Raw genomic sequence first — 56,883 nt, 5'->3', positions numbered from 1 at the left:
CGCCTGCGCTTCGGTCCGAGCCAGTTCTTGCTTGAGAGCTTCTAATTTGTTCAATTGCTCCAGACGCAGTGCGGCAGCGCTTGGCGCGTCTTCGGCCCAGGCGCGAAAACCGTCCCAGCGCCACAAATCCCCTGACTGAGAAACTAGCCTTTGGCCTGGTTTCAGCGATGCCTGAAGACGGGCACCCTGATCCGCATCGACCAGCCCAATCTGAGCGATCCTGCGGCTAAGGCGGTCAGGACCAGAGACATACAAAGCTAATGGTTCTGCCCCTTCGGGCAAAGGCTGGTCGCTGTCATATCCCGAAACCCGCACCCAGCCGGACGGCCCGTCGCCCTCGACCAAAGGCGCGCGCAAGTCATCAGCAAGTGCGGCACCAAGCGCTTTTTCATATCCGGGAGCCACGCGCAACAGGTCAAGCACCTGCCCGCCTTCTGCGGTGTCTCTTTCAACCAATTTAGCCAGTGCACTTGCTTCGGCGCGGATTGCGCCAAGCTCGCCTTCAGCCTCTGAACGCTTTGCGCGGGCTTCCGCCTCTCGTGCCTGAGTTTCAGAACGCATCTCGTCGGCAGTTGTCAAAGCTTCTTCGGCCGCCTCCGCGACCTCGCGCGCCTGTTCTTCACCAGTTTTTGCAGTTTCAAATGCTTCACCAGCGCGGCTCAGCGTCGTTTCGGCCTCATCAACCGCGGAACGAGCCTTTTCTTCTTCTGCCTCGCTCCGTGCCAATGTCTTGCGACCATCTTCGACTAAACGCTGAGCAGATTGATGACGGGCTATAAGACGCGCTGTATCTTCCGTCTCTTGCGAAAGAAGATCTTCCCTATCCTGCAGAATTGAGGCGGCCTCGCGCGCAACTTCGGCAGCCTCCAACACTTTGTCTTCGTGGCCTTCGGCCGCTTTGGCAAGTTCACGCGCTTCCCATTCCAGACGCTCGATCATCTGGCCCGCATCACGGTTAAGGCCAGTCTCACGGTCAATATCGTTGCCGAGCTGTTGAATTCGACTGGTCAGAGTTTCAATCGTCTGGCGCGCGCGGGTTTCCTGATCGGTCAAAGCATCGCGTTGCACATGTTGGCGCTGAAGAACTGCGGCGGCAACGGCCTCTTCTTCGCGCAACGGAGGTAAAGTTTCTTCGATCTGGGAACGCCTGGCCGCTGCGGCTCTGGCCTCGGCTTCTGCCCGGGACGCTTCGGTGACCCGATCACGCAATTTTTCTTCGGCCTGCTGGCGGGCAATGTCCGCCTCTTTCCAGCGACGATAAAGCAACATCCCCTCGGCCTTGCGCAATTGCTCGCCAATTTCCCGATAGCGAGCGGCCTGACGGGCCTGGCGGGCCAGTTGCGAAAGCTGGGCACCCAACTGCTCCAGCACGTCATCAACCCGGGTTAGATTGGTCTCGGTTCCCTTTAGTTTAAGCTCTGCTTCGTGCCGCCTCTGATACAGCCCGGAGATACCAGCCGCCTCTTCCAAAATTCTGCGGCGAGCACGCGGTTTGGCGTTGATCAACTCGGCGATCCTGTTCTGCCCCACCAGCGCAGGCGAATGGGCGCCCGTCGAAGCATCCGCGAACAGCATTTGTACATCTCGCGCACGGACATCTTTGCCATTCGTCTTGTAGGCACTGCCGACGTCACGGGTAATACGTCGAACAATCTCAAGTTGGTCACTTTCATTAAATCCCGAAGGTGCAAGGCGATCGGAATTGTCCATCGTTAGGACTACTTCGGCGAAATTGCGGGCTGGACGCGTCGCGGCTCCGGCAAAAATCACGTCCTCCATCGCGCCGCCGCGCATGGATTTAGGACGATTTTCGCCCATTACCCAACGCAGGGCTTCAAGCAGGTTGGACTTGCCGCATCCGTTCGGGCCCACTACACCAGTCAGCCCATCCGCGATGATCAGATCGGTCGGATCAACAAAGCTTTTAAAGCCAGTCAGTTTGAGTTTGCTGAAACGCAACGGTGGCTGTTCCTGTGATTCCTATGGTCCGGAAGTCTGCGCGTCACTTGGGCTCAAGTCAACGGACATACGCAGGATATGGCCCAAAGCCCTAAGTTATCCACAATATCTTGGCAAAATCACCCGGTCCTCAATAGGACTCGCACGCGAAAACCAAGTAATCCTATCTACCAAATTCGTTGCAACCGTAATTGGGGCGAGGGCCAACGGCATGCTACAAATACCCACCCAGTTCCTAATGACAGCCGATAATCCCAAGAATTTCTGCTGCGTCACCTAGAACTTCCAATATTGGACAGTTTCATATTTTTGGCCCCTGCAATCGCGGATCCTTCAAGCGGCTTGACGCAATAAGGTTAATGCAATCTTTATGCCTTACATCCGCAGTACTTCTCCGAGCCGCTGTATGCCCTCTTGTATCGTTTTCTCATCTGAATTCGAAAAGCTGAGGCGTAAGTTGTTGGCTCCTGTTTCGTCGGGGAAAAATGCTTGCCCGGGAACAAACGCCACCTTGACCGTTGCCAGTGCCCGCAACAACAGAGTTGACCCATCCATGCCCTTAGGCAGAGTCACCCAAACGAACATCCCGCCTTCGGGTTTGGTCCATTGAACGCCCTCGGGCATGAATTGATCCAGTGCGGCCAGCATCGCATCCCGGCGTGACCTATACACTTGACGCAGCATTGGAATATGGGTCTCGAAACAAGCCTCTGCAACGCGATGCACTGCCATCTGGTTGATTGTAGCGGAATGCAGATCCGCAGCCTGTTTCATGAGAACCAGTTGCGAAATCACCGGTTTGGCAGCAACCACCCACCCAACCCGCAAGCCGGGCGACAGCGTTTTTGAAAAACTGCCGCAATAGATAGTCCGGCACTTTTCAATCGACTGTTTGCGAGAAATTTCAAGCGCCAAAATCGGCGGAATGGGATCGCCATCATAACGTAGCGCCTGATAAGCACCGTCTTCGATCACGGCACAATCCAATTCCTCAGCCAAGTTCAATAATGCTTCGCGGCTTCGTAAATCGACCGTTTCACCTGTCGGGTTGGCAAAATCGGGCGACAAATAGGCAAACTTTATATCTCCGGTCCCAGCCCGATACTCAGCTGCTCTACGATTGCCGTTGATACTTAGCCTGTCAAAACGCGGCTCGTATGCGTTAAAAGCTGCAAGGGCTCCCAAGTAGGTTGGCCACCCCACCAAAGCAGTATCACTGGGTGAAAGAAACAGCTTACCCAGATAATCAAGCGCCTGCTGCGATCCCGAAGTAATCAGGATGTTATCGATTCCGCATGAAACGCCAATTTGCTTCATGTGGTCTGCCAACCATTGGCGCAGTGGAACATAGCCCTCACTGACCGAATATTGCAGCGCTTGCGATTGATACTTGGGACCTAAGGCAAGCTGAAACGCCTGAGCGAACTCACTGGCCGGAAACAAAGCGGGGTCGGGGATGCCACCCGCGAAAGAAATAATGCCAGGCTGGTCCAGCAGCTTCAACAATTCGCGTATCTCGGATGCTTTCATCCGTGATGCACGGGTAGCGAACAGTTGGTCCATTGGCGTGTTCCTCTTTGGCCGTTTAACCCGCGCAAGCTACGAGAACGTTGTTTAAAGTCAACAATACTGACCTAATATTTCAAGGAAAGTGAATTCGGTTCATTGAACACAGTGTGGATACGTGGTCATATGATTTGACCAATTTCGCAGAATCCGGCCATGCCGTTCCAAAAAGTCCAGACCGAGAAACTTTCCCTAGCCGTTGTTAGACATATCGAGCTGCTGGTCCTGCGCGGTATTTTGCGACCCGGTGAACGCCTGCCTTCAGAACGGGAACTCGCCGAAAGAATGGGTGTGTCGCGCCCTTCGTTGCGAGAGGCCATTGCAGATCTGCAGAAACAAGGATTGCTGACCTCAAAAGCAGGGTCAGGCATATATGTAGCAGAAGTGTTGGGTTCAGCATTTTCCCCAGCCCTGATCCGGTTGTTCAGCAGTCACGATGAGGCCGTGTTCGATTACCTCTCTTTCCGCCGCGATATGGAGGGGCTGGCGGCCGAACGTGCCGCGCGGATGGGATCAGATAGCGACCTGAAGGTTGTTCAGGCCATTCTGGACAAGATGGAAGCCGCCCATGACCGCAATGCTGCCGAGGAAGAGGCGCATCTGGATGCCCAGTTCCACATGGCCATCATCGAGGCCAGCCACAACGTGGTGATGCTGCATATGATGCGGTCGATGTTCGATCTGCTGCGGCAGGGCGTGTTCTACAACCGACAGATCATGTTCCAACAGCGCACCACGCGCGATGCCATTCTGGACCAACACCGCGCTATCAACGCCGCCCTGCAGGACCGCGACCCCAAAGGCGCGCGAGCGGCTGTTGAGCGTCACCTTAACTTCGTTGAACAATGCATGGCAGACCAACAAAAGGCCCAAAAAAACGAAGCCGTAGCTCAACAAAGACTGCAACATGAAACGAGAGAAACCTGATGATTGGTTGGCATCTTCCCGGCACCTAGCTGTTATTTCGCGCCTTAACCCTAAGTTAGCCAAAGGCGCGTTGGTCGCCGCTTTGTTGTTAAAAGTACAACCTTACTAGATTTGCTCAGTTTCTACATGGTCGATAGCTGATCACACCACCATCGCGAACATCTCACCTATCGCTCGATAATATGAGCTAACTTGTCTTTATGGGTCTGCTTTTTCGATTGAACGCGCTGCGGCTTTGTCCGCACTTAGCTTTCCTTGGCGCCGATGGGTTTGTTCAATTGGTGCTCTACTAAATTGCAGAAAGAGTAGCATGGAGTGAACAATTTCCAATTTCAGCAAGCGTCTGGAGACGGTGCGAACGAAGCATTCCAACTGGATTCTGTCTTTTCTGAATCTCTGCACCTTTCAAGTAGAGATTGCGGTAACCCTCCTCGCGCCAATTGTCTGGTGACAAAGCCGCCCCATGAATGGTCTTCTAGACTTCACTTATCAACAGCAGGTTTAGCGGGCGACTACCTGCCCATTGCCGACGGAGCCAGAACGTCAAATTATTCACACCAAAAAACCCGGCTCTTTGGCCGGGTTTTTTTCGAGTTGGGATAGATTTGGAAAGTCAGTGTAACTTATCGCCTACATCAGCAATTGCTGCGTCTATCAACTTGTTCGCCTGTGTGGCCGTCATCTGCTTGGCTAGAACCTCGTTCGCTGCCGACACGGCAACGGTAACTGCTTGGTCTCGCACTTCTTTGACTGCCGTCGCCTCGGCCGAAGCAATCTGATCCTGAGCTGCCGCCAGACGGCGCGCGATAGACTTCTCCAGCTCAGCCTTGGCCTGTTCAGCGGCCAGAGACGCATCCTCTTTTGCCGCTGCAACGATGGCGTCAGCCTGACCCTGCACTTCGCGCTGCTTACGTTCATACGAGGCCAAAAGACTGCGGGCTTCCTCGTGCAAGGCGCGAGCTTCGTCCAGATCGGACTTAATCGCTTCAGCTCGGTTGTCCAACGCACCGCCAATCATTGAAGGAACTTTGAAATAGAAAAGGACCGCAATGAAAACTATGAAGCCAAGGGTGACGACAAAGTCAGTATTGCCGAGCGAGAAAAATGGGCCGCTTGCAGCGAATGCTGGGCTGGCGGCTCCTGCGGTCAGGATAAAGGCAAGGGTTCTCCGCATGTCACTTATCCTTTTGTTTGCGCGTCAACGGCTTTGGAAATGGCATCGGCGTCTGCCTTGCCCCCAAGCGTGGTTACCAATTCGGCCGCCGTGTCTTTGGCAACAATTTGAATGCTTTCCAACGCGCCAGCTCGGATTTCAGCAATTGCCTTTTCCGATTCAGCCGCTTTTGCAGCGATTTCAGCATCCGCCTTAACTATCGCTTCATCCAGATCGGCCTGGATTTCAGCACGCGCTTCGGCGGCGATACGCTGCGCTTCAGCACGGGCATCGGCCAGCGCCTTGTTATAGGCTTCTTCAGCCTCGACCGCTTTGGCCTTTAGATCTTCGGCCGCAGCCAGGTCATTTGTAATGGTCCCCTGCCGCTCTGCCAGGATTGCCGCGATACGGGGCAAAGCTACGCGAGACAGGACCAGAAAGATGACGACCAGCGTAATGACCAGCCAGAAAATCTGGTTGGGGAACCAATCAAAGCAGAGCTGCGGCATCCCGATGGCAGAGCCATAGGAGTCAACGCAAGAGCCAACTACTTCTTCGCTAATGGGTTCAGTCGCCATGATGTCCTCCGTCGGAACGTTGTCTTTACAACAGGTGGGCCACTATGGCTTGAGCCCACCTGCGCGTAAGGATCAGGTTCCGCAGATTAGACGGCGAACATCAGCAGCAGCGAGACAAGGAATGCGAAGATTCCCAACGCTTCTGCGAACGCGATACCGATAAAGAGGGTTGCGGTCTGCGATGCAGCCGCCGAAGGGTTGCGCAGGGCGCCAGACAGGAAGTTTCCTGCAACGTTGCCCACCCCGATTGCGGCTGCGCCGGAACCGATTGCTGCCAGGCCTGCGCCGATGTGTGCGAGATCGCCTTCCATGATGTTTCTCCTTACGAATTGGAAGTTTCGATGTTGGGTTATCAGACCTTAGTGAGAAGGATGCAGTGCATCTTTTAGATAAACACAGGTCAGAATGGTGAAAACGTAGGCCTGGATAAAGGACACAAGAACCTCAAGACCATACATTGCGGTAATCGCCAGAACGGACACGGGCGAGATCGCGGCGATCGCAGCAAAACCTGCGAAAACCTTGATGACGGCGTGGCCTGCCATGACGTTACCAGCAAGACGAATGGAGTGGCTGACGGGGCGCACAAAGTACGATATCAGCTCGATGATCGCAAGAACCGGGCGCAGCGCCATGGGTGCGCTGGATACCCAGAACAACCCCAGAAACGCGGCACCGTTCTTGACGAAACCTAGAACGGTCACAGTCAGGAACACGGCCAGTGCGAGTGGGATTGTTACGGCGAAATGTGATGTGGTGGTAAAGGACATGGGTAACATGCCCAAGAAGTTCGCGCAGACGATGAACATGAACAGAGTCATCACATAGGGGAAGTACTTGACGCCCTCCTTGCCGCAAATGTCTTCCAGCATCTTGTAGATAAAGCCATAGGCGAGTTCGGCCACTGACTGCATCCGCGTTGGAACGATGGCTCGCTTCGAGGTACTCAAAACCAATAAGCCAAATACAGCAGCAATGGCCAGGAACAACCAAAGTGTCACGTTGGTGGGCGTGTACCACGCAATTCCGCCATCGCCGAAAAGCGGCTTGACGATGAACTGATCCATCGGATGGAAAACCAGGCTGCTGCCTTCTGCTTCGGTGGTCTCGGTCGCCACGTTCAGTCCCTCTCGTCCTTTACGGCTGCCTCGGCAGCCGCTTGTTTATCTTGAACCTCTTTGGCGCTGCGGAGCATAACCTTTACCCCGGCGACAAGGCCCAGCAATGTGAACAGCACCAGAAATATCGGGATCGTCCCGAACAGGCTATCCAGCCCATATCCGATGCCGAATCCGATCCCTAGACCGGATACCATTTCAATGACCATCCTCCAGGCAAGCTCGCCTCCGGACACGTCCGCGTCTGCGCGTGGGGCCGGTTCCCTGGCCTTTTTGGCCGCCTCGATCTTGGCCTCAAGCTGCGCCATACGCTGCTTTTGGTCATCGTCGGTCACGGGCGTTTCCCTCGCACAGTCTTGCGCATGGTGCTAAGGGGCTTAGGGCGCAGAGTCAACGGCCTAGATGTCGCTAAAAAATTCCAGTTAACTAATTGATATTAATAAATTAATTTCTCAACGATCTTCAGCCCAGATTTGAAAGGAATGCTTTGATTGTAACCAAATAAGGAAATGCGCATATTCAACCTTTTGGTTGATTGTTCAACTAAATGCGCATGCACGCAAGGAAACGGTTTAGTCAAACAGCCCAATGCGGAACTCGGGGCGCGTGACGTGGGATTGCCCCAATCCGTTCAGCAAAGTCAGAACCCTGTGCTTTCTGCACGTACTGACAAACTTCCAATGCTACGAGGCCCTTTTCGCTTTGAACGTAAGCGACTAAAACTGGCGTATGAATGAACCTTTGGACATCGTTTTTTCGGCCCTTGCCGACCCCACCCGCCGTACTATTCTGGCGATGCTGCTAGAGGATGACATGGCCGTTACGGACGTCGCCGAGCCATTTGAGATGTCGCTGGCAGCCATCTCAAAACATTTGGTGATTTTGACCAAAGCCGGCCTGATTTCACAAGAAAAGCGTGGCCGCGTGAAATGGTGCAAGCTGGAACCCGACGCCCTGAGGTCTGCGTCAGTTTGGATGCAGGGTTTCGGTCAATTCGAACCTGTCAACCTGGATGCATTTGAGCGGTTTTTGGAAATCGAGATTCCCAACGCAGAAGAAACCTGAACAGGCTTTACCTCACGACAAACACCGACATTTTAGCGTGCTTTGCCAAGTATCCAGCGTGGCTCGAGAAAATATGATCCGTGATACGCGGCGCGTGCGTACCGACAACGATCAAATCCGCGCCCATATCTTCTGCTGCGCGTCTTAGATCACCGTCAACTTCAATTGCCACATCAACCGAGTGAATATTGAGTGTGTCCACTTCTGAACCACTTTGCTCAGATAATTTCTCGGCCAGAGCAGCAAGATCCGCGGTGATCGACGACTCGGATTGTGTTACATCACCGGGTTGCGTACCGGTAACGCTGACCAACGTTATCTTAGCGTTTTGCCATTTAGCCACTTCGGTCGCGACTTTGGCGGCCTTGTAGACTTCTGGCGGCATATGCAGATCAACGGGGAACATTATGTGTTCGAACATGATTACTCCTCCTACTTATCGCAATGATAGGCGGGAGGCTTGGGGAAAGCTTTGATCTGCCTCAAAGGTATTTAGCGCATTGACGCCGCGAGGGAGTTTCAACCTTCCTCGCTGTATTCAACACCGAATACAACGCCTGTTGGTCCGGCCTCACACAGCCAAGGTGCAGCGGCTCCGGCAACTGAAACGGTGGTCACGGACCCAGTCGGCAGGGATTTTGTCGAAATGGCCGCGACGTCACGAGCGTTCACCCCGGTTTGCGCAGAAACCAGAGCCTCGCAGCTTGCTTGTAGATCGGTAATGTCCACACTGCTTTGGCTATCCGGAGCGCAAGCGCCCAAAACACACAAAATGGTGATTGAGAAATATCGGTTCATGTTCGCGTTTTCCAAATTGGATACCGGCCTTGCCTTTTCCGTTGGACAGGATGCGTCGGAACCTAAAGAAAAAGCAATGATCAATCTAAGACGCTTTGTTTTGATGTAGGGCTGGGCGCCTCGTCTTTAAGCAGCAGTAGCAACGCCACGACCGTCAATAGAACGCCCAAAATGATCAACCCGGGTGGCGTGCCATTGCCCAGGGCGACCTCCCACAGAATTACCCAGCTCGGCACCAAATAGGTGTAGGCCATCACCTTTGCGGACGGTAAGCGCATGGCGGCAAATTGCACCAAAACAAAGCTGGCGGCTGTGGCAAAGACTGAAAGGTACAAAAGGCCGCTCCATACCATAACCGGTAAGGTCAACCAATTGGTGGAGACAATATCCCGCCAGCCATAAATCACAAGCAGCAGACATCCGGCCATCAATGTTCCAAAAGTAAAGACAACGGCAGGCTCACCCCGGTTCAACTTTCGAACCATGGGGGTGTAAACCGCATGCGCCGCACAGCCGCAAAAATAGATGAGTTCCCCAATACCTATTTCAAAGGCTTGAAACGATTTCCAGTCGGCCCTGAATATCACCCATAGCGCGCCAAAAGCCCCGACGGTTAACGCGAACGCCATGCGTGGTGTCGTTATTTGTCGCAGCAAAAACCATCCCGCAAAGGCCGACATTATCGGAGTTAACGTGAATACCGCGGCCGCGCTTACCGAAGGCGCCGTCTTGAGGCCGTAAAACATCAGAACAAAATAGGTAGCGAATAAGCCGCCTAGCACGAAATACCGCCAAGGCGCCTGTGCCGAACCGGAAGACAAACCAGTTGTCAGCAGTGCAGCAACCCCGATGATACCTGCGGCAATCGCAAAACGCATCGCAGTCAATGCCGCGGGCGCGATTTCATTTGCAATCATGGATCCCAGCGAAAAGCTTCCCGCAACAAGTGCAGAAAATGCAAACATCGCAACGTGCCCGCGCCCCTGAGGGGTTAGGGCCTCCATTTTTTGGCCGCCTCCTTCAGGAATGTCAGAAAGGTCTGCACTTTGTTCGTGCGGTGCAGGTCAACATGCGTCACCAGCCACAAACTTCCCGACCACTCTGGCAACGGTTCCATCACCTCGACAAGATCCGGCAGGCGCGCCGCCTCCCAGCGCGCCATGAAGCCGATCCCCGCGCCAGCCTTCACAGCCTCGCGAATGGCAAGATTATTGGTGCATCGGAAGATGATGGCTTCAGTCGGGGCGTTTTCACGCAACCATTTGGAAAAAGGTGCTCGGCTTTCTTCGTCATCGCTGCCAACGAACAGGTGGTTGGCAAAATCCTCGACGCTCGCCGGTTTGCCGCGACTGGAGATATAAGACTTGCTGGCATACAAACCGATTTCCAAAGCACCAAAGGGCTGCACCACATTATCCGGCTGATCCGGGACTGCGCCTGCACGTATGGCTACGTGTGCTTCACCATATTCTAGCCGAAACAGCCGATCCCCAGTCAGGTAACGCACGATCAGATCAGGATGCATCTGCTGAAACTCAGTCAGCGTCGGGACGACAAGTGGAGCGAGCGAGGCCAGCGAGGTCACCACAAGTTCCCCAGACACGTCGTCACCACGCCCTTTCATTCGCCCGACAAGTTGGTTGAACTGATCTTCAGTTGCTTGAGCTACCCGCAAAAGGTCCTCTCCCGCATCGGTCGGAGTGTACCCGCGTGCGTGGCGTTGAAACAGTTTTACACCAAGACGGGACTCGATGGCATCGATGTGACGGATGACGGTCGCATGGTGTACGCCCAGGACTTCGGCCGCGCCGCTGACAGTACCCATCCGAGCCACCTGATAGGCAGTTCTCACTTCATCCCAATTGTCCATTGCAAATATTCCTATGTGCAAATACCAACAATACCTGTTGGTATATCCGTGTTTTGTTCGAAAACGCAACAATCATATTGGGAACGGAATTCACATCACCCTGCAAGGAGCAGCCGATATGACCAAGACCGTCCTTCACATTGATGCATCGCCACGACGCAAAGACTCGACGTCTCGTGACCTGTCCGGTCGCGTGGTGAAACACCTTGATCCCGCTCGCATTATCCGTCGCGATCTGGCTACGCCTTTACCCCTTTTGACCGAGGAATGGATAACCGCCAACTTCACGCCAGCAGATCAGCGAGACGCTGTACAACGAGATCTGTTGTCAATATCGGACGAGTTGGTACGTGAATTGCAGCAGGCAGACGCGATTGTAATCGGCTTACCCATTTATAACTTTTCGATCCCGGCCGCTCTTAAGGCGTGGATCGATCTTGTCGCCCGTGTTGGCCTGACTTTTAAATACACCGAAAACGGCCCTGTCGGTTTATTGCAGGGAAAGCGGGTTGTTCTTGCGATCGCATCCGGTGGAACTGCGGTCGGATCGGAAATTGATTTTGCCACCGACTATGCGCGCCATGTGCTTGGCTTCATGGGCATCAGCAATGTCGACGTCGTAGCTGCGGATCAGATGGCATTGGATGCGCAATCGGCTCTTAAGAATGCTCATCAAGCTGTGTCGTCGCTGGCTGCATAATCTCAGTCTGGTTTTTGCCGTATGAAACGTCCAATCTGCAGCCATCAAGGTGATTGCTGATTGGACTTTTAGCATGAAAAAGATTGGAATTCTGGGCGGTGTGGGCTGGGCGTCAACCGTGGACTATTATCGGGGCATCGCTGAGGGTGCAGGACGTTACTACACTGAACGTGGGTACTCCTCTCCCCTGCCCGTACCCCCGATGACAATCGAGTCGGTAACTCAGTCCGAAACTCGTGCTTTACGAGGCGAACCTGGCGATGAAGATAGCTGGGCCGCGTTCGATGCCGTTTTTCGCAATGCCATGTTTTCGCTGGAGCGTTCTGGGTGCGACTTTGCTATTATCGCGTCAAACACTCCGCACGCCAGATTGCACGCAATCCGCGAAGGTGTCTCGATTGATATCCTCAGTATATTCGATGCGACTGCAGAGACGACGGCTAAGACAGGGGCTGCGAACGCTTTGGTGCTTGGAACAACGGTGACCATGCAAGCCGACAACTATGCACAGCACCTTTCGGCAAAAGGCATTGAAGCAAATGAGCGGTTACCCGAGGCCGAGATTGCTGAGATGCAAGAGATGATCGACGAAGACTTTTATGGCGGCGCCTCAAGAAAAGCCCGAACGCGTCTGCTGCAATTCTGCAACCGCCACGCCAAACCCGGCGCAGCTATTCTATTAGCCTGTACGGAATTGCCACTCGCGTTCCCTGACCATTTGGATGATCCCGTCTTCGACTCGAATGGTCATTTGTTCGTCAATCCATCAGCCGCTCATGTCTCGGCAGCGCTGAAACGGGCACTGGAGGATTGATCAGGGCAACCATGTGACCGCGCAGCCGACCCGGTCAAAAAAAACCATCAAATCCGGACGAGGCATTGCAACGGTTCGATCATTTACAAGCGGATGCATGTTGATTACGTCCGCGCTTTGGGCCGTTGCATCCATCAGAAAGAACACGTTGCTTTTTACCCCGTTAATCATTGCCAGCGGGCTGACTGCACCGGGGCGGATGCCAAGGTGTTGCAAAAGTCGCTCTGGCGACCCAAACGACAGACCGCCAACCCCAAGCTGATTTCCCAACTGCTTAAGGTCGATCTCTCGGCTCTGCTCCAGTGACACCAGATAGTTTCGCTTTTTCCTGTCACGCAGATAAAGGTTCTTAAGACGCAGAGTATTTTCGCCAGATACCACAAACTGGTCTTCAACAGACTTGGCGTCCTCGACCGTGCGCAGAGGCATGTGTGTATGCAGACGATAAGTCAGACCCCAGTCGTCCATCTGCGCCAACAAGGAGTCAGAACTAAGCGGCAATGTATCCTGAAAGTCAGACGATGCATCCATGAGAACCTCCTGATATCAGGTGCTCATGGCTTATATCCCGGGGAATTTCAACTGTGGGACAACTGTTGGGTTCAGTGCTAGCATGCAACTATGAAAATCAGGCGAAACACACCGGATCAACTTATTCTTGCTGACACACCATGGTTCATCGGGATCATGTTGATCATTTTCATTATGGCATTTGTCGGCCCCGGCATTTTACTCATGAGTACCGGGGGCGAGAACATCTGGTTCGGCTTGATTTTCGCCCTTGGCGGCGGCGGGCTAGGTTTCGGCGCCTTTTGCGTATTTGTCCGACGCGTGCAGGTAATACTGGACCGCAAAAAGGACAGTGTCTTAATTCGCCGTCAATCAGTTTTTGGTTATCAGGCTGTCGAGCACAAGCTATCCAACCTGTCCCATGCTGAACTGGAAAGCACGACGTCCACGCGTGAGGGTCGAACCTCGACGCTTTATCGTCCTGTTTTAGTTCTCGACAAAGGTATGAGCGCAGGCCGCCACCCTATTGTCGAGGTATTTACCAACGGATCCGGCTCTCACAGGATGGTAAGCACAGTCAATGACTGGCTGCCTGCGCGCGTGGTTGACTCTGACACTCAATCCGCCTAAATCCGCCGAAACATCCGGAAGAGAATAACCTTCCGGTCCCTTGAGTCATTCAGGGATCGCCCCCCACCAGCGAGTTTCGCCCGTGGGGGCGTTTGTGCATTTAACCGGCGCATCCTATGTAGGGCACGCCATCAGATAACCGGCATAGGAGGCCGAAGGCATGTTTGAAAATCTATCCGAACGCCTTTCTGGCGTCTTTGACCGGCTGACCAAACAGGGCGCTCTGTCCGAAGAAGACGTCAAAGCGGCCCTTCGCGAAGTGCGTGTGGCACTGCTTGAGGCTGACGTTTCACTTCCGGTTGCCCGTGAATTCGTCAAGAAGGTACAGGACAAAGCGACTGGACAGGCCGTGACCAAGTCGGTCACCCCCGGCCAACAGGTTGTCAAAATCGTGCACGACGCATTGGTTGATGTGCTGCGCGGTGACGAAGACCCCGGCAAGCTCAAGATCGACAACCCACCTGCTCCGATCCTGATGGTCGGTCTCCAGGGCTCTGGTAAAACAACGACCACAGGCAAGCTGGCCAAGCGCCTGAAGGAAAAAGAAGGCAAAAAGGTTCTGATGGCATCGTTGGACGTCTATCGCCCGGCAGCTATGGATCAGCTGGCAGTGCTTGGCACGCAAGTTGGCGTGGATACTCTGCCGATAGTTCCCGGCCAGAAACCCGTCGATATCGCCAAACGTGCAAAGCAGCAGGCGACATTGGGCGGCTACGACGTCTACATGCTCGACACTGCGGGGCGCCTCCATATCGACGAAGTTCTGATGGATGAGGTCGAACAGGTCCGCAACGCAGTTGACCCTCGCGAAACTCTGCTGGTGGTCGACGGCCTGACAGGTCAGGTCGCTGTTGAGGTCGCCGAGGAGTTCGACGCAAAGGTCGGCATCTCAGGCGTGGTCCTTACGCGAATGGACGGTGACGGGCGCGGCGGCGCGGCGTTGTCGATGCGCGCGGTCACTGGCAAGCCTATTCGTTTTGTTGGTTTGGGCGAGAAAATGGACGCGCTCGAAAGTTTCGAGCCGGACCGGATCGCCGGCCGTATTCTGGGCATGGGCGACATCGTGGCCTTGGTCGAAAAGGCCCAGGAAACGATGGAGATGGAACAGACCGAGCGCATGATGAAGCGCATGGTCAAGGGTCAGTTCAACATGAATGACCTTAAACTGCAGCTAGAGCAGATGATCCAGATGGGCGGCATGCAGGGCATGATGGGCATGATGCCCGGCATGGGAAAGATGGCCAAGCAGATGGATCAAGCTGGTCTGGACGACAAGATCCTGCGCCAGCAGATCGCCCTGATCCAATCGATGACCAAACGCGAACGCGCTAACCCCCAATTACTTCAGGCTAGCCGGAAGAAGCGCATCGCCGCCGGTTCGGGCATGGAGGTCAGCGACCTCAACAAGCTGCTCAAAATGCATCGTCAGATGTCGGATATGATGAAGAAGATGGGCAAGATGGGCAAAGGCAAGATGCTGAAACAGGCCATGAAAGGCATGTTCGGCAAAGGCGGTCCCTCGCCGGAAGAAATGGCCGCAGGTATGGACCCAAAAGCGCTGGAACAGGCTGCCAAAGCAATGGGTGGCAAGATGCCCGGCATGCCCGGTATGGGCGGCGGTATGGCTCTGCCGCCGGGTCTGAGCGGATTTGGAAAGAAAAAGTGAACCTAGCCCCCACCATAACGACAGCGCGCTTAAAGCTGCGCCATCACGTGATGCAGGATTTTGCTTTGCTTCACAATGTGATGGGTAGTGAGCGTTCGCGATTTATGGGTGGCCCTTTCTCATTGAAAGACAGCTGGCAGACTATCGCCTCAGAAGTTGGAAGTTGGTCTCTTCTTGGTTTTGGTAGTTGGGCCATCGAACGTTCCGAAGATTGCAAACTTGTGGGCCAAGTAGGAATCAACCGACCCGCCCATTACCCAGAAGCCGAAATAGGTTGGATGCTGTTGGATCAATTCGAAGGGCACGGGTACGTAACCGAGGCAGCCTACGCAGCACTGAACTGGGCTTGGAAACAGGGTTTCGAAACGCTCGTTAGTTATATTACACCCGGAAACGACGGATCAGTCGCTGTGGCGCGGCGTCTAGGTGCGAAGCGCGATGCCTACGCACCTTTGCCTCAGGGAGAAACGCCCAGCGAAACAATCGTTTATCGGCACCTTGCCACAAACGCCGATGGCGGGATGGAAACCTATCGATGATCGCTGAGTCCATACCCACTGTTGAAACTGAACGCTTGATAATGAGAGCACCCTGCGAGGCCGATTTTGAAGCCGAGGCAGAGTTCTTTAATAGCGAACAATCGAAGTTTGTTGGCGGGCCAAAGCGTCCTGACGAAACGTGGCGTTCCATTGCCATGCTTTTGGGGCACTGGGCCATGCGCGGTTACGGGTTTTGGGGCGTCGAGGAAAAAAACTCGGGCGCTTATGTTGGTCGCGTTGGATTGTGGTACCCGCACAGCTGGCCCGAGCCCGAAATTGGTTGGACCCTGATGAATCATGCAACCGGCAAGGGTTATGCCACTGAAGCGGCCATTGCCGCTCGCGCCCATGCCTATGATGTGTTGGGCTGGGCAACTGCGATTTCGCTGATTGATCCAGATAATATGGCCAGCAAGGCGGTAGCCGAAAGGTTGGGCGCTCAGTTTGAATATACCTATGAGCACCCGGCGTTTGGAACCATGCACGTATGGCGACATCCTGCACCAGCAGATTTGGTGAATGGCGGAATGGGGGCTTATGCATGACCTCGTTCGCTATTCCAAGTGTCGAAACAGAGCGCCTGATCCTTCGTGCACCCTCGATGGATGATCTACCCGCAATGACTGCATTCTTTTCGACGAAACGTAGCCACATGGTTGGCGGTCCAAAGGATGAACTGGGTTGTTGGAGCTCGTTAACGGGCCGACTGGGTCACTGGGCGCTTAGGGGCTATGGAATCTGGCATTTGACTGAAAAGGCCTCCAACGAATTCGTTGGGTGGGTGGGAATTATCGACATACCCGGATGGGACGAACCAGAGCTGGGATGGGTTTTGATGGAAGAAGCCGAGGGCAAAGGCTTGGCGTTCGAAGCTGCACAATCGGGACGCGACTATGCGGCACGCCACCAGGGCCTAAACGGGGTCATAAGTTACATCGCCCATGCAAACGATAGATCTCTCGTGTTGGCTGAAAGGCTTGGCGCCACGTATGAGCGTGAAGGCGAGCTGCTTGGCAAACGCGCTCAGGTTTGGCGACATCCGGACATCGATACTACGACCACCGGATTGACTACCGAAAGGAATGGCCAATGACCGACGCTGTAACCCAGGCCGCCACAATCTTGAAAGAGCACCGCAAAAGCATCGATAGGCTAGATGCGATCCTTGTCTACACGCTGGGTGAGCGGTTCAAACACACACAAGCCGTCGGCAAGTTAAAGGCACTTCACAACCTTCCCCCGTCCGATCCAACGCGCGAGGCAACTCAGATCGCGCGTTTAGAAGAAATGGCGAAAGAGGCCGAATTGGATCCCGATTTCGCCAAGGCTTTCCTGAACTTCGTTATTCAGGAAGTCATCCGTCACCACAGGAAACAACAGGAATGAACCTTTGGTTCAGCAAACAACAGAACTAACCGGCCTTTGCCGGACACGCCATTCAAAGGAGATACCACCATGGCAATGAAAATTCGTCTCGCCCGCGGCGGCTCGAAAAAACGTCCTTTCTACCGCATCGTAGCGGCCGACAGCCGTATGCCGCGCGACGGTCGTTTTATCGAGAAACTGGGCACCTACAACCCGCTGCTGCCGAAAGACAGCGAAGAGCGCGTGAAAATGAACATGGAGCGCATCCAATACTGGCTGGATCAGGGTGCGCAACCAACCGACCGGATCGCACGTATGCTCGAAGCAGCCGGGACGCGTGAGAAAGCGGAGCGTAACAACCCGCAAAAAGGCACCCCTGGCAAGAAAGCTCAGGAACGTGCAGAAGAGAAAGCTTCGAAAGCTGCTGAAGCCACTGAAGCTGCGGAAGCGCCCGCTGAAGAAGAAGTGGCCGCAGCAGAAGAATAATCGGAACGATAGCGTGCAGGATCACGCATTCACCGATGAGTTCCGCATGCAGTTTGATCTGTTGATGCGGCTTCGTCGTGACGTGCGCCGATTTCGCACCGATCCAATTGACGAGGCAGTGCTCACGCGCTGCCTCGACGCATTTCTAAGGGCGCCTTCCGTGGGATTGAGCGAACCCTGGCGCTTGATCCGTGTCGATAGTGAAGCCGCCCGCTCTGCCGCACTTAAGAATTTTCAGGCGGCGAACGAGCAGGCACTTGCGGGCTACTCCGGTGAAAAAGCCTTGAGCTATAGCCGCCTCAAATTGTCCGGCATGCAGGAAGCCCCTGTGCAATTGGCAGTCTTTTGCGACGACTCTACCACAAAAGGAATGGGTTTGGGTGCCGCTACAATGCCTGAGACACGGCGGTATTCCGTAGTGTCTGCAATAACACTTTTCTGGCTTTCTTTGCGCGTCGAGGGGTTGGGAATGGGTTGGGTGTCCATCCTGGATCCCGAACAGTTGAAACGGGACCTTGACGTCCCCGACATTTGGTCTTTGGTGGGATATTACTGCATTGGCCGGCCGCAAATGGTCTCAGACCAACCTGAACTTGAACGCTCAGGCTGGGAGCGGCGGCGCGATGCGATGCTGATCGAAATACGCTGAGGACATATGTTCGGACTTATAAGATTGCCTTTATTACTTTGCATTGCTTTCGTTGCCGGAGTTTTGTTTGAGCGTAACGCACACACAGACAGATGTCTTGACGCCGGCGGTCGCGTTGTGGCGAATTTATGCGAAGGAGGACGCAGATGAGTGATCTGGTCTGCGTAGGCAGCATCACAGGCTCTTACGGCGTGCGCGGTGAGGTAAGGCTTAAAAGCTTTTGCGCGGTTCCCGAGGATATCGAGGTTTATTCACCTCTGACCGATGACACTGGCAACGAACGCTACCCGCTTGTGCTGACACGGCAGATCAAGAACGGCTTTGCTGCTCGATTGGGCGGAATCGAAACAAAAGAGCAGGCGGACGAGCTGAAGGGCCTGCGATTGTATGCGCGTCGTGATCAGTTGCCGTCGTTGCCGGATGACGAATTTTATCACACTGACCTGATCGGTCTTGACGTCTATGATACTGGCGGGACATTGCTGGGCAGCGTGAAATCCGTTCAGAACCACGGCGCGGCTGACCTTTTGGAACTTCATGGGCCAGGCCTGAACTCAACCGTCTTGCTGCCATTCACCCGCGAAGCGGTTCCAACCGTCGATCTTGAAAAAGGCCGAATTGTTGCCGATCCACCCGAAGGATTGCTTTGATGCGCCGGGTTATGCTGCACCTGGGTTTTCACAAAACCGGAACGACAGCAGCCCAATCCTTTTTGTTTGAAAACCGGGAACTTATCTGGCCGCAGTACGCGCTGGTTCTGCCTTTTCGCACACGCAAGACAGGGCTGGCGGACGCCGCAACGCATTTTTCAATCTATGGAACCCATGACGCTCTAACTGCTTTCAGCAATCAAATGCGCAAGATGTTGTGCACATTGGACCTTGGCGCAAGACGCGGGCTGATACTGAGTGAAGAGAATTTCTCGGGTTTGCGACCCAGCCGTAATCCTGCGGTGGGTTATGAGGCTGCCCCAGACCTGGCGGCATGTCTGGTCGGATTGATCCGCAATCGATTTGCAAACGAGCGCATGGAAATTACCCTCTATCTGTCGCTAAGACGGCGCTCGGACTGGCTTCGTAGCCTGTGGGCCCATGACTTGCGACGCACAAGGCTGCTTCTGGACTTTTCGACCTATCAGGAACGATTGACAACGATTCAATCACCCGAGGACGCGGCCAACGCTATTCGGGACCACCTGCCGAACGTAGATGTACGCACTCGATGGCTGGAAGATTTGCGAGAGCAACCACTTGGCCCTGGCGCACCCTTCGCAGAATTTCTTGGTATGTCAAAAGATCAGGTCGGCAAACTTGTGACGCCTTCACACACCAACCCCGCGTTGCCCGATACCGTGCTTTCGGAAATGTTAGCATTGAATCGGTCCACTCTGGACGAAGGCGAACTGTTTCGGCAAAAGAAGGCTCTTGATAGACACGCCCAAAACGACCTGATCGGTACAGAATGACAGACCAATCCGGCAAATCCCACGGCCGCAAGGCGATCCGCCCTACCTTGACACCGCGCGAGTTGATGACGGCAACGCCGGACCTGCACGGAGTTTGGAAGGCCAAAATAATCACTCTGTTTCCTGGCGCCTTTCCCGGCGTTTTGGGTGAAAGCTTAACCGGTAAAGCTTTGCAAGACGGCTTGTGGCAGCTTGATACGATCGATCTACGGCAGTTTGGTGTCGGCAAGCATCGAAATGTCGACGATACCCCCGCAGGCGGCGGCGCGGGCATGGTCTTGCGTGCTGACGTTCTGGGCGAAGCCATCGAGTATGCCATGACGGGTATACGGGGCAACTGGCCTATCATCTACCTCAGCCCTCGTGGTCGCCCGATGAACCAACAGATGATGCAGAATTTGGCGCGTTGCGACGGCATCACCCTGTTGTGCGGTAGATTTGAAGGTGTGGATGAGCGCGCCTTGGAACACTACGGAGTTCAGGAAGTCTCCTTGGGCGATTTCGTATTAACCGGGGGGGAAATCGCGGCCCAGGCGCTTATCGACGCCACGGTTCGGCTTATCCCGGGCGTTCTGGGCAATCAGGCTTCCACAGAGCAAGAGAGTTTTTCCTCCGGTCTACTGGAACACCCGCAATACACGCGCCCTGCGGAATGGAACGGCCTAAATATCCCTGATATTCTTATGTCGGGTCATCACGGTCGTATCGCGAATTGGCGCCATGAAATGTCGGAGCAAATCACCCGCGAGCGGCGACCAGATTTGTGGGAGAGCTATTTAAGGTCACAGAAAAAGAATAATGATTAAGTCGCAGCGATCTAACTGCGTGCCGCTGATACCAATTATTGTTGTTGGACCCGCAAACTTTCAATTTACCAGCCGCCAGTTCTGAGTGAACAAAAACTGCACGAATATTGGCTTAAACAGGCATATTCATGATCAGGAGGCCCCAGCCTTCCACCGGGCCCATATATCTGGCGAGCCATTGAAAGTGTTGATGTCCACCTTGCCCTTTACCCCTGGAACCAGACCGGTGCCAGTGTACTGCCAAAACCGCCAAATGGTTCGTGGATAAACATTGCGCGGATGGCCCGCGACTGAGCGCAACCAAAAATCCGTTTTGGGCAATCGTGCGATGTCTGTATCTTCGTAAAAATCTACTGTGGTGTAAATGATGGGCCGGCGACCATAATGTCGCTCCAAGATGCTAAGGAAACGCTCTGCTTCGGCGCGAATTGTTTCCCCATCCGGACGAAGAGTGCAGGTTTTGGAATGAGGCGTCCATTCCATGTCCAGCACATGTGGCAGGTCTGCACCCTTGGGTACATTGCGAATAAACCATCGGGCCTGTTCTGCAGCCGGACGACAAAAATAATAGTAGTGATAGGCCCCCCAAGGTACGCCCGCCGCCTGCGCGCCTCGCCGGTGATCGTCGAAAAGCGGGTCGGAAAAATCCCCGCCTTCCGTCGCCTTGATAAAGGCGAAACTTACCCCTGCAGCCTTGGCAGTTCGCCAATCAATTTGACCCTGCCATCGTGAAACATCCAACCCGTGAACCGGGTAAAGCCCGGGATGCCGCCCTTCCCAATCGTGAGGATCCGCATCCCCGAATTTCGGGAATATAACTGACGGAGAAGTCGTGTCAGCAAATGCCATGGGTTCGACAGCCTGCGGCTGGGGGCCGCGACGCCCGCATGAAATTAGCGCGACGGCCAAGATGGCCAAAATGACGGCTTTGCGCATCGTCTGTTCCTATGCTTGAAATCTGCTCGTATAATTACCCCAAGAATGCCTGATCGACGGAACAAGGCAACGATACATTTCTCAGACGGCGAAAACCCACCGTATGCCCTCTGTTTTACGACAATTTAGGCTTGATCACCGGCTTCAAATTCCTTAAACGACCTCAATCCGGTGCCACGCCAAGTGACTCCGGTGTTTTGGTTTGCTACTTGGCACTACGCCCGGCTTTCTTCTGCAAGGGCACAACATAGCAAGCCAAGCCGAAGAAACATTCGATCTGAACTCTGGCGGGCTGTTCGCAGGACCCGATGAAGACCAAGAGCTCTCAGACCGTGCCCAAACTTCGTGGACCAACCACGAGCAGATAGGAGTAACTGCGATGGACCTGATCGCACAGCTTGAGGCGGAACAGATAGCCGCCCTGGGGAAAGACATCCCCGACTTTAAGGCCGGCGACACCATTCGTGTCGGCTATAAGGTGACCGAAGGCTCACGCACGCGTGTTCAGAACTACGAAGGCGTCTGTATCGCGCGCAAGAACGGCGATGGAATCGCCGGATCGTTCACTGTTCGCAAAATTTCGTTTGGCGAAGGCGTGGAGCGTGTTTTCCCGCTGTATTCGACAAACATTGACAGCATCACCGTTGTTCGCCGCGGTAAAGTCCGCCGCGCCAAACTGTACTATCTGCGCACGCGCCGCGGTAAGTCCGCGCGTATCGCAGAAGTCACCAACTATAAGCCCAAGGCTGGCGCCGAGGCGTAAGGAGCGGAAAGATGAAAAAAGACATCCATCCCGATTATCACCTCATCGACGTCAAGATGACCGATGGCACCATCGTTCAGATGAAGTCGACATGGGGTTCAGAAGGCGATCAGCTTGCTCTGGAAATCGACCCGTCCTCTCATCCGGCTTGGACCGGCGGCGGTACCCGTCTGTTGGATGCAGGTGGTCGCGTATCGAAATTCAAAAAGAAGTACGAAGGTCTGGGTTTCTGATCCATTCCATTCTGATTTCGAAAGCCGCCCTCTTTCGGGCGGCTTTTTAATTTTGATATGGTCGACGCCGAATTCGGCAACCCAAACCAGAATGGTATGGCGATCATTCAAGATAGAGCCAGCGACTTCCCTTTACCTTTCCCAAATCGATCTCGTGAACGCCATCTTTGACGGTGTGCGCTGCTGATACGTCACCGACGCGCCCGTCACGGGAAATCAATTCCAAATCTGGCCGAGCTTGTATCCGCAAAATGCCTGTTATGGGTTCAATACGGAAATTCTCGTCTTCGGGATGTACAGAAATCGCGCGTCCGGAAATCGAAATAAGAATGCGCCGTGCTTGCGTTAACGCTGATTGATCCAAACTCTGCACTGCGATCGCTGCCATAGGGTTATCGACGTTAAACTCAACATTTGATGTCTTTACGGGTTCGCCGTGAAAACGCCCGGCAACTATCTGACTGTTTTCAGCATTAACGACAAACTGACCTTTTTCGAATGCTCTGAAAAACTCTCCGGTATCTGCTTCAACCACGCCCGATCCCGACTTTAGATAAGAGCGATCAGGATCCAAGTCCTGGTAACTTTTACCAGTCAGGTTAGTCGCAGTCAGCCATGGCAAAGCGGGTGTCTCGGGCATACACGTAACTAACCGGCTTTGCTCAATGATCGTACGAATGCCAATGGAAGTATCGGGTGCAATCGAACGGCCAAAGAAATCTGAAGCATCGGGGCACAAGGCATAGGTTTGTTCTGCCTGCCTTATATGCCCGGCGCGGTAAAGGATCGCGGCAGCGGGCATCATCCAGATCATTCCCGGATCACTGGCAATGCTCCAGTTTTCAGGAAAAACATGTCCATTCAATCCTTGTTGCGAATACCCGTAGACCATCATTGCGTCCCACCCCTGAAACGCGGCCATTGCAGCCACACGAACGGGTGCAACAAAACGATCTTCAGCCAAAGTAGTCCCGATATTCCACTCAGAAACGCTCAGAGGCAGACCGTCGACTTGTGCGATAGCTAACCAATCAAGCAAACCTGCTCGTTGCCGCGGATCAAAATCTATTTCTCCTTCCCATCCATAGCTGTGCGTATCAATGATGCCCCCGCGCATTTGCGAGGGCAAACCGGCAATTGACATCTCGCCCCAAAGGCTCGTCGTGGAAATTAACCCGTCAAACCCGGTATCCCGGACTGACTGTGCCATCCTGTCAAAGAACTTGTGCTCAAGGTCGTTAAGAAAAATCTTGGACGGCCCAAACTCCCACGCCCGCCAAGTCCTTTCCGCGTCAAACCCTTGTTCCTTTGCGAATGCATTTGCCAAAGCCATGTAAGTTTCGGAATGCCGTGGAACGCCTTTGTCTGGTAAAAGTATGTTCCCAAAATGATGTGTCAGATCGTTTTCATTGGTAATCTGAACGGCAATCACGGCTGGCTCTTCAGAATAACTCAGACCTGTGTATTTGTTTTTGTGGGACAGAAACGCGGTTTGAAATTCTTTCATAAGGCGTTCGATGCTTGGTGAAACAAAGTTGAAACCCACGGCATCAGCTTTGTCCTGCCCACCGGCAAGTTCTTCGAAATTTTCTACTCCGTCTGACGCAGTAAAGCGGCGGCCAACATGAAGATCGAGCCAGATGTAGATACCTTCGTCCTTTAGGGCAGTTATCCATTGATCCAGCTTGTTCAACCACGCAGGATTGAGCTGGGTCGTAGTTTTCGCATTCTCGCCAAATATGTTCGGCTGAACCCAATCGGAGTCGTGATGGTGAATTCGCACCAGATTGAAGCCCAACTGAGCCAACCTTTTTGCATGCGCCTTAATGTTCCGAGGCTCGGTAAAGTAAATAGCGTATGCCTGCAGATTTGCGCCCCAAAACCGGATGGGCGTACCGTCTTCGAAGATCAGTTGATCCCCTTGCGCCATTACGCGCCCGTGAATGCCCGCAGGTTTGTGGTTCAACCCACTTAAGTCCGGTGTCGCGGTCCGAAGTGTGATTTTGTCTAGTGGCCAGTCTTCCGAGGCTTCAGCAACATCGCGGGCTGAGTGCAGCGTGAAGAGGCAAAGACATATAATAAACAGTATCGAATGTATGTTTCTCACAATACAGTTCAAAAAGGCACCCAATCAGAAAATTGCTATAGTCAGATCATAAGCTGCAACGCGCTGAAAGCTTAGTTAAATATTGTCGCCGCTTTCAACTTTTGTCTTTGACCAGTTGCTTTGCGTCTTGAAGCGGGGGCACTGGCCCACGCAACAAAAGGAGCGCAAGAAAAACCGCAATCGATGCCACCAAAGCCGCACACAGCATTGCACTGTCAAACGCATTATCTTGTATGTCCCTTAGGGCTTTGGCCAGCTCGGTACCGGATTGCGGGTCCATCTGGGAAATGAGTTGCTGAATCTGGCTTGGTGTCCCATGCGTCAAAGCATGAGAAAGGTCTTCCCTTTGTGACGATTCAGCAGGCAGCGCGGCAATCACTTCAGAAAGTCCGGAACGGGTCGTTCTGGCCTCGGCCAAACCACCGACGACGGCGCCTAACGTTGCGCCAAAATAAAGGAAAGCGTTGATTACACCTGAACCTTGACCGACATGTTCCTCTGGCAACAGCCTCAGCCCCAGCCTCGGCAGCAACGAAAACCCTATACCTAGTCCAACGCCCAAAACGACTAGTTTCCACCAGATTTCGGAATAGCCTGTGGAGTTTGTGGTCGAAGTTAGCAGAAACAATCCGAAAGCCATGCATCCCATACCCAAAATGACGGGCCATTGGAAACTGTAGGGTGCCAGAAACCGGGGGGCGGTAACTGAAACGGCAAACATACTTAGGCTGAGCGGCAATATCGCTGCCCCTGCTCCGATTGCCGTGTACGCAAATGTATCCGGAGATTGCACGAACGTGTTAAAGTAAACAAAGAAACAAAACAGGGCAAAACCTGTAAAAAACATGCCTGTCGCGGCCATCAAGTATCGGGGATGGCGGAAATATCGCAACTCGATCAAAGGGTCATCGCTGCGACGCGAAGTTGTGATCAGCGCAAAAACAGCGACAGCCGAGACACATAATGGAACAAGCGTGGTTACGGTACCCCACCCTTTGCTTTCACCGTTGCTTAAGGCAAATGACAATGGACCAAGCAATAGAACAAGAGCCACGGCGCTGGGAAAGTCAAATTTTGCCCCTTGCAGCCTTGTGTCTGGTACATAATTCTGTCGTTGCACGCGCAATCCGATTATGAAAGCAGCTACCAACAATACCAAATCAATCGCAAATACGCCTCGCCAGCTGATGTAATGGGCAAATGCCCCGCCAACGACCGGACCGAGACCGATGGCCAGACCGACGATCGCGCCCCATGCTCCTGTAACGCTGGCTCGTTTTTCTTCCGGCGTCGCCGCGGTGAGCAAAGACAGCGACGTTCCGAACAAGGCGGCGGCACCCGCCCCTTGCGCTCCGCGGCCTATTAACAGCATCGCGGCGTCCTGCGAGAAAAGAACCAACCCAGACCCAACTGCAAAGACGATCATTCCAAAGAAGAACACACCCATTTTGCCGGTGATATCCCCCAATCGGCTGACAATTGTGACCAGTGTGGCACTAACCACCGTGTAAACGGCCATTACCCACTGCAAGCCTGACGGGCCTAAATCAAATTCAGCCTTAAGGTTGGGAAGAATGGTCGCCACTGCCGTCGTGTTGAATCCGACAACCATCATGCAAATAGCGGTCATGGCCAAAACCACTCGCGCACCGCGCATATCAGACGTTTCCTTGGAAACTTTCATCTAAAGCCCCGCCTCACGATGTCTCCACATTACCGGCCCGGCAAAGGCGACTGGTTTGATCTAAATTTAGGTCCTCCGACGATAACTTATAGACAATAAATCGGTTTTTGTCGCCGATTGATGTCAGTCAGGTAATTTGGGCACTCAGATCCAATAGGAAAGGGCCAAAGGCAGAACGATTATGGTCGTCAACGTTGAGACCAGGATAAAACTGGCGACATCCGGCCCGTATTCCGGAACATGTTGATCAATGAACAAATAGGTCGCCACTGATGACGGCATCAGACAACAAAGGATCAACGCACCTCGTTCAACCCCTGTAAATCCGAAAATCCAGATCAGCGCAGAAGCAATGATAACTGCCATGACAAGGTGCAGCGCCGTCAAAAGAACAGCACGCGCAAGGCTATTTACACGCAAAGTGGCCAGGGTATGCCCAAGCGTGAGCAACATCAGAGGGATCGATAACCCTCCCAAAATATCAAACGACTTTGCAATTGGCTGCGGTAAGCTTTGCCCTGTAGACATCAAGATCAGCGAAAAAATTACCGCGTAAATAATCGGCGACGTAGCCAGCTTTTTGGGCGAAAACTCTCCTGCCGGAATCCACATGCCCACGGTAAAAATGCTGATGAGCACCACCACAACAAAGGCCATTGTATAAGCCATTCCCGCGTCGCCCAGCGCCAACAAAGTGATTGGCAAGCCGATATTACCCACGTTGCCGTGCATCAGTGGTGTCAGAAAGGCACGTATTGGCAGATGTAGCATCTTCAATACAACGAATCCCAAAACTCCGAACCCCGTGACGGCCAATGCCGCAGCGGTCATCATGTCAATAAACGTGCCAACCGCTAGTTTGGTCGTGGACAAATGCGAAATAATCAAGGTCGGGTACCCGACTTTTGAAACGATCCCGCCAATCACCTTGTTGTCAAACGGTGCGTCGATCAAAGCAAGGCAGTAACCAACGCCGGCGCAAATCAAAACTGGCAGTACCACATTCAGAACATTGAGAAACAAGTGATCCAATCCCAGCCCTCCGCGCCGTTGAAGTCACACTGAGACCTGACCAGGGTTTTGGCAAGAAGGCGAATTTGAAGAGACGAGCGGGTCTCGGACCATCGAATTCAAAGCTGATATTGCTATAAACTACGGCTTAGAGTTCTTCCCTTCCTGCGCCACACAACATATAGTGGCTTACAACAACGTGTGGGCAAACACGGCGGGACTTGGGAATACAGGCATGGCACATATTATTGTGGTCGGAAACGAAAAGGGCGGTGCAGGTAAATCGACCGTCTCAATGCATGTGGCAACCGCACTTGCCCGATTGGGGCACAAGGTCAGCACACTCGATCTGGACCTACGTCAACGAAGCTTGGGCCGTTACTTTGAGAACCGTATAAATTTTATGAACGGTTCGGGGATTTCTTTACCAAGCCCGCGCCATCATGACTTGCCCGAGATTGACGCAAGCAGATTGAAACCGGGTGAAAACATCTATGATCACCGCCTTTCCGCGGCAGTTTCAGAGTTAGAAAGTGACAGCGACTTTATTTTGATCGACTGCCCCGGCTCACACACGCGCCTAAGTCAGGTCGCGCATTCCCTGGCAGACACACTTGTCACACCATTGAACGATAGCTTCATCGATTTTGACCTGCTTGCCCGGATTGACTCCAAGGGCGAGAAAATTCTTGGCCCGTCCGTGTATTCCGAGATGGTCTGGAACGCGCGTCAGCTTAGGGCGCAGGCAGGGTTGAAACCTATCGATTGGGTCGTGGTGCGCAACCGTGTCGGTACACAGCGCATGGTCAACAAGGAAAAGATGCAGCGCGCTATCGAGATGCTGTCGCAACGGATCGGCTTTAGGGTTGCCTCCGGCTTTTCCGAGAGAGTTATTTTCCGCGAATTGTTCCCACGTGGACTGACACTATTGGACCTAAAAGACATCGGTGTAAAACAACTGAATATCTCCAACATCGCGGCACGACAGGAATTGCGCGATATGATGAAGGAACTGAACTTACCCGGCGTAGAAATAGACTTTTGATTAACGCACACGGCTGAGTTGCGGCAAGGTCCGATCACTTTCTACAGTAGGGGGAATAGTTTGCGTTTAGCTTCTTAACAGTCAGGAAGCCTATTGGTGCGATCGAAGGCATATCTGACACTGCCTTTGTATTGAAAAGAAATCACTTTACGCCGGGGTTTGCCCCTTGACGAAGCGAACGCAACACCGCTCTCTCAGTGTAACCTTGGTAACAACACCTTGTCAGCGAAAAGCGAATGACGCTCGTTTATTATTTCAACATCTCAACTCAATGCTTGCGGCCCTTTTTCACAGCCTATGAATTGTAAAAAGCTCTTTGGGTTCGGCCACGCCTCGCAACATGTAGCGCCCTACCGAAACCAAATCGTGTTCGCACGGTTGCGCCGCGCGCGCCACGTCATCTGACAAAAGAATCCGTTGGCCCAGCGAACGGTGCATTCCGGCAATTCGAGCTGCTTGATTAACCGTCGGTCCAATTACAGTGAAATCCAACCGGCTTTCTGCGCCTATGTTTCCGTAAAGAATTTCTCCGGCATGCAAAGCCAGAGTGAAGTTAGTCACTGGCAGAGAGTCTGCTAGGCGTCGGGTGTTTAATTCCGCCATTCTTTTTTGCAGGGCAGCCGTCGCGTTCAGCGCCGCACGCGCATCGGCGTCGATCTCGCCCACATCGAAAATGGCCATAAGCCCATCGCCCATGAATTTCAGGATACTGCCGTGGAATTCGTGAACGACGTCGACCGCGACAGCCAGATAATCATTCAACATGTCAATGATCTCAAGCCCGGGCAGCTCTTCGGACAGGCCAGTAAATCCTTCCAAATCAAAATTCCAAACCACAGCGTCAATCTGCTGCAAGGAACCCCTTCTAATTTCGCCAGAAAGCACTCTTTGACCTGCGTCACTTCCTAGATAAACCCTCATCAGGTCCTTCGCCACGGTCGCGCTGGAAGCAGATTTCAAGGCCAGACCCAAATGCGGCAAAGAACTGATTATCAAAGAGAGATCTTGAGGCTGGAACCCTTTCGGCGCATTTGTCGCCCATGACATCAATGCCCCATCAATACGCCGGTTTTCACCTAGTTGATTGAGTTTTGCGGGCGCGCCAAAATTGATTCCAGTCGCATAATACTCAGTCGCGCCTTTTTCACGCAGTTCGTTAATCAACGGAAATCGACTGGCCGTGTTCTGGTCAACTAAACGTTCGTGAACTGCATCCAATCCCTCATTAAGTATGGCATAGAGCGGACTTTGCCGCCATTGCTGGCTAGGGGTTTCGCTATAGTCGAATGTCTGAAAATCTCCGCCCTGATCATGATACCAACTGTAACCGGTGCCGCCATAGGCCGGATGCAGAGCAGGTTGCGCCGAATGAAAACGCATAAGCGGTACATCCAGATCCAACAATTTTCTGCAATAGCCGTCCAGAAGATCATGCTCGCCGGTTCCTTCCAGACCACGCGTTACCAGCCAATTTATGAGATCATTGGATTTCGCTGAATCGGTGTCTACGGCTGCCATAGTTCAATCCTACCTCATTGAGACTCACATCTGGTGGCCAACACGTCGAAATTCCAGTGGTCAATCCAATCCAGCCAAACGTCGCAACATAGTGCGCAGCAATTCCGCCTCTGCAGTGGTGAACTGCGCTACTAGTTTGCCGTCGTAATTCCGCGCGATTGAGCGCAGCTCACGATAAGCGGAAGTGCCCATTTGAGTCAGCGAAAGACGCTCGGCCCGCCGATCATTTTCATCTCGGATTCGTCTGAGAAACCGACGTTGTTCCAGTTTACGTACTGCGCGACTGATCTTGGTTTTGTGAATCTTGGCTCTTTGACCGATGTCTCGCGCTGTCATTTCGCCATAATTTCCAAGGTGAAACAGCACCCGCCATTCCGTACGCAGCATTCCAAATCGGTTCTTATAAACCTGCTGAAACTCAAGCGAGCTTGCCTCGGCCGCCTGATTCAGCAGGAAAGGCAGAAAATTCTGAAGGTCGAATTCATCTTTTTCGTCGTTTTTTGGGTGTGTCATCCTTGTTAGTTACAAAAACAACTATTATCCGACAAGCAGGAAAGAGAGGACCGCGCCATGAATCGCCCCACTGATCCGCATCATTTGACCCAGGCTGCGACGCCTGTTGGAACCCACGCCGGATACATGCCCGGCTTTGGCAACGATTTTGAAACCGAAGCTCTGCCAGATGCTTTGCCACAAGGGATGAACAGCCCGCAAAGATGCAATTATGGCCTGTATGGTGAGCAGTTGAGCGGAACTGCCTTCACCGTCCAACACCCAGAGCGGACATGGTGTTACCGTATCCGCCCTTCGGTAAAGCACTCGCACCGATACGAGAAGATCAATCTTCCCTATTGGAAATCGGCACCAAATGTCGACCCAGATGTGATCAGCCTTGGTCAATATCGTTGGGACCCTGTACCCCATTCTGCTGTTGGGCTGACTTGGCTGACAGGCATGCGCACAATGACCACCGCAGGCGACGTGAACACTCAAGTTGGCATGGCAAGCCACATTTACTTGGTTACCGAATCGATGGTGGACGATTATTTCTTTTCCGCCGATTCCGAACTGTTGGTTGTACCACAGGAAGGCCGTCTTCGATTTGCGACAGAATTAGGAGTCATTGATCTCGAGCCAAAGGAAATTGCTATTCTTCCGCGTGGACTGTTGTACCGTGTCGAAGTTTTAGAGGGTCCGGCGCGCGGATTCGTTTGCGAAAATTACGGACAAAAATTCGAATTGCCTGGGCGAGGACCAATTGGCGCCAATTGCATGGCCAATCCGCGCGACTTCAAGGCACCTGTCGCAGCTTTTGAAGACCGCGATGCGCCTTCAGCCGTCACGATTAAATGGTGTGGTCAATTCCACACCACCAAAATCGGTCATAGTCCTTTGGATGTCGTTGCATGGCACGGAAATTACGCGCCGTACAAATATGATCTTCGAAATTATTGCCCTGTCGGAGCCATCCTTTTCGATCACCCGGACCCTTCGATCTTTACCGTATTGACCGCCCCGTCCGGGCAACCCGGCACCGCAAATATCGACTTTGTTCTGTTCCGGGAACGCTGGATGGTGATGGAAGATACCTTCCGTCCGCCTTGGTATCACAAGAACATCATGTCCGAGTTAATGGGTAACATCTACGGCCAATATGATGCCAAACCTCAGGGTTTTGTCCCCGGTGGCATGAGCTTGCACAATATGATGCTACCACATGGGCCGGACAAAGAAGCTTTTGAAAAAGCTTCGAATTCCAACTTGGGACCTGACAAGCTGGATAACACTATGTCATTCATGTTCGAGACACGTTTCCCGCAACATCTGACGGCGTTTGCGGCGAACGAAGCGCCGATGCAAGATGACTACATTGATTGTTGGACGGATATCGAAAAGAAGTTTGATGGTACCCCAGGAAAGAAATAGCCGATATGGGCTTTGATATCTGGATCACTTATGTCGCGACCGTCCTGCTATTGATGAGCACGCCCGGCCCCAGCCAATTGCTGATGCTGTCGAATTGTGCTGTCAATGGTCTTGGACGCGGAATATTCACTGCTGCGGGGGATTTAACGGCCAACTTTTTGCAGATGTTGGCGGCCGGCCTTGGACTGGCAGCGTTGATTGCTGCATCCGGCAGCGCATTGACGGTGATCAAGTGGTTAGGTGTCGCTTATTTAATCTTTCTTAGTGTGCGAACGATCCTGAGAGCCGAACGCAAGGCAATGCAAATAGCCGCGCTCGCCAGTCGCAAATCTTTGTGGTTGCAAGGTTTTATTACCTCAGCAGCCAACCCTAAGGCAGTGGTGTTTTTTGCCGCGTTATTTCCCCTGTTCATCGATAGTGCTCTGCCCTTTTGGTCACAATTTGCTATCCTATCCGCCACATACCTGATCTTGGATGCCATGTTTCTTACCGTCTACGGCGGCAGTGCAAGTTGGCTGGCCAAGCGCCTTAAAGGTCCGGCCAGGTTATGGCTGGACCGGATCGGTGGAAGTTTCATGATTGCGGCTGCTATTTTGCTTGGGCTGAAATCCATCCGCCCCGGTTCGTAAACCCGCAGGCGAAACGCCTGTCCGCGCGACAACTAAGGACGAAACATGCCATTGAAATTCTCTTGGGTGACATCTGCCAATGACGCAAAACACCCGTTTCCACTGAATAACCTGCCCTATGGCGTGTTTTCGATTAAAGACGATGAACCAAAGTGTGGGGTTGCGATCGGCGACCTGATCCTAAACGTAACAGAAGCCGAAGCAAGGGGGATAATTTCCCTTTCCGATGAACCGCTCTTCGATCTTCCCTTTTGGAACCCGCTAATGGAACAAGGTCCGGCCGTCTGGGCCGCCCTTCGCGAGCGCCTGACTGAGCTGTTGGCAGAAGGATCAGTAGAACAGGAACGTGTTGAGACGTTGCTTGTTCCACAGGCCGACGTCGAGATGCATATGCCATTCGCAGTTAGCGAATATACTGATTTCTATGCGGGCAGAAATCACGCTTTTAACGTCGGCACCATGTTTCGTGGTCCGGAAAACGCCCTGCCCCCGAATTGGCTGCACATACCAATCGGCTACAATGGGCGCGCATCATCAGTAGTAGTCTCTGGCACAGATATCCGTCGTCCTTGGGGGCAATTGAAGTCACCAGACCATGACAAGCCCGCATTCCTTCCGTGTCGGCGCTTTGACATCGAGCTCGAGATGGGAGCGATCGTTGGCACACCTTCAGACGGTCCGATATCGGTGCAAGAAGCCGACGATCATATTTTTGGTTATGTTCTGCTTAATGATTGGTCAGCCCGCGACATTCAGGCGTGGGAATATCAGCCGCTTGGGCCGTTTCAAGCGAAGGCCACCGCCACTTCGATTAGCCCTTGGATCGTGACCAAACCCGCCCTTGAACCGTTCCGTTGCGACACGCCAGAACGTGAGTTCGAGTTGCTGGATCACCTGAAAGATTGTGGGCCCATGCTTTATGACATCGATCTAGAGGTAACGATTGCCCCTGAAGGCAAACCAGAAACCACAATTGCTCGGACTAACTATAACCAGATGTACTATTCGGCCGCTCAACAACTGGCGCACCACACGACGTCAGGCTGTCCAATGAATGTGGGTGATCTTCTAGGATCTGGAACGATCTCCGGTGCGTCCAAACCCGAGCGGGGTTCCCTTCTGGAACTCAGCTGGGGTGGGAAGGAACCGATGACACTTGCAACTGGCGAAACGCGTAATTTCATCGAAGACGGCGACACCCTGACCCTGAAAGGCGCAGCCAAAGGGGATGGCTATACCGTCGGATTTGGCGACTGCGTTGGTACCGTTTTGCCTGCCCTTGAAAACCCCTACGCACGATAAGGAACCCACCATGGCCAAAGCATTCGCGTCCCAGGGGGACATGTCCGAAAAGAAAATCTCTTTCACCGAAGTTGGCGACGGGCTGTATGCTTTTACAGCCGAAGGAGACCCGAATTCAGGTGTGATCATCGGGGACGACAGTGTTATGATCGTCGAAGCGCAGGCGACACCCAGACTTGCGAACAAAGTTATCGAATGCGTGCGTTCGGTTACCGACAAACCGATCACCCATGTGACGCTTACCCATTACCATGCTGTACGCGTCCTTGGTGCAAGCGCCTTTAATGCGCAACAGATTGTAATGTCGGACATGGCCCGCGCCATGGTTGTGGAACGCGGCCAAGAAGACTGGGACAGCGAATTCCAGCGTTTCCCACGCCTGTTCGAAGGTCATGAAAGCATTCCCGGGCTAACCTGGCCAACCACCACGTTCAGCGACACCATGACAATCTATCTGGGCAATCGACGAGTCGATTTAATGCATCTGGGCCGCGCTCATACTGCTGGAGATATTGTTATCCACGTGCCCGATCAGAACGTGATGTTCACTGGCGACATCGTTGAATATCACTCTGCTTGCTACTGCGGCGACGGGCATTTCGGTGACTGGGGTGACACGTTGGATGAGATAAAGTGGTTCGACGTGGATGCGATTGCACCAGGACGGGGCGATGCGCTGGTCGGTAAGGACATGGTCAACGCCGCCATCGAAAACACCCGCGATTTCGTTGACAGCACCTACCGACCTGCCGCCAAGGTTGCTGCACGCGGTGGCACTTTGAAAGAAGCATGGGACGCAGTTCGTGCTGAATGCGACCCAAAATTTTCAAACTATGCAATATACGAGCACTGCCTTCCGTTTAACGTAGCCCGTGCCTATGACGAAGCTCGCGGGATCGACACCCCTCGTATCTGGACTGCCCAGCGAGATCTTGAAATGTGGGAGGCTTTGCAAGGTTAATAAATCCCGGCCTGAACTTGATCCAGATCGTGTCGGGTCGTTACGGATAATGAGACGATAAGCCAAATCCTACAACCAAATTGCGCGGGGCGCTTTCGTCGAACGCCCTCTGAGCCACGGAAGGGGAGAGCAACTGTGAACAAGGTATTCGAAGTTCCGCTGTATGCCTATCAATCCAACCCGGACCAGGCGGCGCCGATACCGGTCCGCCACAAGATCATTGTTGTCGGCGCTGGCCCCGTTGGGCTGGCGGCAGCCATCGATCTGGCCCAGCAGGGTGTCGAAGTTATCGTGCTGGATGATAATGACAAGGTCAGTTTTGGCAGTCGCGCCATTTGCTTTGCCAAACGCCCGTTAGAAATCCTTGATCGGTTGGGCTGTGGGCAGGCCATGGTCGATAAGGGCGTTTTGTGGAACAAGGGAAAGGTCTTTTTTGACGACCGGCAAGTCTATGAATTTGATCTGCAACCCGAAAAAGGAGATCAAAGACCGGCGTTCATCAACCTTCAACAATACTATCTGGAGCAGTTTTTGGTCGACCGTGTCCGCGAGCTGCAATCCGAAGGTGCACCAATAGAAATCCGCGGTCGCAATAAGGTTGAAGCAGTCGGAACCCATCCTGATCACGTCCGGCTTGAGGTGGATACGCCCGAGGGGTCTTACACCGTCGAAGCCGATTGGGTAATCGCCTGCGACGGCGCGGCTTCTCCAATGCGAACCATGTTGGGCGAAGATTTCGTTGGGCGTGTGTTCGAGGATAACTTTCTGATTGCCGATGTCGTGATGGATGCCGATTTTCCGTCGGAACGCTGGTTCTGGTTTGACCCTCCGTTCAACAGGGGCCAGTCGGCGTTGCTGCACAAACAACCTGATGGTGTCTGGCGGATCGACCTGCAACTGGGGTGGGATATCGATAAAGAAAAGGAAAAACGCCCCGAGAATGTGATCCCGCGTCTCAAGGCCATGTTGGGCGAGGATGTTAAATTCGAACTGGAATGGGTCAGTATCTATACTTTCCAATGTCGCCGCATGGAGCAATTTCGCCATGGACGTGTGATTTTTGCCGGTGACAGCGCGCACCAGGTCAGCCCATTTGGAGCGCGCGGAGCCAATTCCGGTTTGCAGGACACTGATAACCTGTGCTGGAAGCTGAAAATGGTGCTGGACGGAAGCGCGCCGGAATCCTTGTTGGACAGCTATGATCTCGAACGGATCCTCGGAGCTGACGAAAACATTCTGAATTCCACCCGTTCGACGGATTTCATCACGCCCAAGTCACCAATGTCCCGCATATTGCGCGACGCCGTTCTGGACCTTAGCGAGCATTATGATTTTGCGCGTCCGATGGTCAACTCCGGTCGCTTGAGCACGCCTTGTACCTATGACGGCTCGCCTTTGAACTCGGCAGATGGGCTGAACGGTCCGGCAAGCACCCGACCGGGATCGCCCTGCCCCGACGCGCCGCTGGGTGACACCTATCTGTTGCCCAAATTGGCCAATCGATTCACTTTACTGACCATAGATGCAGACGCACCGGATGACTTTGAAGTGGACGGCGTGCCTGTCCCAAGACTTGCATTGTCAATAAAGGACGACCCAACGCTGGCATTGAAACGCCGTTATCTAGGTGACGCGACCAGTGCGGTTTACTTGATCCGACCCGATCAGCACGTCGCCGCCAGACGCGATACATTTGAAGAAAACGCATTCCGGCACGCGATGCACCGCGCCACGGGTAAGGAGTAATAATCATGGCCGATCTGATCCTTTCAGCGAATTTCGATCACGCCGATGATTTTTACGCCGATCTACTTGAGGCCCATGAAGGGCTTGAAAGACAGGACAGCGACGCTCTGAATGCTCGGTTGATTTTGGTTCTGGCCAACCACATAGGAGACAACAGTATCCTGAAACAGGCGATAAAGGCGGCTGCGCTTCAAAAGAATGAGCCTGCATAAAAATGAAACAAAAGTTGGAGCCGTCATTGCCGCCAATGACCCAAGATAGCCAGAGGCTCAAATGTCGGATGTAATACTTTATGACTACTGGCGATCTTCGGCCAGCTACCGGGTACGGATCGCGCTGAATATGGCCGAAATCAGCTATCGCTCGGAAGTTATCGACTTGGTTAAGGGCGCACACCGGGAGGCTTCGCATTTGTCCCGAAACCCGCAGGGGCTGGTTCCGGTTCTAGATATTGATGGTCTGCGCCTTACACAGTCACTCGCTATTCTCGATTATCTGGACCGGACGCGAAACTTGAACCTTCTGCCAAATGAACCAGCAGAACGGGCTGCGGCTCAAGCTTTAGCTTACAGTATCGCCGTCGATATTCATCCAGTCTGCAACCTTTCCGTCGCCCGACATGCCACTGAACTGAGTGACGGCGCCGACGACATGCCCGGAAGCTGGATGCGCCATTTCATTCGCCCCGGTCTGCTGGCGTTTGAGGCATTGTTGAGCGGTTTTAAACAGGCACCTTATTGCACCGGCTCAACGCCAGGACTTGCCGACATTTGCCTTGTGCCGCAGATTTACAATGCCAGGCGTTGGCAAGTCGATCTGTCTGATATGCCTAAACTTTTGTCAGTTGAGGCAGCTTGCGGCAATCTTCCGGCTTTTGCAGCAGCGTATCCTGACGCGAATGCGCCGACCTGACCGCGCGCACAGACACTGTGTGACAACAACGAAGTGACAGCGTGCCGTTCTTGTGTAGGCTCTTCCAAAATTCAAAGGATACGCCATGCCAGAGATTACCGGCTATCATGCGCACGTTTACTTCGATGCAGAAACGCAAGACCTCGCACAAAAGCTATGCGAAGATGTCTCTCGGCTGTTTCCCGTACAGATGGGTCGGATGCACGCCAGAAATGTTGGTCCGCATCCGCGCTGGAGCTGTCAGCTAGGCTTTGCCCCAGAAGCCTTTGACCAAGTAATTCCGTGGCTGATGCTGAATCGAAACGGTTTGACTATTTTCACCCATCCAGAAACCGGCAACCACTTGGCTGACCACCGGGATCGCGCCATCTGGATGGGCGAAATGTTAGAGCTTGATCTGTCAATCTTCGAAAAGACGAATGCTTAACCTAAGGCGCGCGCTTGATCCCGCAGTTTGAATTTTTGGATCTTACCCGTCGACGTCTTGGGCAATGAACCGAACACAACCGTTTTAGGCGCTTTGAAATGGGCCATGTTTTCCCGGCAGAAACTGATGATTTCAGCCTCGGTTGCGTCGCTCCCCGGCTTCAATTCGATAAACGCACAGGGTGTCTCTCCCCACTTGTCGTCGGGGCGGGCAACTACGGCGGCATCCATTACTGCAGAATGCTTGTAAAGAACATCCTCGACTTCAACGGATGAGATATTCTCGCCGCCTGAAATGATGATGTCTTTGGACCTGTCTTTCAGTGCGATGTAGCCGTCAGGATGCATGACGCCCAAATCGCCTGACGCAAACCATCCGCCCTTGAATGCCTTGTCCGTTGCATCGGCATTCTTCAGGTAACCTTTCATCACGACGTTGCCTTGCATGAATATCTCGCCCATCGTCTCTCCGTCGGCGGGAACAGGTTCCATTGTCTCTGGGTCAGCCACCATTAACCCCGACAAGGCAGTATACCGAACGCCCTGCCTGACTTTGAGCGCTGCGCGATCCTCGGCGGTCCTGTCGTTCCATTCGTCTTTCCAGGCACAAACCACTGAAGGGCCGTAGGTTTCGGTCAGACCATACACATGCGTGACCTCTATTCCCATACCTTCCATCTTTTCGATAACTGCAGCGGGTGGTGGGGCACCAGCAGTCATCACCTTGATCTCGTGATCGAAATCCTTGAGTTCATCCGGCGCGTTGGCCAACATGTTCAATACGATCGGAGCTCCGCAAAAGTGACTAACCTTTTCGTCCCTGAAAGCGGCATAAATTGGTTCCGCGCGTACTGCGCGCAGACAAATTGAAACTCCAGCGTTTGCCGCCATCGCCCAAGGGAAACACCATCCATTGCAGTGAAACATTGGCAGTGTCCAAAGATACACCGAGTGTTTCGGCATGTTCCAATCCAGCAGGTCCGACTGTGCGTTCAACGCAGCTCCGCGGTGATGGTACACCACACCCTTTGGATTACCCGTGGTCCCTGACGTGTAATTCAATGTGATCGCGTCCCATTCGTCGGCAGGCAGAGACCAAGCGAACTCCGGATTTCCTTCCGCCAACAGAGCGTCGTAAGACAAAGTACCCAGTTTCTCACCACCTTTGAAAGAAGCGTCCTCAATATCGATGACCAACAGGTCGCGTTCGACCTGTTTTAAGGCCTCTTTAACTACGCCGGAAAACTCTGGATCGACAAACAGGACCTTTGACTCGGCATGATTCAGAATGAACGCGATAATCGGCGCATCCAGCCGCGTGTTTATTGCATTTAGAACTGCTCCGATCATTGGGACGCCAAAATGCGCTTCGTACAGTTCAGGGATATTCGCTGCAATAATGGAAACCGTTTCCCCCGACTGCACACCGTTTGCCGACAGCGCGCTGGCAAGACGGCGGCAACGGGCATAGGTTTCCGCCCAAGTGTATCGGCGGGCTCCGTAAACTACCGATGGATAGTCGGGATAAACATGCGCCGAACGCTGAATAAAGCTTAGCGGCGTCAACGGAGTGTAATTTGCGGCGCATTTGTCCAAATGACGCTCGTAAATATTTGATGCTGCCATTTGCGGATCCTCCCAAATCTCGGTTGGCGCGAATTGATCACAAAGTTGGCTGCGTGACAAACCCGTAGAAATACCGCAAGCCAAGGGTCTGGCGATAATCTATCATCTCATCTGGCCCTATTGTCGACAGGCCATTCGCGGTGATCTGTGCTATCGCAAATTCATGCTATCGTGGGACTGTTCCCACATCCGGAACATCGCATTTGACTGAAAGGACATGTCATGGACGGCACGTTCAACGAAAACGACCTCTCTCATGTAGTTGAGGCAGACCGCGCTCACATCTGGCACCATCTGCTGCAGCATAAACCCTTTGAAACCAACGATCCGCGTATCATTGTCGAAGGCAAGGGCATGCGCGTCTGGGACCAGAATGGCAAAGAACATCTGGACGCCGTGTCAGGCGGTGTTTGGACGGTCAATGTTGGGTATGGTCGCGAATCGATATGCAAGGCCGTGTATGATCAGCTGATGAAGCTGTGCTATTTTGCAAATTCAGCGGGTTCGATTCCGGGGGCTATTTTTGCTGAAAAACTGATCGACAAAATGCCTGGTATGAGTCGGGTTTACTACACGAACTCCGGTTCCGAAGCGAACGAGAAGGCGTTCAAAATGGTTCGCCAGATCGCCCATAAACGCTATGGCGGCAAAAAAACCAAAATCCTTTACCGTGACCGTGACTACCACGGCTCGACTCTGGCGGCGATGTCGGCGGGCGGTCAGGATGAACGCAACGCTCAGTACGGACCGTTTGCACCCGATTTTGTCCGTGTTCCTCACTGCATGGAGTATCGCAAGCACGAGCTCGGCTTGGAGGACCTATCCGGCGAAGCATTTGGCAAGGCGGCAGCAGACGCTATTGAAGAGGTAATTCTGCGGGAAGGTCCCGAGACAGTGGGTGCTTTGTGCCTTGAACCTGTCACAGCGGGCGGCGGTGTAATCGAAGCGCCAGAGGGTTACTGGGAACGCGTCCAAGAGATCTGTAAAAAATACGACGTGCTGCTGCATATCGACGAGGTCGTCTGCGGCGTTGGCCGGACCGGCACTTGGTTTGGCTACCAGCAATACGGCATCAAACCAGATTTCGTGACGATGGCCAAAGGCGTCGCCTCGGGCTATGCGGCCATTGCCGTTATGGTCACGACTGAGGAAGTATTCAACATGTTCAAGGACGACGCCTCGGATCCGTTGAACTATTTCCGAGACATTTCCACTTTCGGTGGCTGCACCGCTGGTCCAGCGGCAGCGATTGAAAACATGCGCATCATCGAGGATGAAAATCTGCTGCAAAACTGCACCGACATGGGTGAGCGTCTGATGGGCAACCTTCATGGATTGATGGAAAAACACCAAGTGATCGGGGATGTGCGCGGCAAGGGTCTTTTCCTAGGTGCGGAACTTGTTTCGGATCGGGCGACCAAAGAACCTATGGATGAAAAGAAAGTTCAGGCTGTTGTGGCCGACTGTATGGCGCAGGGCGTGATAATTGGCGCGACCAACCGATCAATCCCTAGCCGGAACAACACGCTTTGCTTCTCGCCGGCACTGATTGCGACCGCTGATGATATCGATCAGATAACCGATGCAGTCGACGGCGCACTAGGACGGGTTTTCGGATAAGCCATCGCTGGCAAAAGTCTGTGGCGAAATTGCTCGCATGAGACGAAGTAGAAAACCAAATAAACCGCGCGGTGAAAAGCCGCGCGGAAATATCATTTTTTCGCATCTCTCTTTCGATTTTTTCTGACATTCGCGCCCGGTATTGCGGTTCCGTTGGAATGCTCAGCCTAATGCCTCGGAAGTTACCGGAGGCGGCCTTATGAAATCTCGGACAAAGGTTGTGGTTATCGGCGGAGGCATCGCCGGGTGCTCGACCTTGTATCACCTTACTCAAGAAGGATGGACAGATGTTGTTCTGGTTGAGCGTAATGAACTGACCAGCGGAACAACGTGGCATTCTGCAGCCCAAGTCACTAATTTTGGCGCAAACCAGACTATGGTGGGCCTTAAGACTCATTCTATCAATCTGTACAAGGAATTGGCCAACGACCCCGAATACCCAATTAACTACCACCACGGGGACGGTGGCATCCGGCTGGCCAATACCGAGGCCCAAATGCAAGGATATCGCCACTTTGCCTCAATGGCGCGTGGAATGGATGTTCACTTTGAAGTCATAGGCGCACAGGAATGCGCACGTCGACACCCTCTGATTTCTACGGAAAATTTGATTGGCGGGCTGTGGGATCCGCTGGATGGCGATATCGACCCAGCACAACTGTGTCAGGCTTTGGCCCGGCGTGCCCGAAAGGCTGGGGCTGAAGTTTATCGGAACACTCCCGTAGTCGGCTTGACCCAGCATAAGGACGACACGTGGACGGTACACACTGAACACGGCGACATCGACTGTGATATTGTAGTGAATGCTTGCGGTTACAGGGTTAACGAAGTTGGCGCGATGATGGGTGTGCACCATCCCGTGGCAGCGATGGAGCATCAATATTTTCTGACCGAAGAGATACCTGCAATCAAAGAAGCGGGCCACAGAATGCCGCTTATCCGTTGTCCGATCAGTGATTATTATTGCCGTCAGGAAAAGAACGGTCTTTTGGTCGGTTTTTACGAACAGGATTGTAAGACGTGGGGTATGGACGGAATTGACCCGAATTTCGTCAATGCGCTTTGTCCCGATGACCTGGACCGCGTTACCGATGTATTGGAAGGGGCATTTGCCAGAATGCCCGCGCTGATGGAGGTCGGCATTCACACCGTCGTCAATGGGCCAATCACCTATACGATTGATGGCGCCCCCCTTGTCGGTCCAATACCCGGCAAACGCAACGCGTTCTGTATCATCGGCCTGCGCGCCGGGCTGGGGGAAGGCGGTGGCCATGGGTGGTTGTTGGCGCAACAGATTGTTCATGGCGAGGCATGTTACGATACATGGGTTCTTGACCCGCGTCGGTTCACTGGCCACGCCAATGTCGAGTTAACTGGTTTGAAGGCAATCGAAGATTACCAGAACGAATTTCGCTTTCACTTTCCTCATGAGCACCGCCCCGCCGGGCGACCAGCCAAAACCACGCCTCTGACGCCTGTCTTGGCAGCTGAAGGCGCGGAGTTCGCGGTAGTGAACGGGTGGGAGCGGGTTGATTTTATCAAACCTGCTTCAGATTTTGATCACGCGCTGAGTTTCAGTTTCGATGAAGTATTCGATGTCGTTGCAAGTGAAGTCAAAGCAGTTCAGGAAAATGTTGGCTTGTGTGAAGTCAACGGGTTCAACCGTTTCGAAATCACAGGTGAGGATCGTCACGCGTTTCTTAACCGAATGTTCTGCGGCACGGTGACAAGACGGAACGGAAGGGTTGGGCTTGGATACCTGCTGAATCACCATGGGATGGTAAAGGGCGAGGCCACACTGGCCAATCTACCCGCCAGTGACCGGGGGCCGGATCGAGTCTGGTACGGGTCGGCTGCCGCCAGCGAGTATCACGACATGGACTGGCTCAGCAGTCATGTTCACGATGACGAAGACGTAAATATCCGATCTTTGACAAACGAACAGACAATATTAGTCCTGGCCGGACCCAACGCGCGCGACGTACTGGCAGCCTGTGCGCGGGGAGATTGGTCAAACGATGCTTTCCCGTGGCTATGCGTGCGGGAGTGCTTCGTAGGAATAGCACCCGCCACTGTTATGCGGGTCAGTTTTTCCGGCGAGCTTGCTTACGAAATCCATGTTCCGAACGCTTCGCTTTATGCGGCCTATCTCGCCTTACGAAAGGCAGGCGAGGCTTTTGGCTTGCGCCTATTCGGTGCACGAGCCGTGGATTCAATGCGTATGGAAAAAGGTTTTCTCCATTGGAAAGCTGATCTGCTAACCGAGTTCAATCCGTTTGAAACCGGGTTAGATCGGTTTGTGAAGTTCGAAAAAAATGACTTTGTAGGCAAAGATGCGTTGGTGGATCGCCATGCCAAAGGACCAAATCGTAAACTTGTGACGCTGCGCGTGGACTGTGAACACGCGCCCGCGCATAGCGGGGCTTCGCTGATGGAAAATGGCCGCGTCGTAGGCACAATTACGTCCGGCGATTGGGGACACCGCGTTGGAATGAACTTGGCTTACGCATTTGTATTGCCCGAGTTTGCGAAAGAAGGTGCAACCATGGAGCTGGACTTATGCGGCGATCGGGTCAACGTGCATGTCATTGCGCCATCGCCCTATGATCCAGATTTCGTTAGAATTCGCAGCTAAAGAAAAAACCCCGGGCGCTCCCCGGGGTTTTCTGCGAGTTTTGCGCGTTCAGCTGCGACCTTTCCACGGCACAAGCCAGTTTTCGGCCTTGCGCATCAAAATATCGATCCCGTAACCAATGATACCGATCATCACGATACCCATGATAACAATGTCCGTTAGCTGGAATTTCGAGGCCGCGATGATCATCATTCCCGCACCCTTTTGCGCCGCGACGAGTTCTGCGGCAACAACCGTACCCCAGCAGACGCCCATTGCGACCCTTGCACCCGTAAAGATTTCAGGAAGCGAATTCGGAACGATTACGTGACGCATGATCTGCCACTTAGACGCCCCTAGCGAATAGGCTGCGTGAATTTTAGAGATGTTCACTCCAGATACGCCCGCTCGGGCCGCGATGGTCATAATCCATAGCGCAGCGAGGAAAAGCAGAACAATTTTGCCTGTCTCCCAAATGCCGAACCAGATGATGACCAGCGGGATCAGCGCCAGTGGCGGAACGGGCCGCATAAATTCGACAATTGGGTCGAACCAGCCTCGAAACCAACCCGAAAGGCCCATGGCATAGCCCAACGGAATACCAACCAAAGCTCCGGCAACAAAACCTGCGATAACGCGCAACAATGACCATCCCAAGTGCTGCCAGAGCGAGAAGTTCTGGTAGCCCTCATTTGCGATCTCAAAAAATCTGGCCACAACCGTCTCGGGTGCAGGCAACCAAATCGGGTTCATCTGCAGACCCTGTTTCGGCGTGAAGCTAATTGCCCCCTTGTCAGTCAAGGTGATTGATCCGTCACCAGTATCCACTTTGTCGCCCTGACCAATAGGCGTGCCATTAATTGCGATGATCTTTGCACCGTCCTTGCGCGAGGTTTCATCATTCTTGTCAAATAATATGGTCGATGAACGACCTGCAGGCGCTGCAAAGGCATCGTCCTTAGCGAACCCGCTGCCAGCGTCGACATCGAAATCCTCCACTTCTTCTCCGAATGAAGGAACGCGGACGAATACAGTTGCGTCATCAGTGCTGCCATCTGGGTGTTCAAGGGTATAGGTGAATTGCGTCTCACCTACGAACGGGCCCGGAACGTGTATTGGCATTAACTTGGATCCGGTGAACGCACCCCAGATCAAGAAAATCACAACAACTGAGATTATTGAGGCCGCCCTATCCGCCCTAACTGCACTTTCATCACCAAAGGTCACCGTCTTAAGGCTGGTGAAATCCTGGCGCGATTGCAGGCCACGACGCAATGCATAGACAATGAAGAAGGCCCCGGCAAACAGCCCTATGTAGAAAATAAGTACAATCATGCGACCTGCTCCGTCCGACCCATGATTTCTTCTTCCATCTCCCAAATCATCGACAGGATTTCATCGCGTTTCTCGGCAAAACCTTCGGATTTTTTAACGTCTCGCAGGTCGGCGTTAACACCGCGTTCGGCAAACGGCAGCCTGTATTCCTTGTGAATTCGCCCGGGACGTGGCGCCATCACGATCAGACGTTCGCCCAACAGCAGCGCCTCTTCGACAGAGTGAGTGATCAGAATAATTGTCTTTCCCGTTTCTTTCCAAAGCTTAAGAACCAGACCCTGCATTTTTTCACGCGTCAACGCGTCCAAAGCACCAAGTGGTTCATCCATCAGAATGACATCGGGTTCATTAGCCAAGCATCGGGCCAGCGCGACACGCTGCTGCATCCCACCTGACAGTTCATAAACCGCCTTGTCCTTGAAATCCTGCAATCCGACGACTTCAAGCAGGTGATCCGATATCTTATCGCGTTCCGCTTTTGGCATACCCTTCATTCGGGGGCCGAATTCCACGTTTTCACGGACGTTCATCCACTCAAACAAAGCACCCTTCTGGAACACCATCCCGCGTTCAGCATCCGGCCCTTTGACCAAATGGCCATTGAGCTCTACCCTGCCGGAGGTCGGTGCCAGAAAGCCGGCAACAATGTTAAGCAAGGTCGTCTTTCCGCACCCTGACGGGCCCAGAACGGACATGAGTTCACCTTCTTTCAAACTCAGCGACACATCCTTCAGCGCCTGAACCGAAGTTCCATTCGGTAGGTCGAAGCGCATGGACAACTCTACGATGTCCAACTCTGGCATCCTGCATCCTTCCTGCTTATTAAAGGACCGGCCCGAGATTCGAGCCGGTCTGCATTTCTTTTTATTCGATTTAGTTGGCCGCGGAAGCCAGAGGGCCTGAATTGACAGTGCCATCATACGAATCCAACGCAGATTCGATGCTGCCTGCTTCAACAAAAACGTTCGCGACGCCTTTCATGAATTCCTGAGCACCGCCTCCGAGCCATTTGTCAGACAGTTGCTCGTCAACAGAGGGGAATGTGAAAGTTGCTATCGTCGCCTCGGCGTCTGCAGGGTCCATACCCGCATCTTTGGCGATTACCGGCAGCATTTCATCCTTGGCGTCACCTGCATTCCATTTGGCGTTCGCATCTGCTGTTACCTTCAGGAACTTCGACAAAAGCTCGGGCTCTTCTTCGATAAAGCCGGAAGGTGCGCTGGTCACGTCAAAAACCAGAATGCCCAACTCTTCCTTTTCGGCGCCTGTCAACAGAATGTTGCCGTGCTCGACCATACGACGCAATGCGCCGCCCCAGCCGCACACCATATCCAGGTTACCTTGCGCAAAGGCGGCCGCGCCATCCGCAGGCGCCATGTCAACGATTTCCATGGAACCGACATCCACGCCGAAATGAGCCATCTGGGATAGGAAGCCATAGTGCGCTGCAGTTCCGATCGGTACTCCGACTTTCTTGCCATCCAACTCCTTAGCGCTGGACTTGTCGATTTCCAGGGCTTCGGCCACGACGCAATTGTCATTATCGGAATAGCTGACGGCGACATCCACGATCTGAATGTCCTGACCTGCCGAGGTTGTTACCACAAAAGGCGGCACCCCTTGGCTGACAGCGATCTGAACGTCGCCGGACGCCATCGCAGCCGACATGGCCGTTCCGGTATCGAACGACACCCAGTTGATTTTAACACCAAGCTCTTCTTCATATGTTCCATTCGCTTTGGCATACTGGAAAGGCATTGGCCATTCTAAGAAGTACGCGACGGTGATTTCGTCCAGCGCTGCAGCCTGCGAGGCGGTCAAGGCAGCAATCCCGGCGAAGGCCGTCGTCAACAGGTTTTTCTTGATCATTTTGATTACTTTCTCCGTGCTGGTATTCAGTGTTCGGTTTTTGTGAGATTTCGAACTCTGGTTAAGTGATAGAAACATAATCTGAGGGTTGGGAAAGAGTGAATCAAAAATTTTGTTGCGAAAAAAGCGAAACTTTGTTTCGCTTTTCCGAAAGCGCTTAAATTTCGGGATTCGACAATGACCAGAAAACCATTGAGCCTTAGATGGTTGGAAGTTTTTCAGCTTATATCCAAACTGGGATCCGTTCAAAAGGTTTCAGCCGAAACAGGGCTATCCATCAGCACAGTCTCAAATCATTTACGAAGCTTGGAAGGCGCTTTGGGGGTTGAACTGGTGGATCACGGGCGTCGGCCAATGGGTCTGACACCCGCCGGAACCGTCTTTGCCCGGCATGTATATGAAGGGATGACGGCGCTGAAACGCGGAGAGGCTGAAATCAGATCAGGCAGATGGCAACACGCGACCGATTTGCGACTGGCGCTGATCGACGATTTCGATAACCAAATCGCACCGGAGTTTTTTAGCTTTCTCTCCGCCGCTCTACCGCGCTGCAATTTTCGTCACTTTGCCCGCCCTAGCCACGAAATCATCGAGAAATTACAGGCTCAGAAATTGGATGCCGGAATTGCTACCCGACCGGCCGAGAATGTCGAAGGTCTAATGGAATATCCGCTGATGCGGGACCCATTTATTGTCATCCTCCCGCCGGATTACAATGGAGAGGTCAAGGATCTGATCAGCGCCAAACACTCACTTCCTTTTCTGAGATATTCTCGGGATCACACGATTGGCAAGCTGATCGAAATGCAGTTAACGCGCAGCAAGATAAACTTGCCAAACAAATTCGAGCTTGAGTGCAATCAATCCGTTATAGGATTGGTCGCGGATAGTAGCGGTTGGACGATAACAACGGCAGCCAGCTATTACCGCGCAAGGCGATACCATGAAAATACCAGGGTGCTCCCGTTCCCTGGAAAAAGCTTTGTCCGCACCGTTTCGCTGTTTACCAGCAACGTTTGCCCTATCGCGACATCACAACTTATCCATCGAACCATGAAAAACCTGATGGATTTGCATTTTGTTGAACCAATGACGTCCCGGTTCCCTTGGCTTGGAAGCGAGTTCCGAACGATTTCGGATAACAAAGGCGGGCCGCATTAGTGTCTTTTTAGATTTACTCAAACACTCTTTGATCTTCCTCAAACACCTTGCGTCGCCTTGGTTTTCCAGCAATTTAGCGACCCGGTCAGGTGATTCTAAGTTAATCCAGCGGCAACTTCTAAGTGCTCGTCAATCAGTGATTGTTTACGAAGCACAATCAAATCTCTATTTGGACCCGCCTATTCTGCAAATTTGAAACAGTGCCTTTCGTTATTTTCGCAGCAAAAAACTGTGTTTTTCGGTAACTTGTTAGAAATCAAATTGTGCTGGCTGAAAGTCATACGCTTCAATTGGTTCACTAAAGCACCGCAAAGTATCGATCTTTTTTCATAGAATGAACATCACGATTTCCGCTCAAGCTCTGTTGCGCTATCCGCCGAGTTTCTCCTCTGTCAAACTAAGACACAATAATATCAAGATTTCTTGTCAAGTTGCGGACGAGAATGCTAAGGATTCCGGTATTGCAGCGTTCAGATTGTGCCACGATACAGCCGGTGAATTTACTGCCAGCTGCGTGTATGCAAGGAAACGAAGGGAAGGTTTAGGCGACAAAGTTTGTCACGTTTTTTAGGCGTTGACGCTAAAAGCGCGAAGATTAATTTGAATGTTTGAATTTAATTGAATCCTCGCGACAAGTGATAGTGACGGATACCGGGTTGCCCGGGTCGCAGTTGTTACGAGTTCAAGGGGGTTATTTTGTCCGTAGTCCAATCCAATAATGAATGGGATCCTCTGGAGGAAGTCATCGTTGGCACGCTTGAGGGTGCTGCCAATCTGACTTGGGAAATCGGTTTCGAGGCTGTGACGGCGGTCGAACATCTCGAACGTTCCAGAAGCTACCACCTTCAAGCCGCTGGCCGCCCGATTTCTCCGCTTGCCGTGAACAAAGCAAAGCAGGAATTGGACGAATTCGTTAATGTCCTTAAAAATGAGGGCGTTACTGTCCGGCGCCCGGATACTGTTCAACACGCCCGACCTATTGTGACACCCAATTGGACAAGCATCGGCGGCAACTGCCAGGCCAACCCTCGGGACGTTCTGATCGTTTTCGATGATGAAATCCTCGAAGCTCCGATGGCATGGCGCTCGCGTTACTTCGAGTTCTGGGCCTACCGCACTTTGGTTAAAAAGTACTTCGCTTCGGGTGCACGCTGGACCGCGGCACCGAAGCCCGAGATGTCCGACGCCTCTTACGATCCGAACTGGGTGCGCGGTGAAAGCTATGTCACCAGCGAATATGAACCTCTTTTCGATGCTGCGGATATTGCCCGATGTGGGCGCGACCTATTTATCCAACGAAGCCACGTCACCAACGACATGGGTATTGAATGGCTGCGTCGCCACCTTGAACCGCGAGGGTACCGGATTCACCGCGTTGAATTCGATGACTACCGAGCAATCCACATTGACGCGACATTCGTTCCGCTGGCACCTGGGAAACTGATGGTGAACCCGGATCGTCCGTTAAAGGAAATGCCCGAAGTTCTAAAACATTCAGATTGGGAAATCCGTGAAGCTCCGCGATCTACCTTGCCCGAGAGCCATCCTTGGTTCCATTCGTTCCGTTGGCTTTCCATGAATGTTTTGAACGTCAGTGAAACGAAGGTTGTCGTCGAGGCGGAAGAGGGACCAATGCAGGACTTCCTTTCAGACTGGGGCCTCGAACCAATACCGGTTGCATTTAGGAACAATTATTCATTCGGCGGATCATTCCACTGTGCTACTGTAGATATTCGCCGTCGTGGGGGTCTGAAAGACTATTTTTCGTGACAGACGCTATTGAAAATAAGAGCCAGCAGCGGCCTGAAACGGCATTTCGCGTGTTTCTGGACGACTGGAGAAGGCATAGGCCATCGGGAATCCGCGTTATGTGGGCGCTGTCTGTTTATCGTTTCGGACGGTTTGCCGCGAAACGGCAGGTTTGGTTGTTCCGAAAGGTACTGGGTTTCATTTACACCACTATCCAACCCACTTCAGCCTTGTTGGGTGGGTTGTACTTGGAGCGTAGCACAAAAGTTGGTGAAGAGCCGCATTTCATGCACGGTGGAAATATCCAGATAAATCCTGGATCGGTTATCGGAAACCGAGTTGGCATAATGCATGGAGTCACCCTGGGGACAGGTCCGAATCGCGAAAATCAACAACGCATCACTCCGGTTATCGGTGATGACTGCTTTTTGGGGTGTAACTGCTCCATTCTCGGCGGTGTGACAATTGGGGATAGATCTGTGGTTTCAGCCAATTCTTTAGTGATTTCCGACGTTCCACCGGATTCAGTAGCTATTGGCGTTCCCGCAAAGGTTGTTCCCAAAACTCTTTTTGGGGCCACTAAATGACACTTGCCAAACCCGATATCTCAAACAGTTCCGGTGCGAAGCCAAAGAAGGTCAACTCGGCCGCCGACAAAGCGGAAAATTTCCTTGTTGGTGATGTTCCCCTGACTACGATTGCCCAAAAGTTTGGAACGCCGGCATATGTTTACGATGCAGGTATTCTGAAAGAGCGTGTCAAACTCGTACAGAATGCATTGGGTAGCGACGTAAAAATTCTTTTTGCCCTCAAAGCAAATTCCAACGCCATGGTTGCCAAAACACTTCGTTTGGCCGGTACTGGCGCTGAGGTCGCTTCTGCTGGAGAGATAGCCGTCGCAAAAGCAGCCGGTTTCGATCCGGCAGAAATTCATTTTGCCGGACCCGGAAAAACTTCTCTGGATCTTGAAACAGCTGTCGCGGCCAAGATTTCATGCGTGAATCTCGAATCTGCGGGTGAGGCTGACAGACTTGCTCGGATTGCCCAGCAGACGGGTCGCAAGCAAGGTGTCGCCATCCGGGTCCAATCTTTCGGAAGCCTGCAAGGGTCAAGAATGCGAATGTCTGGAAGCGGATCAAGGTTTGGGGTTCCGGCAACCGAGGTACCGGCACTTGCCCAAAGGCTTGCCACAGATGACGCATTCGAATTCAGAGGGTTGCACACGTACGGCGGCACGCAGTGCTTCGACCCCGAAGCGTGGAGCGCGTCAGCCAGAGGCTTGGTAGAACTTGCGGATCAGATTGAAGACGATCATGGGGTTCGCGTGAACCACTTGAATTTCGGCGGCGGCTTTGGTGTGCCGCTATTTCAGGGTGATGCAGAATTCGACATATACAGTGCAGGCGATGCGCTTCGCGCAATTATCGATACCCCTCGCGGACATCGTCGCAAGCACTATGTTGAACTCGGTCGCTTTATCGCAGCGCCTTCAGGAACATATGTCGCACGGGTGACCGATGTTAAAGTAAGCGACAACACAAATCACCTTGTGTTGGATGGCGGAATGCACCACCACGCTGCGGCAGCGGGGATGGGATCAGTGATCCGTCGCAGTTACCCTATGGTTGTTCCGGATCGCCCTTCAGAGGAACCAATTGTAGAATACGCGATCAGTGGACCATTGTGCCTCCCGCTAGATGAGTTCGCGTCATCCCAGAAACTACCTCGCTTGCGCGTTGGCGACCTACTGGCAATAACTTCTAGCGGCGCATACGGCTTGTCTTACAGCCCGGTCCTGTTTCTGGGTCATCCACTTCCGGCCGAAGTTCTCGTCGACGGCGACCAGGTTCAACTCGTGCGTCGGCGTGGTCGACCCGAGGATGTTTTGTCTGGTCAGGTCGTTAGCTAGGGGGAAATCGATGAGTGCTCGGCAGCAGCTAATTTCATGGTTCGACGCGATTGCCACCGACCGCCCAAACGACGTGGCGGTAGTCAATGACATCTGCTCTACGACATTTTCCGAACTCTCTAACCGCGTTGCAGATCACCGTAAAAGATTGCGAAACTTGCTTGGGACCAACGCGACTGTGGTCGGTCATGCTGTTTCAAACGGTCCAGAAGCCGTGGCAATCGAGATGGCGGCTTGGGCCGAAGGGCACGCCTCACTCGCCTTCCCTCGGCAGGCGACTTTAAGAGAGTATAAGGAAATGCTCTCGGTCGTTACACCCGAGTTGTTGTTGGTAGATACGAAATCCTCGGTGCTGGCGGAGTTGGGGGCCTCGGTGTTCTCCGTAATTTCTCTGGATGGCTCGGGGGAAACAGTTATGCGCCGTGATCGGCGCAGCCTACCCGTTGCTGACACCCTTCAGCTTCAATTCACTTCCGGTTCGACAGGAAGGCCAAAGGCCGTTTGCCTTGAGGCTGCCGCTGTTCTTGCGTCGCTCCGATCAAGTCAAGATTGGTACGACAGTTTTCCAAAAGCGCCGGTTTTCTCGGTTCTTCCACAAAACCACGCGATGGGTAGGGCATCGGTTTTTGAAACTCTTTGGTCCGGCCGCACAGTAGTCTGTAGTGATAAGAAAACGCCGGGTGAAAACCATGCGCTTATGCGAACTACAGGGTGCCGAACCCTTTTGTGCAACCCAACTTACGCGCGCTTGGGGCTAGCATTTGGTGTGTTGACGGACGTTAGTCCGATTGAACGTATCGTTATTGGATCCGCCAGTGTCGACGCCACTTTGGTTTCGCAACTTCAAAGTAGCGTTCCGCATCTATGTATAGATGTTCGCTATGGTGTGAGTGAAGCTTTCGGAGCGCTGTCTGTCAAAAGTATTTCGCATGAAGGGCCACCGCACCAAACCGGAGATGTCGGGCGTCCCCTTCCGGGTGTCGAGTTTCGCGCGCAGGACGATTCCCATGGTCCAATTAGTGCTCGTTCACCATTTACGGCTGTCGCACAGGTGGAAGAATCCGGAGTTGTGTTGATCCGCGATCCATCCGGCTACATAGCCACTGGAGATACAGGTTCAATCACTCACAATGGTAATTTGGTGCTGTCAGGGAGATCAAATCTAACCATCAGTCACCGGGGGCACCGCATCGACCCGATTGAAATCGAAACAGTCGTCAAGGAAACAGGTTCTTTCATAGAGGCCATCGTCATTGGTGTACCTGATACATTGAGTGGTGAAAAAATTGCGATAGCGGTGGTTCCACATGAAGATGACGTTATTTCCGCGGATCAAATAAAGGACCATTGCAAACGGCAACTGTCCGCACACAAAGTGCCCCATTGGGTGATAGAGATGCCGGAAATTCCCAACAAAGCCTCAGGCAAACCTGATCGGATCGCAACGCGTGATCGGGTGATGGAAGCACTGGGGCTACAAAATTGAAATAGGAGTATAACAATGGTTCAGACCGCTGACCCCGCGGAAGTCATCCACCGGATAGTTCAAGAATGTGTCGGAGCGCAGGACGACATTGATACGTCACATCCGCTCTTACAATCAGGTGTAGTTGACTCTCTAAGCCTGCTTCAGATTGTTATGGGCATTCAATCTGAACTTGGAGTGAATGTGGAGCTGGAGGAGATAAACGAACAGAATTTTCGAGATATAGATAGCATTGCAGCACTTGTTTCTCAAAAATCTTGATGCCGACAGGCGTTGCGCGCAATCTCCAGTTACATCGGATTACTAATGAGGATGTTTCGGTCAGAACGAGTTTTTAACTGCTCAATTGGTTGGGTGAAGTTATTTTTCTCACAAGATCAAACTGTCAGTAAACCCAGTTTGGACAGGCGCTGAAATCTGCTTGCGGTGCTCGAAGTAACAGAACTCCTGCTGCTGTTATTTTTGAGCTTATAAGGGTTTTTTTTGCTTGATTTGTGTTGTTTGGGCAGTTTTGCGTTTATTTTTCTTTTTTGGTTTTAGTTTTGATGTTTTTTTTCAGACCTTCAGGTTATGAGGCTGACGATGTGAAGACGTTAAGCAATTGATCCGGGGGATCAATTGTAGTCTGAACGTGTTTCTTTGAGATATTCCGACGCTGGTTGCGGGAGTAGGATTTGAACCTACGACCTTCAGGTTATGAGCCTGACGAGCTACCGGGCTGCTCCATCCCGCGTCAGGGTCGGAAAGTGTGTCATCGTATTAGAGAGGTTTGGGATTTTTCTAGGTTTGGCGGTGACCTACTCTCCCGGGGCTTAAGCCCAAGTACCATTGGCGCGGCAGCACTTAACTTCCGGGTTCGGTATGGGACCGGGTGTTTTGCTTGCGCTATGACCACCAAACCGAGGAAAATCCCCGTCGCAGCTTTGCTTTGCAAAGCGCGACGAGTGGCGGGTTGCGTCTTTGCGTGCAAATGCGCGTTGCCACTCGGTTATTATGTCACCCCTTACGGGGTTTCACATCAATCAGTGTTGTCCAACTCAAGGTCGGTGTATGCTTTTGGTCTTGTTTGATCGCCTACCGCTTGGCTACTTGAGGCGGTGAGCTTTGTCTTTCTGTTACTGGATCAAATCAAGCCTATCGGGCGATTAGTACCGGTCAACTGAACGCATTACTGCGCTTACATCTCCGGCCTATTGACGTGGTGGTCTTCCACGGCCCTCAGGGAGACCTTGTTTTGAGGGGGGCTTCCCGCTTAGATGCCTTCAGCGGTTATCCTGTCCGATCATAGCTACCCAGCACTGCCGTTGGCACGACAACTGGTCCACCAGTGGATCGTTCACCCCGGTCCTCTCGTACTAGGGGCAACTCCTCTCAAGTCTCCTACACCCACGGCAGATAGGGACCGAACTGTCTCACGACGTTCTAAACCCAGCTCACGTACCTCTTTAAACGGCGAACAGCCGTACCCTTGGGACCTGCTCCAGCCCCAGGATGAGATGAGCCGACATCGAGGTGCCAAACACTGCCGTCGATATGGACTCTTGGGCAGTATCAGCCTGTTATCCCCGGCGTACCTTTTATCCGTTGAGCGATGGCCCTTCCACTCGGGACCACCGGATCACTATGGCCGTCTTTCGACTCTGCTCGACTTGTCAGTCTTGCAGTCAGGCTGGCTTCTGCCATTGCACTCAACGAGCGATTTCCGACCGCTCTGAGCCAACCTTCGCGCGCCTCCGTTACGCTTTAGGAGGCGACCGCCCCAGTCAAACTACCCGCCACGCAGGGTCCCGGATCCGGGTAACGGACCGCGGTTAGACATCAAGAGTGCGAAGGGTGGTATCTCAAGGGAGGCTCCACGGATACTTGCGTTTCCGCTTCGAAGCCTACCACCTATCCTGCACATCACAATCCTGATGCCAGTGCGAAGCTGTAGTAAAGGTGCACGGGGTCTTTCCGTCTAACCGCGGGAAGCCTGCATCTTGACAGGCAATTCAATTTCGCTGAGTCGATGTTGGAGACAGCGGGGAAGTCGTTACGCCATTCGTGCAGGTCGGAACTTACCCGACAAGGAATTTCGCTACCTTAGGACCGTTATAGTTACGGCCGCCGTTTACCTGGGCTTCAATTCAAGGCTCTCACCTCTCCTTTTAACCTTCAGGCACCGGGCAGGCGTCAGACCCTATACGTCGTCTTGCGACTTCGCAGAGCCCTGTGTTTTTAATAAACAGTCGCCACCCCCTGGTTTGTGCCCCCAGCCCCTAGTTGCCTAGGAACCGGGCCTCCTTCTCGCGAACTTACGGAGGTATTTTGCCGAGTTCCTTCAACATCGTTCTCTCAAGCGCCTTGGTATGCTCTACCAGTCCACCTGTGTCGGTTTAGGGTACGGTCTGATGGAGGGCTATTTCCAGGAACTGCTCAGCAGCCCAACCAATCCGATAAGGTTGAACTACCCCTGCAATCCGTCACATCCTCCTGGCCTAGGAATATTAACCTAGTTCCCATCGCCTACGCCTTTCGGCCTCGGCTTAGGGGCCGGCTTACCCTGCTCAGATTAGCTTTAAGCAGGAACCCTTGGACTTTCGGCGAGAGTGTCTCTCACACTCTTTGTCGCTACTCATGTCATCATTCTCACTAGTGATCTCTCCACGGGATCGCTCACGCGCCCGCTTCATCGAAAGGACTTATACCTGCGCTACCGCCTATTCGGCTACTTGAGCGCGTCAGACGCATCTCAAAACCGGCGGCAATACAGGTAAAGTCCTATGTCACACTACGCTCTGCTACCATGCCTTACGGCATCCTAAGCTTCGGCTCATGGCTTGAGCCCCGTTACATCTTCGCCGCAGGACAACTTATTTAGACCAGTGAGCTGTTACGCTATCTTTAAAGGATGGCTGCTTCTAAGCCAACCTCCTGGTTGTTTTGGTCGTCCCACCTGCTTTCCCACTTAGCCATGAATTGGGGGCCTTAGCTGTAGGTCAGGGTTGTTTCCCTCTCCACTACGGACGTTAGCATCCGCAGTGTGTCTGCCATCTAGTACTCCCGGGTATTCGGAGTTTGGTTAGGATCAGTAAGCCTGTGGGGCCCCATTACCCATCCAGTGCTCTACCCCCCGGGGTATTCGGATGACGCTCTACCTAAATAGATTTCGCAGAGAACCAGCTATCTCCGAGTTTGATTGGCCTTTCACCCCTAGGCACAGCTCATCCCGATCCTTTTCAACGGATGTGGGTTCGGTCCTCCAGTAAGTGTTACCTTACCTTCAACCTGGCCATGCCTAGATCACTCGGTTTCGGGTCTGATCCCACGAACTCATGCGCCCTATTAAGACTCGCTTTCGCTACGCCTACACCTAACGGCTTAAGCTTGCTCGTGAGACCAAGTCGATGACCCATTATACAAAAGGTACGCCGTCAGCTCGCAAGGAGCCTCCGACTGATTGTAGGCGTTCGGTTTCAGGTACTGTTTCACTCCCCTCGTCGGGGTGCTTTTCACCTTTCCCTCACGGTACTGGTTCGCTATCGGTCAGCAAGGAGTACTTAGCCTTCGAAGGTGGTCCTCCGATCTTCAGACAGAATTTCACGTGTTCCGCCCTACTTAATACGTCCGTCAAAGCTTCGAATACGGGGCTGTCACCCGCTATGGCCATGC

General features: G+C 53.0%; 56 protein-coding genes, 1 tRNA gene and 2 rRNA genes (2 of these 59 cut by a window edge). 34 read left to right on the top strand and 25 right to left on the bottom strand.

The features are described from left to right. A protein-coding gene (locus GOV45_RS09630; protein WP_170476831.1) for a chromosome segregation SMC family protein crosses the window boundary here: on the bottom strand, nucleotides 1-1,959 show its 5' portion. It extends 1,497 nt beyond the left edge of the window; 1,959 of the gene's 3,456 nt are visible here — the first part of the coding sequence; the start codon lies at nucleotides 1,957-1,959; the stop codon falls past the left edge of the window. A gap of 375 nt (nucleotides 1,960-2,334) precedes the next feature. Further along, nucleotides 2,335-3,522: a PLP-dependent aminotransferase family protein gene (locus tag GOV45_RS09625; protein ID WP_170476829.1), complete on the bottom strand. Its 1,188-nt coding sequence runs from the start codon at nucleotides 3,520-3,522 to the stop codon at nucleotides 2,335-2,337. A 159-nt stretch (nucleotides 3,523-3,681) separates the two neighbouring features. On the opposite strand from GOV45_RS09625, the gene GOV45_RS09620 reads away from it, so the two are divergent. Beyond that, entirely contained in the window at nucleotides 3,682-4,452 is a 771-nt protein-coding gene (locus GOV45_RS09620) for a FadR/GntR family transcriptional regulator (protein ID WP_170476826.1), read from the top strand. Nucleotides 4,453-5,065: 613 nt separating this feature from the next. Here GOV45_RS09620 and GOV45_RS09615 read toward each other — a convergent pair. From GOV45_RS09615 to GOV45_RS09595, 5 genes are all read right to left on the bottom strand, one after another. Then, nucleotides 5,066-5,626, bottom strand: a complete 561-nt coding sequence (locus tag GOV45_RS09615) for a F0F1 ATP synthase subunit B (protein ID WP_170476825.1) — start codon at nucleotides 5,624-5,626, stop codon at nucleotides 5,066-5,068. Nucleotides 5,627-5,631: 5 nt separating this feature from the next. Then, nucleotides 5,632-6,183 (bottom strand): F0F1 ATP synthase subunit B', encoded by a 552-nt coding sequence (locus tag GOV45_RS09610; protein WP_170476821.1) that lies wholly within the window; start codon nucleotides 6,181-6,183, stop codon nucleotides 5,632-5,634. A gap of 86 nt (nucleotides 6,184-6,269) precedes the next feature. Then, complete coding sequence (locus tag GOV45_RS09605) at nucleotides 6,270-6,494, bottom strand: F0F1 ATP synthase subunit C (RefSeq protein WP_008755373.1); 225 nt, start codon at nucleotides 6,492-6,494, stop codon at nucleotides 6,270-6,272. Between the two features lie 48 nt (nucleotides 6,495-6,542). Further along, nucleotides 6,543-7,301: a F0F1 ATP synthase subunit A gene (locus tag GOV45_RS09600; protein WP_170476819.1), complete on the bottom strand. Its 759-nt coding sequence runs from the start codon at nucleotides 7,299-7,301 to the stop codon at nucleotides 6,543-6,545. Between the two features lie 2 nt (nucleotides 7,302-7,303). After that, the gene (locus GOV45_RS09595) at nucleotides 7,304-7,636 is read right to left on the bottom strand and encodes an AtpZ/AtpI family protein (protein ID WP_170476818.1); all 333 of its coding nucleotides are present in this window, start codon (nucleotides 7,634-7,636) and stop codon (nucleotides 7,304-7,306) included. Nucleotides 7,637-8,030: 394 nt separating this feature from the next. On the opposite strand from GOV45_RS09595, the gene GOV45_RS09590 reads away from it, so the two are divergent. Beyond that, on the top strand, nucleotides 8,031-8,366 hold the full coding sequence (locus tag GOV45_RS09590; protein WP_170476816.1) for an ArsR/SmtB family transcription factor: 336 nt from the start codon (nucleotides 8,031-8,033) through the stop codon (nucleotides 8,364-8,366). 7 nt (nucleotides 8,367-8,373) lie between these two features. On the opposite strand, the gene GOV45_RS09585 is transcribed toward GOV45_RS09590, so the two are convergent. The 4 genes from GOV45_RS09585 to GOV45_RS09570 form a co-directional block, all read right to left on the bottom strand. Beyond that, nucleotides 8,374-8,787, bottom strand: coding sequence for a universal stress protein (locus tag GOV45_RS09585; RefSeq protein ID WP_170476814.1), 414 nt, complete (start codon nucleotides 8,785-8,787; stop codon nucleotides 8,374-8,376). 98 nt (nucleotides 8,788-8,885) lie between these two features. Then, the gene (locus GOV45_RS09580) at nucleotides 8,886-9,164 is read right to left on the bottom strand and encodes a hypothetical protein (RefSeq protein WP_170476812.1); all 279 of its coding nucleotides are present in this window, start codon (nucleotides 9,162-9,164) and stop codon (nucleotides 8,886-8,888) included. Nucleotides 9,165-9,244: 80 nt separating this feature from the next. Continuing rightward, on the bottom strand, nucleotides 9,245-10,168 hold the full coding sequence (locus GOV45_RS09575) for a DMT family transporter (RefSeq protein WP_170476811.1): 924 nt from the start codon (nucleotides 10,166-10,168) through the stop codon (nucleotides 9,245-9,247). Beyond that, nucleotides 10,156-11,034, bottom strand: a complete 879-nt coding sequence (locus GOV45_RS09570) for a LysR family transcriptional regulator (protein WP_170476809.1) — start codon at nucleotides 11,032-11,034, stop codon at nucleotides 10,156-10,158. Before GOV45_RS09570 ends, GOV45_RS09575 begins: the two co-directional genes overlap by 13 nt. 118 nt (nucleotides 11,035-11,152) lie before the next feature. On the opposite strand from GOV45_RS09570, the gene GOV45_RS09565 reads away from it, so the two are divergent. Both GOV45_RS09565 and GOV45_RS09560 read left to right on the top strand, forming a co-directional pair. Then, a complete protein-coding gene (locus GOV45_RS09565) occupies nucleotides 11,153-11,734 on the top strand; it encodes an FMN-dependent NADH-azoreductase (protein ID WP_170476807.1) in 582 nt (193 codons plus the stop codon). A 73-nt stretch (nucleotides 11,735-11,807) separates the two neighbouring features. Continuing rightward, the gene (locus GOV45_RS09560; protein WP_170476805.1) at nucleotides 11,808-12,548 is read left to right on the top strand and encodes an aspartate/glutamate racemase family protein; all 741 of its coding nucleotides are present in this window, start codon (nucleotides 11,808-11,810) and stop codon (nucleotides 12,546-12,548) included. Here the strand turns inward: GOV45_RS09560 and GOV45_RS09555 are convergent, their stop codons facing one another. Then, complete coding sequence (locus tag GOV45_RS09555; protein WP_170476803.1) at nucleotides 12,549-13,079, bottom strand: prolyl-tRNA synthetase associated domain-containing protein; 531 nt, start codon at nucleotides 13,077-13,079, stop codon at nucleotides 12,549-12,551. It abuts the gene before it with no gap. Nucleotides 13,080-13,169: 90 nt separating this feature from the next. Between GOV45_RS09555 and GOV45_RS09550 the strand changes: the two genes are divergently transcribed. The 11 genes from GOV45_RS09550 (at nucleotide 13,170) to trmD (ending at nucleotide 20,664) form a co-directional block, all read left to right on the top strand. Then, nucleotides 13,170-13,688 carry a hypothetical protein gene (locus GOV45_RS09550; RefSeq protein ID WP_170476801.1) on the top strand — a complete coding sequence of 173 codons (519 nt, stop codon included), beginning with the start codon at nucleotides 13,170-13,172 and terminating at the stop codon, nucleotides 13,686-13,688. A 160-nt stretch (nucleotides 13,689-13,848) separates the two neighbouring features. Then, nucleotides 13,849-15,354 (top strand): signal recognition particle protein, encoded by a 1,506-nt coding sequence (gene ffh / locus GOV45_RS09545; RefSeq protein WP_170476800.1) that lies wholly within the window; start codon nucleotides 13,849-13,851, stop codon nucleotides 15,352-15,354. Then, the gene (locus tag GOV45_RS09540) at nucleotides 15,351-15,893 is read left to right on the top strand and encodes a GNAT family N-acetyltransferase (protein ID WP_170476798.1); all 543 of its coding nucleotides are present in this window, start codon (nucleotides 15,351-15,353) and stop codon (nucleotides 15,891-15,893) included. The genes ffh and GOV45_RS09540 overlap by 4 nt, the downstream gene beginning before the upstream one ends. Next, the gene (locus GOV45_RS09535) at nucleotides 15,890-16,438 is read left to right on the top strand and encodes a GNAT family N-acetyltransferase (protein WP_170476796.1); all 549 of its coding nucleotides are present in this window, start codon (nucleotides 15,890-15,892) and stop codon (nucleotides 16,436-16,438) included. The genes GOV45_RS09540 and GOV45_RS09535 overlap by 4 nt, the downstream gene beginning before the upstream one ends. Next, nucleotides 16,435-16,986, top strand: a complete 552-nt coding sequence (locus GOV45_RS09530; protein WP_170476795.1) for a GNAT family N-acetyltransferase — start codon at nucleotides 16,435-16,437, stop codon at nucleotides 16,984-16,986. Before GOV45_RS09535 ends, GOV45_RS09530 begins: the two co-directional genes overlap by 4 nt. Next, the gene (locus GOV45_RS09525; RefSeq protein WP_170476793.1) at nucleotides 16,983-17,279 is read left to right on the top strand and encodes a chorismate mutase; all 297 of its coding nucleotides are present in this window, start codon (nucleotides 16,983-16,985) and stop codon (nucleotides 17,277-17,279) included. The genes GOV45_RS09530 and GOV45_RS09525 overlap by 4 nt, the downstream gene beginning before the upstream one ends. Nucleotides 17,280-17,348: 69 nt before the next feature. Next, nucleotides 17,349-17,744, top strand: a complete 396-nt coding sequence (gene rpsP, locus GOV45_RS09520) for a 30S ribosomal protein S16 (RefSeq protein ID WP_170476791.1) — start codon at nucleotides 17,349-17,351, stop codon at nucleotides 17,742-17,744. A 13-nt stretch (nucleotides 17,745-17,757) separates the two neighbouring features. Next, entirely contained in the window at nucleotides 17,758-18,393 is a 636-nt protein-coding gene (gene bluB / locus GOV45_RS09515; RefSeq protein ID WP_170476790.1) for a 5,6-dimethylbenzimidazole synthase, read from the top strand. A gap of 146 nt (nucleotides 18,394-18,539) precedes the next feature. Further along, entirely contained in the window at nucleotides 18,540-19,043 is a 504-nt protein-coding gene (rimM, locus tag GOV45_RS09510) for a ribosome maturation factor RimM (RefSeq protein WP_170476788.1), read from the top strand. Beyond that, on the top strand, nucleotides 19,043-19,858 hold the full coding sequence (locus tag GOV45_RS09505; RefSeq protein WP_170476786.1) for a hypothetical protein: 816 nt from the start codon (nucleotides 19,043-19,045) through the stop codon (nucleotides 19,856-19,858). Before rimM ends, GOV45_RS09505 begins: the two co-directional genes overlap by 1 nt. After that, the gene (gene trmD / locus GOV45_RS09500) at nucleotides 19,855-20,664 is read left to right on the top strand and encodes a tRNA (guanosine(37)-N1)-methyltransferase TrmD (RefSeq protein ID WP_170476784.1); all 810 of its coding nucleotides are present in this window, start codon (nucleotides 19,855-19,857) and stop codon (nucleotides 20,662-20,664) included. The genes GOV45_RS09505 and trmD overlap by 4 nt, the downstream gene beginning before the upstream one ends. A gap of 132 nt (nucleotides 20,665-20,796) precedes the next feature. Here trmD and GOV45_RS09495 read toward each other — a convergent pair whose 3' ends face one another. Next, complete coding sequence (locus tag GOV45_RS09495; protein WP_170476783.1) at nucleotides 20,797-21,600, bottom strand: glycoside hydrolase family 25 protein; 804 nt, start codon at nucleotides 21,598-21,600, stop codon at nucleotides 20,797-20,799. Nucleotides 21,601-21,979: 379 nt separating this feature from the next. Between GOV45_RS09495 and rplS the strand changes: the two genes are divergently transcribed. Together rplS and rpmE are read left to right on the top strand one after the other, a co-directional pair. Beyond that, nucleotides 21,980-22,363, top strand: a complete 384-nt coding sequence (gene rplS / locus GOV45_RS09490; RefSeq protein WP_170478030.1) for a 50S ribosomal protein L19 — start codon at nucleotides 21,980-21,982, stop codon at nucleotides 22,361-22,363. Nucleotides 22,364-22,374: 11 nt separating this feature from the next. Beyond that, nucleotides 22,375-22,596, top strand: coding sequence for a 50S ribosomal protein L31 (rpmE, locus tag GOV45_RS09485; protein WP_170476780.1), 222 nt, complete (start codon nucleotides 22,375-22,377; stop codon nucleotides 22,594-22,596). A gap of 103 nt (nucleotides 22,597-22,699) precedes the next feature. On the opposite strand, the gene GOV45_RS09480 is transcribed toward rpmE, so the two are convergent. From GOV45_RS09480 to GOV45_RS09470, 3 genes are all read right to left on the bottom strand, one after another. Next, on the bottom strand, nucleotides 22,700-24,703 hold the full coding sequence (locus GOV45_RS09480; RefSeq protein ID WP_367648668.1) for a cellulase family glycosylhydrolase: 2,004 nt from the start codon (nucleotides 24,701-24,703) through the stop codon (nucleotides 22,700-22,702). A gap of 94 nt (nucleotides 24,704-24,797) precedes the next feature. Continuing rightward, nucleotides 24,798-26,387 carry an MFS transporter gene (locus GOV45_RS09475; protein WP_170476779.1) on the bottom strand — a complete coding sequence of 530 codons (1,590 nt, stop codon included), beginning with the start codon at nucleotides 26,385-26,387 and terminating at the stop codon, nucleotides 24,798-24,800. Nucleotides 26,388-26,531: 144 nt separating this feature from the next. Then, nucleotides 26,532-27,419, bottom strand: coding sequence for an AEC family transporter (locus tag GOV45_RS09470; RefSeq protein WP_170476777.1), 888 nt, complete (start codon nucleotides 27,417-27,419; stop codon nucleotides 26,532-26,534). Nucleotides 27,420-27,633: 214 nt separating this feature from the next. Here GOV45_RS09470 and GOV45_RS09465 point away from each other — a divergent pair, with 214 nt between their 5' ends. Then, nucleotides 27,634-28,443 carry a division plane positioning ATPase MipZ gene (locus GOV45_RS09465; RefSeq protein ID WP_170476775.1) on the top strand — a complete coding sequence of 270 codons (810 nt, stop codon included), beginning with the start codon at nucleotides 27,634-27,636 and terminating at the stop codon, nucleotides 28,441-28,443. A gap of 288 nt (nucleotides 28,444-28,731) precedes the next feature. Here GOV45_RS09465 and GOV45_RS09460 read toward each other — a convergent pair whose 3' ends face one another. Then, complete coding sequence (locus tag GOV45_RS09460) at nucleotides 28,732-29,961, bottom strand: adenylate/guanylate cyclase domain-containing protein (protein WP_170476774.1); 1,230 nt, start codon at nucleotides 29,959-29,961, stop codon at nucleotides 28,732-28,734. A gap of 60 nt (nucleotides 29,962-30,021) precedes the next feature. Then, nucleotides 30,022-30,474 (bottom strand): MarR family winged helix-turn-helix transcriptional regulator, encoded by a 453-nt coding sequence (locus GOV45_RS09455; protein WP_170476772.1) that lies wholly within the window; start codon nucleotides 30,472-30,474, stop codon nucleotides 30,022-30,024. A gap of 57 nt (nucleotides 30,475-30,531) precedes the next feature. Between GOV45_RS09455 and hmgA the strand changes: the two genes are divergently transcribed. The 8 genes from hmgA to GOV45_RS09415 all read left to right on the top strand — a co-directional run bounded on the left by hmgA (nucleotide 30,532) and on the right by GOV45_RS09415 (nucleotide 37,864). After that, nucleotides 30,532-31,887 carry a homogentisate 1,2-dioxygenase gene (hmgA, locus tag GOV45_RS09450; protein WP_170476770.1) on the top strand — a complete coding sequence of 452 codons (1,356 nt, stop codon included), beginning with the start codon at nucleotides 30,532-30,534 and terminating at the stop codon, nucleotides 31,885-31,887. Between the two features lie 5 nt (nucleotides 31,888-31,892). Further along, complete coding sequence (locus tag GOV45_RS09445; RefSeq protein ID WP_170476767.1) at nucleotides 31,893-32,516, top strand: LysE family translocator; 624 nt, start codon at nucleotides 31,893-31,895, stop codon at nucleotides 32,514-32,516. Between the two features lie 45 nt (nucleotides 32,517-32,561). Further along, complete coding sequence (gene fahA, locus GOV45_RS09440; protein ID WP_170476766.1) at nucleotides 32,562-33,818, top strand: fumarylacetoacetase; 1,257 nt, start codon at nucleotides 32,562-32,564, stop codon at nucleotides 33,816-33,818. Nucleotides 33,819-33,828: 10 nt separating this feature from the next. Further along, entirely contained in the window at nucleotides 33,829-34,779 is a 951-nt protein-coding gene (locus GOV45_RS09435) for an MBL fold metallo-hydrolase (protein ID WP_170476764.1), read from the top strand. 135 nt (nucleotides 34,780-34,914) lie between these two features. Then, nucleotides 34,915-36,525: an FAD-dependent oxidoreductase gene (locus GOV45_RS09430; RefSeq protein ID WP_170476762.1), complete on the top strand. Its 1,611-nt coding sequence runs from the start codon at nucleotides 34,915-34,917 to the stop codon at nucleotides 36,523-36,525. Between the two features lie 5 nt (nucleotides 36,526-36,530). After that, nucleotides 36,531-36,737, top strand: a complete 207-nt coding sequence (locus GOV45_RS09425; protein WP_170476760.1) for a DUF2783 domain-containing protein — start codon at nucleotides 36,531-36,533, stop codon at nucleotides 36,735-36,737. A 61-nt stretch (nucleotides 36,738-36,798) separates the two neighbouring features. Beyond that, the gene (maiA, locus tag GOV45_RS09420; RefSeq protein ID WP_170476758.1) at nucleotides 36,799-37,437 is read left to right on the top strand and encodes a maleylacetoacetate isomerase; all 639 of its coding nucleotides are present in this window, start codon (nucleotides 36,799-36,801) and stop codon (nucleotides 37,435-37,437) included. Nucleotides 37,438-37,522: 85 nt separating this feature from the next. Then, nucleotides 37,523-37,864: a DOPA 4,5-dioxygenase family protein gene (locus tag GOV45_RS09415; RefSeq protein WP_170476756.1), complete on the top strand. Its 342-nt coding sequence runs from the start codon at nucleotides 37,523-37,525 to the stop codon at nucleotides 37,862-37,864. Here the strand turns inward: GOV45_RS09415 and GOV45_RS09410 are convergent. Next, on the bottom strand, nucleotides 37,861-39,489 hold the full coding sequence (locus tag GOV45_RS09410) for an acyl-CoA synthetase (protein ID WP_170476754.1): 1,629 nt from the start codon (nucleotides 39,487-39,489) through the stop codon (nucleotides 37,861-37,863). The two genes, GOV45_RS09415 and GOV45_RS09410, sit on opposite strands and share 4 nt — an antisense overlap. Nucleotides 39,490-39,711: 222 nt before the next feature. Here GOV45_RS09410 and GOV45_RS09405 point away from each other — a divergent pair, with 222 nt between their 5' ends. Continuing rightward, nucleotides 39,712-41,109, top strand: coding sequence for an aminotransferase family protein (locus GOV45_RS09405; RefSeq protein ID WP_170476752.1), 1,398 nt, complete (start codon nucleotides 39,712-39,714; stop codon nucleotides 41,107-41,109). 199 nt (nucleotides 41,110-41,308) lie between these two features. After that, nucleotides 41,309-43,744 carry a GcvT family protein gene (locus tag GOV45_RS09400; protein WP_170476750.1) on the top strand — a complete coding sequence of 812 codons (2,436 nt, stop codon included), beginning with the start codon at nucleotides 41,309-41,311 and terminating at the stop codon, nucleotides 43,742-43,744. 48 nt (nucleotides 43,745-43,792) lie between these two features. On the opposite strand, the gene GOV45_RS09395 is transcribed toward GOV45_RS09400, so the two are convergent. The 3 genes from GOV45_RS09395 to GOV45_RS09385 all read right to left on the bottom strand — a co-directional run bounded on the left by GOV45_RS09395 (nucleotide 43,793) and on the right by GOV45_RS09385 (nucleotide 46,927). Continuing rightward, on the bottom strand, nucleotides 43,793-45,058 hold the full coding sequence (locus GOV45_RS09395) for an ABC transporter permease (RefSeq protein WP_170476748.1): 1,266 nt from the start codon (nucleotides 45,056-45,058) through the stop codon (nucleotides 43,793-43,795). Next, complete coding sequence (locus GOV45_RS09390) at nucleotides 45,055-45,861, bottom strand: taurine ABC transporter ATP-binding protein (protein WP_170476746.1); 807 nt, start codon at nucleotides 45,859-45,861, stop codon at nucleotides 45,055-45,057. Before GOV45_RS09390 ends, GOV45_RS09395 begins: the two co-directional genes overlap by 4 nt. Nucleotides 45,862-45,931: 70 nt before the next feature. After that, entirely contained in the window at nucleotides 45,932-46,927 is a 996-nt protein-coding gene (locus tag GOV45_RS09385) for a taurine ABC transporter substrate-binding protein (protein ID WP_170476744.1), read from the bottom strand. 177 nt (nucleotides 46,928-47,104) lie between these two features. On the opposite strand from GOV45_RS09385, the gene GOV45_RS09380 reads away from it, so the two are divergent. From GOV45_RS09380 to GOV45_RS09355, 6 genes are all read left to right on the top strand, one after another. Then, a complete protein-coding gene (locus GOV45_RS09380; protein WP_170476742.1) occupies nucleotides 47,105-48,088 on the top strand; it encodes a LysR family transcriptional regulator in 984 nt (327 codons plus the stop codon). 696 nt (nucleotides 48,089-48,784) lie between these two features. Beyond that, nucleotides 48,785-49,858 (top strand): amidinotransferase, encoded by a 1,074-nt coding sequence (locus GOV45_RS09375; protein WP_174823635.1) that lies wholly within the window; start codon nucleotides 48,785-48,787, stop codon nucleotides 49,856-49,858. Next, entirely contained in the window at nucleotides 49,855-50,424 is a 570-nt protein-coding gene (locus tag GOV45_RS23575) for a serine O-acetyltransferase (protein WP_170476741.1), read from the top strand. Before GOV45_RS09375 ends, GOV45_RS23575 begins: the two co-directional genes overlap by 4 nt. Next, nucleotides 50,421-51,746, top strand: coding sequence for an alanine racemase (locus GOV45_RS09365; RefSeq protein WP_170476739.1), 1,326 nt, complete (start codon nucleotides 50,421-50,423; stop codon nucleotides 51,744-51,746). The genes GOV45_RS23575 and GOV45_RS09365 overlap by 4 nt, the downstream gene beginning before the upstream one ends. Before the next feature lie 10 nt (nucleotides 51,747-51,756). Next, on the top strand, nucleotides 51,757-53,232 hold the full coding sequence (locus GOV45_RS09360; RefSeq protein WP_170476737.1) for a class I adenylate-forming enzyme family protein: 1,476 nt from the start codon (nucleotides 51,757-51,759) through the stop codon (nucleotides 53,230-53,232). A 15-nt stretch (nucleotides 53,233-53,247) separates the two neighbouring features. After that, nucleotides 53,248-53,493, top strand: coding sequence for an acyl carrier protein (locus tag GOV45_RS09355; RefSeq protein ID WP_170476735.1), 246 nt, complete (start codon nucleotides 53,248-53,250; stop codon nucleotides 53,491-53,493). 395 nt (nucleotides 53,494-53,888) lie between these two features. On the opposite strand, the gene GOV45_RS09350 is transcribed toward GOV45_RS09355, so the two are convergent. From GOV45_RS09350 to GOV45_RS09340, 3 genes are all read right to left on the bottom strand, one after another. After that, a tRNA-Met gene (locus GOV45_RS09350) sits at nucleotides 53,889-53,965 on the bottom strand. A 51-nt stretch (nucleotides 53,966-54,016) separates the two neighbouring features. Continuing rightward, nucleotides 54,017-54,131: ribosomal RNA gene (gene rrf, locus GOV45_RS09345) — 5S ribosomal RNA — on the bottom strand. A 225-nt stretch (nucleotides 54,132-54,356) separates the two neighbouring features. Further along, nucleotides 54,357-56,883 (bottom strand): 23S ribosomal RNA (locus tag GOV45_RS09340); it runs 386 nt beyond the window's last position.

Origin of the sequence: Ruegeria arenilitoris (assembly GCF_013035425.1) — a bacterium.
In the GTDB taxonomy this organism is placed as follows: Bacteria; Pseudomonadota; Alphaproteobacteria; order Rhodobacterales; family Rhodobacteraceae; genus Ruegeria; species Ruegeria arenilitoris_A.
Note: the sequence above shows the minus strand (reverse complement) of the source record. Positions and strands in the feature narration are given on the sequence as shown.

Bases quoted from the DNA above. Each gene is read 5' to 3' on its own strand.
- GOV45_RS09625 (WP_170476829.1), bottom strand. From the start codon at position 3,522: ATGGACCAACTGTTCGCTACCCGTGCATCACGGATGAAAGCATCCGAG.
- GOV45_RS09620 (WP_170476826.1), top strand. From the start codon at position 3,682: ATGCCGTTCCAAAAAGTCCAGACCGAGAAACTTTCCCTAGCCGTTGTT.
- GOV45_RS09615 (WP_170476825.1), bottom strand. From the start codon at position 5,626: ATGCGGAGAACCCTTGCCTTTATCCTGACCGCAGGAGCCGCCAGCCCA.
- GOV45_RS09610 (WP_170476821.1), bottom strand. From the start codon at position 6,183: ATGGCGACTGAACCCATTAGCGAAGAAGTAGTTGGCTCTTGCGTTGAC.
- GOV45_RS09605 (WP_008755373.1), bottom strand. From the start codon at position 6,494: ATGGAAGGCGATCTCGCACACATCGGCGCAGGCCTGGCAGCAATCGGT.
- GOV45_RS09590 (WP_170476816.1), top strand. From the start codon at position 8,031: ATGAATGAACCTTTGGACATCGTTTTTTCGGCCCTTGCCGACCCCACC.
- GOV45_RS09585 (WP_170476814.1), bottom strand. From the start codon at position 8,787: ATGTTCGAACACATAATGTTCCCCGTTGATCTGCATATGCCGCCAGAA.
- GOV45_RS09580 (WP_170476812.1), bottom strand. From the start codon at position 9,164: ATGAACCGATATTTCTCAATCACCATTTTGTGTGTTTTGGGCGCTTGC.
- GOV45_RS09575 (WP_170476811.1), bottom strand. From the start codon at position 10,168: ATGGAGGCCCTAACCCCTCAGGGGCGCGGGCACGTTGCGATGTTTGCA.
- GOV45_RS09570 (WP_170476809.1), bottom strand. From the start codon at position 11,034: ATGGACAATTGGGATGAAGTGAGAACTGCCTATCAGGTGGCTCGGATG.
- GOV45_RS09565 (WP_170476807.1), top strand. From the start codon at position 11,153: ATGACCAAGACCGTCCTTCACATTGATGCATCGCCACGACGCAAAGAC.
- GOV45_RS09560 (WP_170476805.1), top strand. From the start codon at position 11,808: ATGAAAAAGATTGGAATTCTGGGCGGTGTGGGCTGGGCGTCAACCGTG.
- GOV45_RS09555 (WP_170476803.1), bottom strand. From the start codon at position 13,079: ATGGATGCATCGTCTGACTTTCAGGATACATTGCCGCTTAGTTCTGAC.
- GOV45_RS09550 (WP_170476801.1), top strand. From the start codon at position 13,170: ATGAAAATCAGGCGAAACACACCGGATCAACTTATTCTTGCTGACACA.
- ffh (WP_170476800.1), top strand. From the start codon at position 13,849: ATGTTTGAAAATCTATCCGAACGCCTTTCTGGCGTCTTTGACCGGCTG.
- GOV45_RS09535 (WP_170476796.1), top strand. From the start codon at position 15,890: ATGATCGCTGAGTCCATACCCACTGTTGAAACTGAACGCTTGATAATG.
- GOV45_RS09530 (WP_170476795.1), top strand. From the start codon at position 16,435: ATGACCTCGTTCGCTATTCCAAGTGTCGAAACAGAGCGCCTGATCCTT.
- GOV45_RS09525 (WP_170476793.1), top strand. From the start codon at position 16,983: ATGACCGACGCTGTAACCCAGGCCGCCACAATCTTGAAAGAGCACCGC.
- rpsP (WP_170476791.1), top strand. From the start codon at position 17,349: ATGGCAATGAAAATTCGTCTCGCCCGCGGCGGCTCGAAAAAACGTCCT.
- rimM (WP_170476788.1), top strand. From the start codon at position 18,540: ATGAGTGATCTGGTCTGCGTAGGCAGCATCACAGGCTCTTACGGCGTG.
- GOV45_RS09505 (WP_170476786.1), top strand. From the start codon at position 19,043: ATGCGCCGGGTTATGCTGCACCTGGGTTTTCACAAAACCGGAACGACA.
- trmD (WP_170476784.1), top strand. From the start codon at position 19,855: ATGACAGACCAATCCGGCAAATCCCACGGCCGCAAGGCGATCCGCCCT.
- GOV45_RS09495 (WP_170476783.1), bottom strand. From the start codon at position 21,600: ATGCGCAAAGCCGTCATTTTGGCCATCTTGGCCGTCGCGCTAATTTCA.
- rplS (WP_170478030.1), top strand. From the start codon at position 21,980: ATGGACCTGATCGCACAGCTTGAGGCGGAACAGATAGCCGCCCTGGGG.
- rpmE (WP_170476780.1), top strand. From the start codon at position 22,375: ATGAAAAAAGACATCCATCCCGATTATCACCTCATCGACGTCAAGATG.
- GOV45_RS09475 (WP_170476779.1), bottom strand. From the start codon at position 26,387: ATGAAAGTTTCCAAGGAAACGTCTGATATGCGCGGTGCGCGAGTGGTT.
- GOV45_RS09465 (WP_170476775.1), top strand. From the start codon at position 27,634: ATGGCACATATTATTGTGGTCGGAAACGAAAAGGGCGGTGCAGGTAAA.
- GOV45_RS09460 (WP_170476774.1), bottom strand. From the start codon at position 29,961: ATGGCAGCCGTAGACACCGATTCAGCGAAATCCAATGATCTCATAAAT.
- GOV45_RS09455 (WP_170476772.1), bottom strand. From the start codon at position 30,474: ATGACACACCCAAAAAACGACGAAAAAGATGAATTCGACCTTCAGAAT.
- hmgA (WP_170476770.1), top strand. From the start codon at position 30,532: ATGAATCGCCCCACTGATCCGCATCATTTGACCCAGGCTGCGACGCCT.
- GOV45_RS09445 (WP_170476767.1), top strand. From the start codon at position 31,893: ATGGGCTTTGATATCTGGATCACTTATGTCGCGACCGTCCTGCTATTG.
- fahA (WP_170476766.1), top strand. From the start codon at position 32,562: ATGCCATTGAAATTCTCTTGGGTGACATCTGCCAATGACGCAAAACAC.
- GOV45_RS09435 (WP_170476764.1), top strand. From the start codon at position 33,829: ATGGCCAAAGCATTCGCGTCCCAGGGGGACATGTCCGAAAAGAAAATC.
- GOV45_RS09425 (WP_170476760.1), top strand. From the start codon at position 36,531: ATGGCCGATCTGATCCTTTCAGCGAATTTCGATCACGCCGATGATTTT.
- maiA (WP_170476758.1), top strand. From the start codon at position 36,799: ATGTCGGATGTAATACTTTATGACTACTGGCGATCTTCGGCCAGCTAC.
- GOV45_RS09415 (WP_170476756.1), top strand. From the start codon at position 37,523: ATGCCAGAGATTACCGGCTATCATGCGCACGTTTACTTCGATGCAGAA.
- GOV45_RS09410 (WP_170476754.1), bottom strand. From the start codon at position 39,489: ATGGCAGCATCAAATATTTACGAGCGTCATTTGGACAAATGCGCCGCA.
- GOV45_RS09405 (WP_170476752.1), top strand. From the start codon at position 39,712: ATGGACGGCACGTTCAACGAAAACGACCTCTCTCATGTAGTTGAGGCA.
- GOV45_RS09400 (WP_170476750.1), top strand. From the start codon at position 41,309: ATGAAATCTCGGACAAAGGTTGTGGTTATCGGCGGAGGCATCGCCGGG.
- GOV45_RS09395 (WP_170476748.1), bottom strand. From the start codon at position 45,058: ATGATTGTACTTATTTTCTACATAGGGCTGTTTGCCGGGGCCTTCTTC.
- GOV45_RS09390 (WP_170476746.1), bottom strand. From the start codon at position 45,861: ATGCCAGAGTTGGACATCGTAGAGTTGTCCATGCGCTTCGACCTACCG.
- GOV45_RS09385 (WP_170476744.1), bottom strand. From the start codon at position 46,927: ATGATCAAGAAAAACCTGTTGACGACGGCCTTCGCCGGGATTGCTGCC.
- GOV45_RS09380 (WP_170476742.1), top strand. From the start codon at position 47,105: ATGACCAGAAAACCATTGAGCCTTAGATGGTTGGAAGTTTTTCAGCTT.
- GOV45_RS09365 (WP_170476739.1), top strand. From the start codon at position 50,421: ATGACACTTGCCAAACCCGATATCTCAAACAGTTCCGGTGCGAAGCCA.
- GOV45_RS09360 (WP_170476737.1), top strand. From the start codon at position 51,757: ATGAGTGCTCGGCAGCAGCTAATTTCATGGTTCGACGCGATTGCCACC.
- GOV45_RS09355 (WP_170476735.1), top strand. From the start codon at position 53,248: ATGGTTCAGACCGCTGACCCCGCGGAAGTCATCCACCGGATAGTTCAA.